A 56,900-nucleotide genomic window follows, 5' to 3' on the forward strand; every position below is an offset into this window, starting at 1 on the left:
CACGCGTCGCTGTCAGTCCCCTCTGCGACCATCAGGGTCGTTCCGGCACCGCGCGATGGGGCCGGCAGGCCGCTACCGGTGGCGCCCAGTGTGCCCTCCTCAGCGCGGAGCGTCCGGCGTCGTCGCCGGTCGCTCCGCTGCTGTGCACGGCAGTGCCCGGTCATCTCCCGGTGGTGAGAGTGCGGCTGAGCGCGTGTGCCTCGCGCAACAGGAGTGCGCCGAGTTCGGGTCTCCGCTCGGGGCGGAATCTGGTCTCCACCCCGGTCAGCGTCAGCGCCCAGGCGGGCAGCCCGGCGCGGTCGAACACGGCCGCCGCCATGCCCCAGCTGCCCTCCACGACGAGTCCGGGGTTCACGGCGTAACCGTTGGTGCGGGTGCGCGCGATCCGATCGCGCACCGCGTCCGGTGCGTGTGCCCGGCCCCAACGGCTGACCAGGTCCGTCCGTTCCAGATACGCGTCGATCTCGGCATCGTCGAGGAACGAGAGCACCACCAGGCCCGCTGACACGACACCGAGCGGGAACCGGGCGCCCTCGTACAGCACGAAGGAGCGGATGGGGAAGTCCCCGTCCTCGCGCAGCAGACACACCGTCTCATCACCCCGCCGCGCGGAGAAGAACGCGCTCTCCCCCGTCGCGGCCGCGAGCCGGTGCACGCTCGCACGCGCGTGATGGGTGACGTCGTAGCGCCTGCCGGCCGCCCCGCCGAGCAGGTAGAGCTCGGGGCCGAGGAACCAGCGGCCGCTGCGCCGATCGCGGTCGACGAACCCTTCCTCGGCCAGCGAGACGAGCAGTCGGTGCACGGTCGGTCGCGGCAGGCTCGTCGCCTTCGCCAGCTCGGTGGTGCCCGCACCGGCCTCGTTGACCGTCGACAGCGCACGCAGGACCGCGCCGACTCTGCCGACGATGTGGGCTGCCGGGGTCGTGTCCATGGCCTCAGCATACGTCCACTGAGTGAACGCCATGGCCGACCTACGATCACCGGCCGATCGGTTTCTCTGCCAGCTACCCGGTTCTCTTGCGTAGTGCCGTGCCGCGCGTCGAGTCTGTGCGCTCAGTGAATGAACGGCTGCGGCGAGAGGTGGATGAGTTGCCCAAGCTCTGCGCGAACGCGGAAGCGGCTTTGGCCGGTGTGCTGACCGACGGGATGACGATCGCCGTCGGCGGGTTCGGTCTCTGCGGCATCCCGAACGATCTCATCGAGGTGGTGCGGGACAGCGGTGTCACCGGGCTGACGATCGTGTCCAACAACATGGGCGTCGATGGCAGGGGCCTCGGCCTGCTGTTGGAGAACCGCCAGGTGACCAAGGTGATCGCGTCCTACGTGGGCGAGAACAAGCTGTTCGCCCAGCAGTACCTGGACAAGGTTCTCGATGTGGAGTTCTCCCCGCAAGGCACCCTCGCCGAGCGCATGCGGGCCGGCGGGGCCGGGATCGCGGCCTTCTACACCAGGTCCGGCGTGGGCACACCCGTCGCCGAGGGCAAGCCGCACGCCGAGTTCGACGGACATCTCCACGTCCAGGAGCGGGCGATCGTCGCCGACCTCGCGCTCGTACACGCGCATACCGCCGACCGGGCGGGCAACCTCACCTACCGTGCCACCGCACGCAACTTCAACCCCCTCGTCGCCACGTGCGGCCGGGTGACCGTCGTCGAGACCGAACACCTCGCCGAGGAGTTCATCGACCCGGAAGCGATGGTCACGCCCGGCATCTACGTCGACCGGCTGGCGGTCGCCCGTGAGCGGGTCAAGGACATCGAGAAGCGCACGGTCCGCCCCCGCGTGACCGTCGGAGCCTAGGAGCAACCCGTGCCCCGGACACGTGACGAGATGGCGGCGGTCGCGGCCGCCGAACTCAACGACGGCGACTACGTCAACCTGGGGATCGGCATCCCGACCCTCGTGGCCAACCACATCCCCGACGGCCTGCGGGTGACCCTGCAGAGTGAGAACGGCATCCTCGGCCTCGGCCCGTTCCCCTGGGAGGGCGAGGAGGACGCCGACGTCATCAACGCGGGCAAGCAGACGGTCACGGTCAACCCCGGTGCGAGCTACTTCGACTCGGCGACGTCCTTCGGCATGATCCGGGGCGGCCACATCGACATCGCCGTCCTGGGCGCCCTCCAGGTGTCCGCAGGCGGCGACCTGGCGAACTGGACCATCCCCGGAGCACTCGTGAAGGGCATGGGCGGCGCGATGGACCTGGTGGTCGGCGCCCGCCGGATCGTGGTGCTCACCGACCACGTCGCCAAGGACGGCAGCCCGAAGATCGTCGACGGCTGCACCCTGCCGCTGACCGGCGCCGGCGTGGTCGACCGCATCATCACCGATCTCGCCACCATCGATGTGACTCCGGACGGCCTGCGGCTGGTGGCGCTCGCCCCGGGCGTCACCGAGGAGGAGGTGCGGGCCAGGACCGGCGCCCGGCTGGAGGTGCCCGCCGCGGCGCTGGGCTGAGCAGCCGGTCAGCGACGGGCGCGGCGATAGACCGAGGTGAGGAGCTGGTTCTTGGCGGGGCCATGGACGGCCCAGCGCAGGTGCCACTCGTCCGGCGAGAGCACGGTGAACGTGCCTTCGTAGCGGTCAGCGGCACACTGGTGCACGGCCGTCCAGTGGCCGCGGCGCAGATCCAGCAGGTGGAACGGGCGGCCGTCGGAGAAGGACACCTCCGCGGTGCCGTCCGGGAGCGGCAGCATCAGCAGGGTCCGGCCGGCGTCCCGCACCGCACCGCCCCACTCCATGACGCCTTCCTCCGCGTGCACCCACCCGTCGTCCCCGTCCTCGACGCGGAACTCCGCCCGTCCCGTGAAGCTGCCGGTGTGCCGGCCGTCGTGCAACTCACGCCGCACGCTCCAGCCACCCGCGAGGTAGGCGAGTGCGTCGGGTACGGCGTGGACGGTGGGGTTGGACGATGACATGGCCACAGTCTCTCACCACACGGCGATGGCTCCGGGGGGTGGCGCCCGTCAGCCCTGGGTGGTGGCGACGGTGTACGCGCCCGGATATACGCAAGAAGAGAATCGAATGAAGCAAATTCTGAGCATGACGTCGGCGGAACGGGCATCGCCAGGCCGCATCGCCACGCGCGGCGAACCGCCGCCACGTCATGCCTTCGCGCGAACGCTCCGTCCGCCCGCCACCGGGTAGTGCAGAGCCTGGAGTTCGCAGAACGCGTCGATCCCCTCCGCTCCGCACTCCCGCCCGATGCCGGATTCCTTGAACCCGCCGAAGGGCGCCGCGGGGTTGAACGGGGCACCGTTGATCTCGAGTTGGCCGGCCCGCACCCGCCGGGCGACCGCGGTCGCCCGCTCGTCGCTGCTCGACCACACCGAGCCGTGCAGTCCGTAGCGCGTGGAGTTCGCCAGGCGGACCGCGTCGTCGTCGCCGTCATGGGTCATGATCGAGACGACCGGCCCGAAGATCTCCTCCTGGGCCAGGTCCATGTCCATGGTCACGTCGCTGAACACCGTCGGTGCGAAGTACAGGCCGTCCATATCCCGCGGCGGAAGCACCGCGCGAGCGCCTTGAGCCACTCCGCGCGCACAGGCGCGCGCGACCCGCGCCTTGGCGTCCGCGCTGATCAGCGGCCCCAGGTCGGTGTCGGGCGCGGCGGGGTCGCCGACGACGTACGTGGCGGTGATCGTCCGGGCGAGTTCCTCCGCCTCGCGGACCAGCCGCCGCGGCACGATCAGCCGGCTCCACTGGAGACAGGCCTGGCCGCTGTTGAACAAGGCCTGACCGACGGATGCCGCGACCGCCTGGGCCAGGTCCGCGTCGTCGAGAACCAGGGAAGCGCTTTTGCCGCCGAGTTCCAGATGCACACGGGTGAGGTTCGCCGCGGCCGCGGCCGACACCGAACGGCCCGCGCGCACCGAGCCGGTGAACGAGACCAGGTCGGTGAGGGGCGACGAGGCCAGTGCCGATCCCACGTTCGGCCCGTCGCCGAACACGATGTTGAGCACGCCGGGCGGCAGTTCGCAGCGCTCGGCCAGGCGCGCGAGGTGCGCCGCGTGCAGGGGGGTCAGCTCGCTGGGCTTGAGGACGACCGTGCACCCGGCGAGCAGGGCCGGCACGACCTTTTGCAGGGTGAGGATCAGCGGCACGTTCCACGGGATGATCGCGGCGACCACTCCGGCCGGCACCCGCCGGATGACGGAATTGCCGCGCCGCTCCTCGTCCAGCCGGGATACCGCGTCGACGGACGCCCGCGCGATGTCGATCGCGAGTCCCACCTGGACGTTGCGGCTCAGCGCGATGGGTGTGCCGACCTCACGGGAGATCAGCGCGCTGAGGATCTCGGCGTCGGCCTCGATCAGCCGGAGCCAGTTCCGCACCGCTTCGAGGCGGTCCTCGCGTGGTGTCCCGCTCCAGCCGGGCAGCGCGGCGGCGGCGCTCGCGAGAGCGGCCTCCGCGTCGGCCGCCGTGCCGCGCGGAACGCCGCCGAGGACACTCCCGTCGGCCGGATTGCTCACAGGGTCGATGTCCGGGCTCTTCGGCGCGGTCCAGGCACCACCGATCCAGTGTGCGCGGTGGTCCGACGAGGAACCGGTGATGGACGATATGAGCGGCATGGGCCGTCCCCTCCTTGACGTTTCGCGGACGTTCGGCATCGCCCCGCACCACCGGAACGGTCTCAGGCGGTCGGATAGTCGATGTTGACGACCTGTGGCGCTCGGAACTCCGTGCGCCGCGGATCGGAGCCGACCGGCGCGAGCATCAAACGGGCCGACAGCGGTTTGCGCCATCGTGCCGACAGCGCCGCCATGTCCGTGATCATGGCAACGACCTCGTGCTCCGGGGTCGAGCCCGGCAGCGGGATCGTGTCCAGTCCGGCACCGCAGACGGAGGAGTACGCGAGCACCGAGTCCGCGTCGATACGGCCCTCCTGCCACGCGCGTGCCAGCACCCTGTCCTCCAGCACCGGAAGCATCAGCCCCGCGTATCCGACCGTGGGACGGCCCACCGACCGGATGCCCGCGGTCACCGCGGCGCAGGTGGCGACCGTGCCGGGAGAACCGAACCCGATACCGCCGACGGTCTCCAGGAACTCGGCGATGCCGGCGTCCGGCGCGCACGCCGGCGACGGGTCGGCTCCATGGAACAGCAGCCCCTGCCGCTCGCACGAGGGCACCAGCACCCCCTGGAGCGCGTCGAGTTGGGCGCGCAGGCAGCTCTCGGTCAGCCGAGTCGCCTCCCCGAGGTCACCGGGCGTGGCCGCGCGGGCGTGTGCGAGGAGCGCGCCGGCCGACTGAAGCGCCACGCTCACCCCCGCGTCACCGCCGTCGCTGTAGGAGCCGGGGAACAGCGGGGCGTTGGGGCCCAGGTTGGCGATCGCCGCGAACCGGAAGTTGGCGTCCCGGTCGCGGCCGGCCAGCTCGCGGATCACGGCCCCGCTGAAGGCGGCGGCGCAGTGGTCCACACCGGCGCCGTCCGCGACCACGACCGACAGGAACAACGAGGGGTGGTCGGCCAGTACGTCCGCGACGTCGCACGGTTGGAGCCGCGCGAGCGCGGCGGGCCGCAACGCGGTCAGCGAGGCGCTGCCCACCCCGGCACGCCGGCATGCCGCGGTGAGATCCGCGGCCCGCGTGTGCAGTTGTTCGCGGTGCACCGGCTCGTCGAGCGCGGGGCTGGACAGGCGGACCGTCTGCACGTCGAACCCGGCGCGGGTGAGCTCGTCACCGATCCGCAGGGCCCGCTCGCCGTATGCGCTGATACCGGCGACGCCGGCGCGTCCCCCCTGGAACACGCTGTCCGGGAGGCAGACCGTCACGGCGCGCACCGGAGCAGCAGAGCTTGTCCGTGTCATGGGTGCAGCACCACCGGAAGGGCGTTCAGTCCCCAGGTGAAGTTCGACCCGTTGTAGCGCGGCTCGTCCTCGATGGTCATCGATCCCACCATGCGGCGCAGCGTCCGGAGGTACGCCGTGACTTCCAGCCGCGCGAGCCGGCTCCCCAGACACATGTGGCGGCCGGTGCCGAAGCTCAGATGCCGGTTGCCGGTCCGTCCGACGTCGAAGGTGTCCGGGGCGTCGAACACCTCCTCGTCCCGGTTGGCCGAGCCGATCCAGGTCACGACGCGCCGGCCGGGTTCGATGGTGACGTCGCCGACCCGGACGGCCTCGGTCGCGGTCCGCATCACATGCATCCCGGGCACCGACCAGCGCAGTCCTTCCTCGGTGGCGACGGCCGGGTCGACCTCGCCCCGGTCGATCCGGCGCCACTGGTCCGGGTGCTCCGCCAACTGGAGCGTGAGCGCGGCCAGCGTGTACCGGGTGGTCTCGTTTCCCCCGGCCAGAATCCCGCTGAGGTTGAAGACCAGTTCCTCATCGGAGATGTGCGGGCCGCCGTGCGCCTGAGCGGTGAGTCCGCTGATGAAGTCGTTGGCGGCGGTTCGGCGGTTCTCGCGCACCATGTCGTAGAAGTACTTGAAGATCTCGCTGTTCGCGGTGATCCGGTGGACTTCCGACGGCGATTCGAACGCCTCGGTGGTCTTCTTCCCCATCCACGCCCAGTCGGACCGGGGCAGTCCCATGATCGCGCAGATGACATCGGTCGGGATGCGTTCGAGGTGGGTGATCAGATCCGGTTCCGGGTTCCGTACGGCCGCGGCGACGACGTCGGCGACGACCTCCTCCACGTACGCCTCGGCCCTGGCCAGCATCTGGTGCGAGAACGGTTGGATGAGCACACGCTTCATCCGGGTGTGCTCGGGCGGATCGGAGACGATCAGCATCTTGTTCGCGACGGCGCCGACCGCGGGGTCCGTCGAGCCGAGCCGCATGCCTTTCGTCGAACTCATCCGCGTGCTGTCCCGGTGGACGGACACCACGTCACGGTACTTGGTGACGCTCCAGAACCCCTCCGGCTCCCCAGCGGGATGGAGCCAGGACACCGGATCGTGTGCCCGGTACCACGCGAAGACCTCGTAGAAACCGGTCCCGTCGAACAGCCCTGGCTCGAACAGGTCGGGCGCCGTGCGCTGCTTCACCCACGCACCGCCCGACAGGCGGCGGTCTCGACCGCGATGTCGGAGAGAAGTCCCATGAGGACGTCCCGCTCCCTGAGCTGATGGTGGTCGGCGTCGATCACGCCGTGCCCCCGGAAGTCGGTGGACCGGTCGCGCCACCCCGCCATGTGCGCCGCGGTGACGACCCGGTCGCGGCGTCCCGACACCGAGCGGAGCCAGGTGCGCGTCAGCGGTGCGGACGGGACCTCGTAACCGGCCATGAGACGCAGGTCCGCGCGCAGCGTCGTGCGGACGTGGCGGGCGAACTCGGGATCGCTGATGGGCGGCAGCAGGGATGTCAGCTCCGCCGGCGGTGGGTCGGCCGAGGGAAACAGCTCCCAGTGCTCCGGCGACCGGGCCGCGACCACCACGAGGGCGACAGGTGCCGCGCCGTCCGCTTCGAGCCTCCTGGCGACCTCATAGGCGATCGTCGCGCCGAGGCTGATACCGAGGAGGGCCAGCGGCCGACGGCGTGCCGTCTCGCGCAGTTCGCCGCTGACGCTGTCGACGACCTCCGCCAGGGAGTTCGCCGGCCGGTCGCGCAACCGGTCCTCTCGGCCGGGCAGTTGGACGCCCCACAGGTCCAGGCCGGCGGGTGAGGTGGCGGCGATCGCGTGCAGGCCCAGGCAGCCCGCGCCTGCCTGCGGGAAGACCACCACTGTCGCCGAGGCGCTGTCGCCGGCCGCGGTGAAGGATCGCAGAGAGGTCACTCCGGCCCCGTTTCGTCGATCCGGTCGGCCACCGCCCGAGGCGTCCTGGCCGTGAGGATGTCGGTGATCGACACGGCGACCCCGAGCTGTGCCTCCATCCGGGAGGCCAGTTGAGCGGCGAGGAGTGAATGGCCGCCGAGGGCGAAGAAGTCGCAGTCCTCGGCGACGCTGTGCCCGAACACACCGCTGAAGGCGGCGAGGACACCCTCCAGGACACCGCCGTCGGACACGGACGGGGCTCCCGCCGCGGCCACCTGGTCCCGGTCGCCGGGCAGGACGGCCTCGCCGAGCGCGGCCACCTCGCGCCGCGCGACCTTGCCGGTCGGCTCCAGCGGGATCTCGGCGATGCGATGCGTGAACGCCGGGCACAGCTGGCGTGGCAGCCGTGCGGCGAACGCCGAGGCGAGCCGGCTGCGCAGAGGGTCGTCCAACGGGGCACCGGCAGCCGTTTGGACACCGATGGCGAGCGTGCCCGGATCACCGCGCACATAAGCCACCGCCCCCTTGACCTCCGGCACCTGGCAGGCGATGCGCTCGACCTCCTCCAGCTCTACGCGGAAGCCGCCTATCTTGACCTGGTTGTCGCCCCTGCCGAGGAAGCTCAACTGCCCGTCGGCACGGAGCGTTCCGAGGTCGCCCGTGCGGAAGTACCGAGCCCCGTTGCGTTCGATGAACCGGTCCGCGGTCGGCCCGCTCGCGCTGACGTACCCGAGCGCGACCCCGAGGCCACCGATCAGCACCTCTCCGGTGACACCAGGGGGGACCTCGTTCAGGTCGGCGTCCACGACGGTCACGGTGCAGCCGGACATCGGGCGGCCGATCGTGCGCGGATCTTCCCCGCGCGCGGTGTCGGCCATGGTGGCGGCGATGGTCGTCTCGGTCGGCCCGTAGACGTTGATCACCCGCTCGGCGATCGTGCCGAGCCGGACGACGAGAGAGTCCGGGCAGGACTCACCGGCCACTACGGCGACCTCGACCTGGGGCAGTTTCTCGATCGCGGCGTACAGCGACGGCGTCATGCAGAGGTTGTCGATCTGCTGTCCGGCCAGGCCCTGTTCGAGGTTCTCCAGCGCGGTGTCGAGCGCGACGCAGGTGACGCCGTTGACGAACGGTGTGAGGACCGACCACAGCCAGCCGTCGAACCCCGGCGAGACGACGGAGACGGCCCGGCTGCCCGGCCGGTATCCCAGCGATGCGGCATTGGCCAGAAAGTTCTCCAGGGCGGCGACCCCGACCCGCACCCCCTTCGGGTGGCCGGTGGTGCCCGAGGTGTAGACGACGTACGCCTCCGCCCCCGGCTCTTGGGAGGCCCAGGCGGCCGGGCCACGCCCGGCGGGCGGAAGTCCGGCGGGTGCGGTCTCGGTGCCGTCCGTGTCCACCACTGTGAGGCCCAGGTCGGCGGCGACGGGTTCCGAGGACACGACCACCGAGCAACCGGCGTCCCGCACCACCCAGCGCAGACGTTCGACCGGGTGCCATTCGTCGAGCAGGACCGCCGACGACCCGTTCGCCCAGATCGCCAGCAGGCTGCTGAGCGCGTACCGCGACCGGCCGGCCATGACGGCGACACGATGGCCGGCTCCGGCTCCGGCCCGCTCCAGCCGGCCGGCCAGTGTCCGCGTCGAGGCGGAGACCTCCGCCCAGGTCAGCCCGCGGCCGTCGATGCCGATCACTCCGGCCCGGTCGGGGTGCTCGCTCGCCCACCGTTCCAGGGCCTGCTGCGCGCGTGATAATTGAGGAACGGCCGGAGTGCCGGTCAAAACAGGTTTGCTCACAAGATCTCCCCCTCAGCTCGCCGAAAAGCGGCGGACCCTCTTTCCACCCGTCATCGCGGTTTGGTGGCCCACAGAATGACGTTCGTACCGAAGAACTTCTTGCGCCACCTGACATGCCGAAAACCGATTCCCCGCAGTACGCCGGCGACGTGCTCCGGTGACGCGAAGGCGAGGGTGCTGGATTCGAGGTAGGTGTAGGACTTCCGGTCGCGCGCCACGATCTGCCCCAGCAGCGGAACGACGAAGCGAATTCCCCACCGCATGACCGGCTTCATCAGACCGCTCGGGGGACACGTCTCGAGGATCGCGATCCGGCCGCCGGGCTTGAGTACGCGGAACTGCTCACGAAGCACTCCGTCCAGGTCGGCGACGTTCCTGAGGAGATAGCCCTGGGTGATCCCGTCGAAGGACTCGTCCTCGAACGGCAGGCTCATCGCGTCCGCCTGTCGCCAACACACCGCGTCCGCACCGGGTTTGGACTTCGCCCGACGGAGCATCTCCGCCGAGAAGTCGACGCCCGTCACGGTGGCGTCGGGGTACCTGCGCGCCATCTCCAAGGCGATCACACCGGTCCCGGTGGCCAGGTCCACCAGCCGGCCGCCCTCGGCCGGTGCGACGCGCGCGGCCACCTCACGGCACCATTGCGCATGGCGGCCGAGGGTCATGACGAAATTCATCCGATCGTAGTACCCGGCGATCTTCTCGAAGATTCCGCGTACTTCGGAGCCCTTGTCATAAGGCGTATCAGCACTGGTCATCTCTCGGATCTCCCTCACTCGCTCATTGCCGACTCGACCCGGGCGAGATGATGACGTGCCCTTGAGTCCGTTCCGGAGACATCCGACCAGACCAGGACGGCAACGGCGAGGAGCCCGATCACCGCCGAGCCCACCGACGGCCGCAGCCCGAAGAGCAGAAGACCGAGGAACGCCACGGACACATACATGTCCCGCTGGCCGACGCGGTTGTATTCAACCGGCGTTCGGGCCCGGACCATCGACATCATGTTACCCGCGGCCGGCAGCACCATGAGGCCCACATAAGCCAGGCGATCGGGTATTGCGGTGGTGAGGACGAGCACCGGGAACGCGGCGTAGACCAGTGTGGTGGCTCCCGCGGCGACCCAGGCGGCCGAGTGCTGGGACGGCATGAGCACAGGGATCGTCCTGAGCCCGGCTGCCTTGTCCCCCGCGTAGTCGGGAACATTCTTCATGATTCCCTTCGCGAAGTACCAGCAGAACAGGAACACTCCGAGCACCAGCGGCACGGAGGAATCGTACCGGGGAATCTTCCACCACGAATTCCCGAGGAGCGCCCCCCCGATGTACGGCTCGGTGACCGCCATCGAGAATACCGCCATGCCGATGACCGGACGGCCCTTCAGACGAAACCTCGGCGAGGAGTAGCCGAGAACCAGCAGGACGCTCAACACCCAAAGGAGAGTCAAGGCCAGGGATATCATCAGCGAAAGCAGGAGCATGATGCCCAGGCTCACGAACACGATCCTCTGGAGCAGTGCCTCCCCCGCCGTCTCGACCAGTTTCAAGCGGCCCGGTACGTTCTTCCCGTCCTCCACGAGATCGGTCACCGCATTGCGGGCGTTGGCGGCCAGCGGGGCGAGGACGTTGATGACGATGCCGAGCACCACCGCGAGGTCGAAGCGGTGGTCGACCACGTACACGCCCACGCAGAACGAAAGGGGGCCGACGAGCAGCGTCCGTGGCCGCACGAGTTCGACCACCGCGGTGACACGTGCCATGCGGGGCATACGTTAACCTCTCTCGTGGTCTCGCGTTTCCAGAAGATGGGCGCCCGGATCCGGGTCAGATGCGCGTGAGGGTCAGCCCGAATCCCTCACGGGGCCTCAGGGTGATGAGGGCTTTGGGCTCCGGCCCGACGGGATCCCGCAGGGAAATCTCGAACCTGGCGAGAACGGCGGCCAGGAACATGCTCATCTCCATCATGGCGAACCCCTTGCCGATGCACATATGGGCACCGGCCCCGAAGGGCAGGTACTTCCCCTTGCCGGGAGTGCCGTCGAGGAAGCGCTCGGGAATGAATTCGTCGGGCCGTTCGTAAACGGCCGGATCCCGGTGGATGGCCGCGACGTTGAGCATCACGAACGTCCCCTTGGGCACCTCGGCCGAGCCGATGAGCGCGTCCTTCCTGGCCTGCCGCGGGATGGTCGGGGACGGCGGGAACAAGCGCATGCTCTCGTTGATGACGCAGTCCAGGAGCGCGCCGCCCTGGGCCTTCCGCCGCTCCTCCGCCGCCGGTGCGCACACCTCCTCCCGAACGCGCCCCTGCACGTCCGGGTAGCAGGCGAGCAGGTAGAGAATCCAGGTCAGCGCACTGGCCGTGGTCTCGTACGCGGCCACGAAGGTGGTGAGAACCTCGTCCCGGACCTCGCGGTCGGTCAGGCGGTGCCCGGCGTCGCCCACGGTGGCCGCCAGGAGGATGTCCAGCAGGTCATCGTGCTGTTCATCGGTCCCGCGTCGTTCGTCGATGATCCGGTAGACGAGATCGTCCAGGTCCTTGAGGATCGACGTGAATTTCCGATTCCGCCGGCTCGGCACGCCCACCGGCAGGGAAAACGCCCCACGGATGCGGCGTTCGACGAAGTCGAGCAGGAAGGAGATGATGCCCGGTGTGAGGGTTTCGGACACGGTGTCGCCGGACCGGCTGAACATGCACATCGACACGGTGTCGAGAGCGAAGGCCAGCATCTCCTCATGGACGTCCAGGTCCGTCCGTTCCCTACCTTCCCATCGCCTCGTGCGCTCGGCGATCACCTCGGCCATCTTGTGCCGCATACCCGAAAGGCTGCCGCGGCTGTACATGGGCTGGAGGGCCCTTCGCCGCTTCAGCCAGTTCTCGTGCACCGGATTGCTGATAAGACCGTCCCCGAGGACCAGCCGCAGCGGATTCTCGCCGTCCGGTTTGCCGAAGGTGTGAATGTCGGAGAGCACGACGTCCGCCGCGGCGCTCCGATTCACGAAAATCATGCGCTTGGGGCCGACGTGGAAAGAGGAGACCTCGCCGCCGGCCGCGGCGGCGTGCTGGATGGCATTCAGCAGGTCCGACCGCAGGCGCAGCGCATCTCCGAATACCGGAACACGCACCCGCGGCGCGGTCGGCGCCGAGAGCACACCGCTGTCGTGCTGTACCCGCCTCGTAGGCAGCGTGCTCCCGAGTGTTCCTGCCATCCCCGATCCCTTGTTTGGCCGACGCGTCAAGCAGAACGCCGGGATCCAGATCTCGCTCGTATATCGAGTACACCGGCGGACAATTCAGCCGCCTGGGAGCAGGCGCGCAAAAGCTCCCCCCATCGCGATAAAGGTTTAACCTTCGCCGGCGCGACGGCGCAACATCATGGCAGGAAGGTGCCGTGAGCGGCTGCGCGGTGGGCGGCACGAGGGGCGGGCCGGGCCGGTGCGTCGCGGACCGGTTCGACCGGAGATACGGGGGCACTCGAGGTCGAAGAAATGTGATGCGGACGAGTTGAGATGCAGACGTTCCTGCCCCATCCCGACTTCCGGCGGTCGGCCCGTGAGCTCGACCGGCGGCGGCTGGGCAAGCAGCGCGTCGAGGCCCTTCAGGTCCTCCGCGGCCTGACGGTGCCCGGTTACGGCTGGCGGCGGCACCCCGCCGTGCGGATGTGGACCGGATACGAAGAGGCCCTCGTCCGGTACGGGCTGGAGATGTGCCGGGTGTGGCGGGAGCTGGGGCACCAGGACAGCTGCGCCGCCTCCCTGGTCGCCGACCTCGCCGCTCACCGCCCCGGCCTCCCGGTCCGCGGCCAGAGCGAACTGGCGGGGGCCGGGGAACTGCCGCCGTGGCTCGGTGACGCAGCCTTCCACCGCAGCCACCAGTCGGCTCTCGTACGCAAGGACCCCGGGGTGTACGCCCCCCGCTTCCCCGGCGTGCCGGACGACCTGCCCTACGTCTGGCCGGCCTCGGACCGGGAGGCCCCGGACGCGCCCCGCGGCGGACAAGATCTCAACAGCGGCCCGTGAACAGGGCGATCGCGTCGGTGCTGAGGGGGTCCGGCTGATCGAGGGACGCCCTGCCGGAGGTCGCGAGTGCGGCGATGCCCTGACGGCCGGCGCCTCGCCGTTCCCCCACCCCGGCCTCGTACGAGCCGTCACCCTCGCACGACGCGGCGGCGCGGGCGTCAGCTCGGCAGGGCCCAGCCGGCGTCCGCGCCGGCGCTGCCCGAGCCGGTGGTCAGCGGCGCGTCCACCCGCTTCGGCGCGTCCGCCGCCCCCGGATGGCCGGCCGGCTGCGCGGCCGTGGTGGCGACCGCGCCTCGGCGTTGCGTCCGGTGCCGTTCAGGGACGCCCGCGGACGTCAGCGGGCCCCGTACACCGGCTGCGGTGGCCCGGACGCGGCGAGCAGTTGCGCCACCGTCTCCCCGGCCTCGGCCGGGTTCCAGCGGGCTCCCTTGTCGGCGGTCGGGCCCGGCCGCCAGCCCTCCATCACCGTGATCCGTCCGCCCTCGGCCTCGAAGACCCGGCCGGTCACGCCGGCGCAGGCCGCGGAGCCCAGCCACACGACGAGCGGCGAGACGTTCTCCGGGGCCATCGCGTCGAAGACGCCCTCGCCGGGCGCCGCCATGGTCTCGGGGAAGGTCTCCTCGGTCATCCGGGTGCGGGCGGCCGGGGCGATCGCGTTGACCTGGACGCCGTAGCGGCCCATCTCGGCGGCGGCCACCAGGGTCAGGCCGACGATGCCCGCCTTGGCGGCGGAGTAGTTGCCCTGGCCGACGCTGCCGAGCAGGCCCGCCCCGGAGCTGGTGTTGATCACACGCGCCTCGGGGACCCGGCCCGCCTTGGCCTCGGCGCGCCAGTGCGCGGCCGCGTATGTGAGGGGCAGGAAGTGGCCCTTGAGGTGGACACGTATCACCGCGTCCCAGTCGTCCTCGTCCAGGTTGACAAGCGTCCGGTCGCGCAGGAACCCGGCGTTGTTGACGAGCGTGTCGAGCCGGCCGAAGGAGTCGAGCGCGGTGGCGACGAGGGATGCCGCGCCGTCGGCGGTGGCGATGTCACCGCCGTGCGCGACGGCCTCGCCGCCCGCCGCGCGGATCTCCTGGACGACCCGCTGGGCGGGGCCGCTGCCCGCTTTGGACCCGTCGAGGCGGACGCCGAGGTCGTTGACGACCACGTTCGCCCCCTCGGCGGCGAACGCCAGAGCGTGCGCGCGGCCGAGTCCACGGCCCGCGCCGGTGACGGCGACGACGCGTCCGGCGCACAGGGCGGTCGGTGAGGTCATGGTGGGCGTCCTTTCGGGCGGGGAGGCGGGGAGGTGAGTACCGCTCAGCGGCACGGCATTCCCCCGGCCTCCGGATCGCTGCTAGCTTCGGCCTAACAAACGTTTGGTGGAAAGGTAGCTGATGCGCTCATGGGTGTCTCCACCTCCGCCCCGCAAGAGGGCGTCGCCGTCGTCACCGTGGACTTCCCCCCGGTCAACGCCCTCCCGGTGCGGGGCTGGTACGAGCTGGCCGCGGCGGTGCGCGCGGCCGGCGCCGATCCGCAGGTGCGCTGTGTGGTGCTCACCGCCGAGGGCCGCGGGTTCAACGCGGGCGTGGACATCAAGGAGATGCGGCGCGCGGACGGACACGGTGCGCTGATCGGCGCCAACCGCGGCTGCTTCGAGGCGTTCGCCGCGGTCTACGAGTGCGAGGTCCCGGTGGTCGCCGCCGTCCACGGCTTCTGCCTGGGCGGCGGCATCGGCCTGGTGGGCAACGCGGACGCGATCGTGGCCGGCGACGACGCCACCTTCGGGCTGCCGGAGCTCGACCGGGGCGCGCTCGGCGCGGCCACGCACCTCGCCCGGCTCGTGCCCCAGCACCTGATGCGGGCCCTGTACTACACCTCGCGCACCGCGACGGCCCAGGAACTGCACCGGCACGGCTCGGTGTGGCGCGTGGTGCCGCGCGCGGAGCTGCGGGCGGCCGCCCTCGAACTGGCCGGCGAGATCGCCGCCAAGGACGGCTACCTGATCCGGCTGGCCAAGGCCGCCATCAACGGCATCGACCTGGTCGACGTACGCCGCAGCTACCGCTTCGAGCAGGGCTTCACCTTCGAGGCCAACCTCAGCGGCGTCGCGGACCGGGTGCGGGACGCCTTCGGCGCGGACGAGGAGCGGTGAGCGTGCCCCGGGACAAGACGATGACGGCCGACGACATCGTCGGCCGGCTGCGCAGCGGCATGACGGTCGGCATCGGCGGCTGGGGCTCGCGCCGCAAGCCGATGGCCCTGGTACGGGCGCTGCTGCGGTCGGACCTCACCGACCTGACCGTGGTCTCCTACGCCGGTCCGGACGTCGGTCTGCTCGCGGCGGCGGGGAAGATCCGCAAGCTCGTCACGGCGTTCGGCACGCTCGACTCGATACCGCTGGAGCCGCACTTCACCGCCGCCCGGCAGCGCGGGGCGTTCGAGATGGTCGAGCTCGACGAGGCGATGCTCATGTGGGGCCTGACCGCCGGGGCGCAGCGGCTGCCGTTCATGCCGGTCCGGGCCGGTCTCGGGTCGGACGTGATGACGGTCAACCCGTCGCTGCGCACGGTCAGGTCGCCCTACGACGACGGGGAGGAACTGGTCGCGGCCCCGGCCCTGCGCCTGGACGCCGCCCTGGTCCACCTCAACCGCGCCGACCGGCACGGCACCGGGCAGTACCTGGGGCCCGACCCGTACTTCGACGACCTGTTCTGCGAGGCCGCCGACCACGCGTACGTCTCCTGCGAGCGGATCGTCGACACCGCGGATCTGCTCACGGCGCACGGGCCGCAGACCCTGCTGGTCAAGCGCCTGTTCGTGGACGGGGTCAGCGAGACACCGAACGGCGCGCACTTCACCTCCTGCGCGCCCGACCACGAGCGGGACGAGTCCTTCCAGCGCGCCTATGTCCGGGCGGCCCGCGATCCCGAGGCGTGGCCGGCCTTCGTGAGACGGTTCCTGTCCGGGGACGAGGCCGCCTACCAGGCCGCCGTCACCGCGTTCCACCAGGAGGACGCATGAGTGCCGCCGGGACCGGCGTCCCGGCCGCGACCCGCGCCGACCACTGTGTGGTGGCCTGCGCGGAGGCGTGGCGCGGCGCCGGTGAGGTCCTCGCCAGTCCGATGGGCACCGTCCCGGCCATCGGGGCACGTCTGGCGAAGCTCACCTTCTCGCCCGACCTGCTGCTGACCGACGGGGAGGCGCTGCTCATGGCGGACGTGCCCGCGCTCGGGTCCGGGCCGGGGGCGGTCGAGGGCTGGCTGCCGTTCCGTCAGCACCTCGCGCTGACCGCCACCGGCCGCCGGCACGTGATGATGGGCGCCAGTCAGATCGACCGCCACGGCAACCAGAACATCTCCTGCATCGGCGACTGGGCCCAGCCCACCCGGCAGTTGCTCGGGGTGCGCGGCGCTCCGGTCAACACGCTCAACAACACCACGAGTTACTGGGTGCCGAAGCACTCCGCCCGGGTGTTCGTCGAGCGCGTCGACATGGTCAGCGGTGTCGGATACGACCGGGCCGCGGCGGCCGGTCCCTCCGCGACCCGCTATCACCGCGTTGCCGAGGTGATCAGCGACCTGGGCGTGTTCGACTTCGAGACCCCCGACCGCACCATGCGGCTGCGCTCGCGGCACCCCGGGGTCACCCTCGAGGAGGTCACCGGGGCCACCGGCTTCGACCTGGTGATCCCCGACGAGGTGCCGTGCACGCGGGAGCCCACCGAGACGGAGCTGCGGCTGATCCGGGAGGTCATCGACCCCGAGGGGCTGCGGGAGCGGGAGGTGCCGTCATGAGCGGGACGGGTCCCGCGACGATCCCGACCGCGCTGACCGAGCTGACGGGGGTGCGGTATCCGATCGTGCAGACCGGGATGGGCTGGGTGGCCGGCCCCCGCCTGGTGTCGGCCACGGCGAACGCGGGGGCGCTGGGCATCCTCGCCTCCGCCACGATGACCGTGGAGCAGCTGCGCACGGCGGTCCGGGAGGTCAGGTCCCGTACGGACGCGCCCTTCGGCGTCAACCTGCGGGCGGACGCCGGGGACGCCGCGGACCGGGTGCGGATCATCATCGACGAAGGGGTCCGGGTGGCGTCCTTCGCGCTCGCCCCGAGGAAGGAGCTGATCGCGCGCCTCCAGGACGCCGGCGTCGTCGTCATCCCCTCCGTCGGGGCCCGGCGGCACGCCGAGAAGGTCGCGGCGTGGGGCGCCGACGCGGTGCTGGTGCAGGGCGGCGAGGGCGGCGGGCACACCGGCAACGTGGCTACCTCGGTGCTGGTCCCCCAGGTCGTGGACGCCGTCGGCATCCCGGTGATCGCGGCGGGCGGCTTCCACGACGGCCGCGGTCTGGTCGCCGCGCTGGCCTACGGGGCGGCCGGTATCGGCATGGGCACACGCTTCCTGCTCACCTCCGACAGCACCGTCCCGGCGGCGGTGAAGGCGAGGTACCTGGGTGCCGCGGTCCACGACGTCACGGTCACCACCAGGGTGGACGGACTCCCGCACCGCATGCTGCGCACCGAACTGGTCGACCGCCTGGAGCGTTCGGGCCGTGCGGCCTCGCTGCTGCGGGCACTGCGGCACGCCTCGGCCTTCCGCAAGGAGTCGGGGGCGAGCTGGCCGCGGCTGGTCCGGGACGGGATGGCGATGAAGCACGGCACGGACCTGACGTGGAGTCAGGTGCTGTTGGCCGCCAACACCCCGATGCTGCTGAAGGCATCGATGGTCGACGGGCGCACCGACCTGGGGGTGATGGCCTCGGGACAGGTGGCGGGGGTGATCGAGGATCTGCCGTCCTGTGCGGAACTGGTCGAGCGGATCATGGGCGAGGCGCGGAACACGCTGGAGTCGCTGTCCCGCGCCGCCGGTTGACGCGCACCACGGCGACGGAGCGGGCCGGGGTCCGCGGCCCGCCTCGTGGCCGTGCCGCTCAGAGGCGCTCGATGATGGTGACGTTGGCCAGGCCGCCGCCCTCGCACATGGTCTGCAGGCCGTACCGCCCGCCGGTGCGCTCCAGTTCGTGGAGCAGGGTCGTCATCAGCTTGGTACCGGTGGCGCCGAGCGGATGGCCGAGCGCGATGGCGCCGCCGTTGACGTTGACCCGGTCGGGGTCGGCGCCGGTCTCCTTCAGCCAGGCGAGGACCACCGGCGCGAACGCCTCGTTGATCTCGACCAGGTCCATGTCGTCGATGGACATCCGGGCCTTCTTCAGCGCGTACGCCGTCGCCGGGATCGGCGCCGACAGCATGCGGATGGGGTCCTCGCCGCGCACCGACAGGTGGTGGACGCGGGCCCGCGGGGTCAGGCCGTGTTCGGCGACGGCCCGTTCGGAGGCGATGAGCAGCGCCGAGGCACCGTCGGAGACCTGCGAGGAGACGCCGGCGGTCAGCCGGCCGCCCTCGACGACCGGCTCGAGGGCGGCCATCTTCGCCAGGGAGGTGTCGCGGCGCGGGCCCTCGTCGGTGGTCACATCGCCGACGGGGACGGTCTCGCGGTCGAAGCGGCCCTCGTCGATGGCGCGCACGGCCCGCTGGTGCGAGCGCAGCGCGAACCGCTCCATGTCCTCGCGGCTGATGTGCCACGTGGCGGCGATGAGTTCGGCGCCGTGGAACTGGCTGACGGGCGCGTCGCCGTAGCGGGCGCGCCAGCCCTCGGAGCCCGCGAAGGGGCCGTCGGTGAGGCCGAGGGGTTCGGCGGCCTGGCGGCTGGCGAAGGCGATGGGGACCATCGACATGTTCTGCGTACCGCCCGCGACGACCAGGTCCTGGGTGCCGGAGAGCACGCCCTGGGCGGCGAAGTGGACGGCCTGCTGGGAGGAGCCGCACTGCCGGTCGACGGTGGTGCCGGGCACCTCCTCGGGCAGGCCCGCGGCGAGCCACGCGGTGCGGGCGATGTTCCCGGCCTGCGGGCCGACGGTGTCCAGGCAGCCGAAGACGACGTCGTCGACGGCGGCCGGGTCGACGCCGGTGCGCTCGATCAGTGCCGTGAGGACGTGGGCCCCCAGGTCGGCGGGGTGTACGGCGGACAGTCCGCCCCGGCGCCGGCCGACCGGGGTGCGGACCGCTTCGACCAGGTAAGCCTCTGCCATGACTGCTCCTTCGTGATGGGTCGTCGGGGCGCCGCGTCAGCTCCGCGGGGTGATGCCCTCGAGGACCATGGACAGGTACTGCCGGGCGATCTCCTCCGGGCTGTGCGGGCCGCCGGGGCGGTACCAGGAGGCGGCCACCCACACGGTGTCGCGTACGAACCGGTAGACCAGCCGCACGTCCAGGTCGGCGCGGAAGGCCCGCTCGGTGACGCCTCGTTCCAGGGTGCGCAGCCAGGCGTGCTCGAACTTCACCTGGGAGGTGGCGAGAGCGCCGAAGCGCGGCTGGGCGGACAGGTGCCGGGACTCCTTCTGGTAGATGGCGACCGCGGGACCGTGCTGGTCGATCTGCCGGAAGGACTCGGTGACGAGGGCCTCGATGGTCTCCGGGGGCCCGAGCCCGGCGGCGAGCACCGTCTCGTAGCCGGCCCACAGCTCGTCCAGGAAGGCGGAGAGGATCTCGTCCAGCATCGACTCCTTGGAGTCGAAGTGGTGGTAGAGGCTGCCCGCGAGCATCCCGGCGGCGTCGGCGATGCGGCGGACGGTGGTGGCGTTGTAGCCCTGGTCGGCGAAGACCTGGGCGGCGGTGGCCAGGATCTCGGCGCGGCGCCCGGCGGAGGCGCTGGTGCTCATCGCCCTCATGCCCGCTGGCTGCTGACGGAGACCGTCTCGCCGGTCAGGTAGGAGGAGTATCCGCTGGCCAGGAAGACGATGACGTTGGCGATCTCCCATGGTTCGGCGGAGCGGCCGAAGGCCTCGCGTTCGGTGAGTTCGGCGAGCAGCTCGGGGGTGGTCACCTTCACCAGGTGCGGATGCATGGCGAGGCTCGGGGCGACGGCGTTGACGCGTACGCCGAAGTCCGCCGCCTCCAGGGCGGCGCACCGGGTGAGGGCCATGACCCCGGCCTTCGCGGCGGCGTAGTGGGCCTGCCCGCGCTGGGCACGCCAGCCGGCGACGGAGGCGTTGTTGACGACGACGCCTCCGCCGTTCTGCGCCTTGAGGCGGCGCAGGGCGGCGCGGGTGCAGCGGAAGGTGCCGCCGAGCGTGACGTCGAGGACCTTGGACCACTGTTCGTCGCTCATGTCGACGAGGTCGGCCGTGCCGCCGAGGCCCGCGTTGTTGACGACGACGTCGAGGCCGCCGTGGCGCTCGGCGGCGAGCGCGAACAGGGCGTCGACCTGCTGTTCGTCGGTGACGTCGCAGGGCAGTCCGGCGACGTTGGCCGCGCCGAACTCCTCGGCCAGGGCGGCGGCGCTCTCCGTCAGGCGCCGCGCGTGGGCGTCACCGATGACGATCCGGGCGCCCTCCTCGAGGAACCTGCGGGCGGTGGCCCCGCCGATTCCGGCGCCCGCGGCGGCGGTGATCACCGCGGTGCGGCCGGCCAGGAGGGAGTGCCCCGGTACATAGGGGGGCGGCTGCGGGGTCACGGGCGGATCTCCTGGGGCAGGCCGGCGCACATCCGGCCGGCGGCGGCCATGTGCCGTTCCCGGGCGGGCCGTTCGGTGGGGGCCTCGGCGCGGAACTCCTCGACGCTGCTCATGCCGTTACGTTAATCTACCAAACACTTGTTAGGGAAGGAGGGCATGATGTCCGCTGCCCACGACGCATCCGCCCCACCCGTGCGCTACGACAAGCGGGGTCCGGTCGCGACGGTCACCATGAACCGGCCCGAGTACCGCAACGCGCAGAACTCCGCGATGACCTACGCCCTGGACCGGGCGTTCTACCGCGCGGCCGAGGACGACGAGGTGAAGGCCGTCGTCCTGGCCGGGGCGGGCGAGCACTTCTCCGCCGGCCACGACATCGGCAGCCCCGGGCGGGACGCGCATCTGCCCTTCGAGCGCCGGGCGGGACTGTGGTGGGACCACTCGGACAAGGAGGGCGCGGAGAGCCGCTTCGCCCGCGAGTCCGAGGTGTATCTCGGCATGTGCCGCCGCTGGCGCGAGCTGCCCAAGCCGGTCATCGCCTCCGTACAGGGCGCCTGTGTGGCGGGCGGTCTGATGCTCGTCTGGGTGTGCGACCTGATCGTGGCCTCGGAGGACGCGTTCTTCGCCGATCCGGTGGTGCGGATGGGCATACCGGGGGTCGAGTACTTCGCCCACCCGTGGGTGATGCCGCCGCGCATCGCCAAGGAGTTCCTCTTCACCGGCGACCGCATGAGCGCCCGCCGCGCCCACGAGGTCGGCATGGTCAACCGCGTCGTCCCCCGCGCGGAACTGGCGCGGCACACCCGGGAGCTGGCGCTGCGGATCGCTCGGATGCCGCGCCTCGGACTCGCCCTGACCAAGCGCGCCGTGAACCAGGCCGAGGACCTCCAGGGTCTGCACGCGGGCATGGACTCGGCGTTCGGCCTGCACCACCTGGCGCACGCGCACAACGCCGAGACCGCGCCCGACGCGCTCGGCGGCATGGACATCCGCGCGATGAAGAGGGCGGGCGGCTGATGGACCTCGACCTCAGTGAGGCGGACGAGGCGTTCCGCACCGAGGTCCGCGACTGGCTGGCCGCGCATGTGCCGGCCACTCCGCTGCCGTCCCTGGAGAGCGCCGAGGGTTTCGCCGCCCACCGGGACTGGGAGGGCGAACTGGCCGCCGACCGCTGGTCGGTGGTGTCCTGGCCCGAGGAGTACGGCGGGCGGGGCGCCTCGATCCTGCGCTGGCTGATCTTCGAGGAGGAGTACTTCGCCGCCGGCGCGCCCGGACGGGTCAGCCAGAACGGCATCCACCTGCTCGCCCCCACCCTCTTCGCACACGGCACCGCCGAGCAGCGGGCCCGGGTCCTGCCCGCGATGGCGCGCGGCGAGGTCATCTGGGCGCAGGCCTGGTCCGAGCCGGAGTCCGGTTCCGACCTGGCCTCGCTCACGTCGACGGCCCGGCGCGCCGGCGGCGGCTGGCTGCTGAGCGGCCAGAAGACGTGGTCCTCCCGGGCCGCGTTCGCCGACCGGGCCTTCGGCCTGTTCCGCAGCGATCCGGACGCCGGAAAGCCGCACCACGGGCTGACGTACCTGATGTTCCCGCTGGACGCGGAGGGCGTCACCGTACGGCCCATCGGGCGCCTCGACGGCCGGCCGGCCTTCGCGGAACTCTTCCTGGACGAGGTGTTCGTACCGGACGAGGACGTCATCGGCGAGCCCGGCCAGGGCTGGCGGATCGCGATGAGCACCACCGGCGACGAGCGCGGGCTCACCCTGCGCAGCCCGGGACGCTTCACGGCGGCCGCCGGCCGGCTGACCGCGCTGTGGCACGAGCACGGCGACCCGGCCGACACGGCGCTGCGCGACCGGGTCGCCGACGCGGTGATCGGCGCCCGCGCCTACCGGCTGTTCTCCTACGCGGCTGCCTCCCGCGTCCTGCACGACGAGGGCGGCCCGGCCGGCGCCGCCGCCAGCCTCAACAAGATCTACTGGTCCGAGCTGGACATCGCCCTGCACGAGACGGCCCTGGATCTGCTCGGCCCGTACGGCGAACTCGCCGACCACGCGCCCGACTCCCCCGCCCACGGCGGCTGGGCCGAGGGCTACACCTTCTCCCTGGCCGGGCCCATCTACGCGGGCACCAACGAGATCCAGCGCGACATCGTCGCCGAGCGGCTGCTCGGCCTGCCGAAGGGACGCCGGTGATGCGGTTCCTCCTCGACGCCGAGCAACGGGAGTTCGCCCGCTCCCTCGACGGACTGCTCACCTCCTGCGACACCCCGGCCGCGATACGGTCCTGGGCGGCCGGTGACCACGCCCCGGGGCGGGCTCTGTGGGCGCGGCTGGCCGAGGCCGGGGTGTTCGCCCTGGCCGTACCGGAACGGTACGGCGGCTTCGGTCCGCTGCCGCTCGACCTGTCCGTCGCCTTCGCGCAGGTGGGGCGGCACGCCGTTCCCGGCCCGCTGGTGGAGACGGTCGCGGCGGCGGCCCTGCTGGACCGGCTCGGCGACGCGGACGCGGCCGGCGCCCACCTGCCCGGTATCGCCTCCGGCACGACCGTCGCCTCCCTGTGCCTGACCGCCCTCGGCCCGTACGCCCTGGACGCCGACGCGGCCGACACGGTGCTGGTCGTGGACGGTGACACGCTGCGCGTGGGCGCCCGGCCCGGGCCCGTCCAGCCCTCGGCCGATCCGGGGCGGCGCCTGTCGCGGCCGTCCGGCGGCACGGTCCTCGCCGAGGGCCCGGCCGTGGCCGCGGCCGCCGCGCACGCGGCCGGGCTGGCCGCGCTGGCCACCTCGGCCCAGTCCCTGGGAGTCGGCCGCGCGCTGCTCGCCCGTACCGTCGAGTACGTCAAGCGGCGCACCCAGTTCGGTGTGCCCGTCGGCTCCTTCCAGGCCGTCAAGCACCGGCTCGCGGACACCCTCCTCGCCCTGGAGTTCGCCGAGCCGCTGGTGCACGGCGCCGCCCTCGCGCTCGCCGCCAGCTCCCCGGACGCCGACCGCGATGTCGCCGCCGCCAAGGTCACGGCGGGCGAGGCCGCCTACCGGGCCGCGCGCACGGCCCTGCACCTGCACGGGGCGGTCGGCTACACGGACGAACTGGACCTGTCCCTGTGGATCCGCAAGGCCCGCCCGCTGCGGGACGCCTGGGGCACCCCGGCCGCCTGCCGGGCCCGCGTACTGGCCGCCTGAGCGCGGCACCGCGCGCGGCTCGCCGCCGGGCTGGACTGGCCTCGTGCTGAACGCCCCGACGAACGAGAGAGACCGGAAGACATGGACAACGGCACCCCACTGGACTTCACCGGGCGCGTGGTGCTCGTCACCGGCGGCACCAAGGGCATCGGCGCCGCCATCGCGGAGGCGTTCCTCGGCGCCGGAGCCGATGTCGTCGTCTGCGGCCGCAACGCCCCGAAGACGCTGCCGGCGGCCCGGGGCAGGGAGGCGGTCCTCGTCCCCGCCGACGTACGCGATCCCGTGGCGGCGGCGGGGCTCGTCGACAGCGCGGTGGAGCGTTTCGGCCGCCTGGACGTGCTCGTCAACAACGCGGGCGGCTCCCCGGACGCCGACGCGGCGACCGCCTCCCCCCGCTTGGTGGAGAAGGTCGTCGCGCTCAACCTGCTCGCGCCGTTCTACGTGGCGCAGGCGGCCCACCGCGCCATGCGGACCCGGCCGGGCGGCGGCTCGGTCGTCAACATCGGCAGTGTCTCCGCCCACGACCCGCAGCCGGGCACCGCCGCCTACACGGCCGCCAAGGCCGGGCTGCTGGCCCTCACCAAGGCGCTCGCCCTGGAGTGGGCGCCCCAGGTACGCGTCAACCACATCACCACCGGGCTGATCCGCACCGAGAGCGCGGCCGCCGGCTACGGCACGGACGGCGGCGCCTCGGTGGCCGGCGTCATCCCGATGGAGCGGATGGCCCACCCCTGGGATGTCGCCCGCGCCTGTCTGTTCCTCGCGAGCGACCTGGCCGGATACATCACCGGCGCCGACCTCGCGGTGCACGGGGGCGGGGAGGTTCCGGCCCGCTACCTCGCCGCGAGGGCGGCCGGCGGGCAGGGGTGAACGCGGACCGGAGCGTGCAGGGCGCCGCGCGCCTCAGGTGGCGGGGAACGACACCTTCGTCAGTTCTTCGGAGATCCGCCAGATGCGCTGGGCCTCCTCGGTGCCGCGCAGGCGGGAGTAGAGCTTCTGGTCGGCGGGCGGGCCTCCGAGGTGCCCGAGGCCGCTCGGCCCGTAGAGGTGGCCGGACTGGGCTTCGGCGGCCGTCGCGGCGTAGAGGGCGGGGAGCTTCGCGGTCTCGACGGTCCCGAGGAGGATGCCACGGGCGGACAGGGCGCTGATGAGCTTCCTGCCTCCGGTTTCCGTGTCGCGGCCGACTTCGGGGCGCGCGGCGAGCAGGCTGGTCGGAGCGACCCCGGGGTGGGCGAGGTTGCTCGTGATGCCCCAGCCGTGCGCCTGGCTGAGCCGGTCGAGTTCGAGGCCGAAGAGCCCCAAGGCGATCTTCGACTGGCTGTACGCCTTCATACCGTCATAGGAGCGTTCCCAGTTCAGGTCCTCCCAGTTGATGTCGTTGCGGTTCGCGGCGATGCTGATCTGCGAGGTCACGCGGGCCTGGCCGGCGCGCAGCAGCGGAAGCAGATGGGCCACCAGGGCGAAGTGGCCGAGGTGGTTGGTGCCGAACTGAAGCTCGAACCCGTCGGTGGTCGTCTGGCGGTCGGGCGGGGTCATCACCCCGGCGTTGTTGATGAGGATGTGGATGGGGCGGCCTTCCTCGCGCAGCGTGTCGCCGAGGGCCGCGACCGAGGCGAGTGAGGACAGGTCGAGGGCGTGGAGCGACACGTCGGCGCCGGGAACTGCCTGCACGATGCTCGCGACCGCCGCTTCGCCCTTGCGCCGATTCCGTACGGGCAGGAGTACCTCGGCCCCGGCCGCGGCGAGCCGCGTGGCGAGTCCGAGGCCGATGCCGTCGCTGGCCCCGGTGACGAGCGCGCGCCGCCCGGTGAGGTCGGGCACGGTGATGTCGATGGTTTTGCGCGGCATGCGCTCCTCCTGGGGTCATGTTCGTGAGGTGCCGCTCAATGTATGCGACGATCACAATGTATGCAACGTTCACAATGTGGGCGGCGCTCAGATTAGGCTGTCTCCATGAAGAAGCGGCCTTACCACCACGGAGACCTTCGCGCCGCCCTGCTCGAACGGGCCGAGCAAGCACTGCGTGAGCGGGGATCGGGCGCACTCTCACTCCGAGAACTGGCCCGCGACCTCGGCGTGAGCCCCGCAGCACCCAGCCGCCACTTCAAGAGCAAGCAGGCGCTGCTGGACGCCCTGGCCCTGGACGGCTTCGAACGGCTCAACGAGGCCCTCGAGGCGTCCCAGGAGGGCGCGGGCCGGACCTTCGGCGAGCGCCTGACCGCCATGGCCCGGACATATGTGGGCTTTTCCCTGGCGAACGCCGCGCTGCTCGACTTGATGTTCTCGGCCAAGCACAGCCCGGAGGCGTCAGAGGCGCTGGAAGCGGCCGCACACCGATGGGCCGAGCAGGGCCTGGAACTGGTCAGCACCGGGCAGCGTCAAGGCGAGGTGCGCGAGGGGCCGGTGGACCGTGTCGCCCTGACGGTGTTCGCGCCGATATACGGGTACGTCGGCCTGGCGGTGAGCGGCGCACCGCTGCCCGAGACGGACGAGCGCGGACTCGACGACGTCATCGCGTCCATCATTCGCGCGTGCAGACCGGAATAGCGCCGTACCCAGGCGCCCGTACCGCGGGTCCCGACTCACCCGGCGGGCCGGCCGGCGGCTGGACTCGGCGGATGCGGGCTACGCCGCCGGCCTTCGCATGATGCCGGTGAGGACCAGTCCGGCCAGTACCTGGCCGCAGTGGAGGTCATCCTCGTCCGACGACGGTTCCGGGCGGCCGAACCTGCGGGCGAGCGGCTGCTGGATCAGCCCACTGGTGGGTCCCATCACCGCGAAGTAGAGCAGATGCATGGGCACCGGCGGCATGACCCCCTTGGCGACGAGTCGCTCGATGCTCGGCTCGACGTTCTCCATGAAGGGCTGGATATACCGCTCGAAGAGGTAGTCGAGCCGCTCGGATTCGCGGGCCGCCTCATCGGCCACGATGCGGTGAAGCTGGGGCGCGCGCGTGACATCCGGCACCTACCACGGCCGGTTCATGCTCGTCTTCTTCGGCTTCACCCACTGCGGACAGATCTGCCCCGCGGTGCTGAGCCGCAACAGCCGCGCACTGGACCTGCTGGGGCCTGCTGCCGACGAGATCCGGGCGCTCTACATCACGGTCGATCCCGACCGCGACTCACCTGAGGTGCTGGCCGCGTACCTGCGCGACCGATACCCCCGCTACACCGGGCTGACCGGCACCGCGGAGGAGATCGAAGCGGCGAAGCGTGCCTATCACGTCTTCGCCAGGCGGGCGAACGAACTCGACGACTACACCGTGCCGCATACGTCGTTCACCTTCCTCATGAACCCCGGCGGTGATTACGTGACCCACTACCCGGAGACCCTCACCGCGGAAGAACTCGCCGACGGCCTCGCGCATGACATCGAGCGCCATCGTCCTGGCGGCTGACGACCGGCACCCCGAGCGTGATGCCGCCGCCCGCACGGCGGGCGTCAGGTTGCCAGGCCGTGGCGGTAGGCGTAGACGACGGCCTGGACGCGGTCGCGGAGCTGGAGTTTGGTGAGGATGCGGGAGACGAAGGTCTTGACGGTCTCCTGGCTGATGACAAGCGCCGCGGCGATCTCGCTGTTGGAGAGGCCGTCCGCGATGAGGCGGAGGACTTCCAGTTCGCGGGGGGTGAGCGGGATGTCGCGGGGGGTCTTCTCGGTGGGGCGGATGCGGGCGGCGTAGCGGCCGACGAGCTGGCGTGTCACGTCGGGGTCGAGGAGGGCCGCGCCGGTGGCCACGGTCCGGATGCCGTGGAGCAGCCGGTCCGGGGGTGCGTCCTTGAGGAGGAAGCCGCTGGCGCCGGCGCGCAGTGCCTCGTAGACGTATTCGTCCAGGTTGAACGTGGTCACCACGAGGACTTTGACGGGGTGGGGCACTCCGGCGCCGGCCAGCAGACGGGTGGCTTCGAGGCCGTCGAGGACCGGCATGCGGATGTCCATCACGACGACGTCGGGCCGTACCTCGCGGGCGAGTTCGACTCCGGTCCGACCGTCTCCGCATTCGCCCGCCACCTCCATGTCGGGCTGGGCGTCGATGATGGTGACCAGGCCGGTGCGGACCAACATCTGGTCGTCGCAGACCAGGACCCGGATCGGTGCGCTCACGAGGTGCTGCCGGCGGGGATGCGGGCCCGTACGGTGAAGCCGCCGTCCGTGCTGCTGCCGGCTTGGAAGTCGCCGCCCAGGACGTCGATGCGTTCGCGCAGGCCGGTCAGGCCCCGTCCGCTGCCGACGGCGGCGGCGCTGGGTGAGCCGGTTCCGTCCGTGCTGACCTCCACGGTGATCTCCCTTTCGCCGTGCCGTACCTGGACGGAAGTCCGGCTGCCGTGAGCGTACTTGAGCGCGTTGGTCAGTGCCTCCTGCACCACCCGGTAGGCGACGAGGTCGGCGCTGCCGGTCGATGCCGGTGGCGTGCCCTCTTCGGTGAAGTCCACCGGCTGTCCGGCCCGGCGGGTCTGCTCCACGAGGGTGAGCACCCTGCCGACGGCCGGTGTCCTGGGCTCCTTGGCGTCCGCCGCCCCGGCGCCGGTGCCGGGGTCGCCGGTACCGTGGTCGGGGTTGAGCAGGTCGAGCAGGTGGCGCAGGTCGGTGATGGCGCGGCGGCCGGTGTCGCTGACGGCGGTCAGCGACTGCTCGAGCCGCTCGGGCGCGGCGGTCAGGTAGCGGGCGGCCTCGGCCTGTACGACCATGGCGGTCACGTGGTGGGTCACCACGTCGTGCAGTTCGCGGGCGATCTGGGTGCGTTCGGCGGTACGGGTCTCCGCGGCGACGCGCTCGCGGCGTTCGGCCTCCGCGATCCGGGTGGAACGCAGCCACGCCCCGGCTCCCCAGGCCAGGGCCAGCACCAGATAGAACGTCACGAACCCCTCCGGCGGCTCGCCGCCCGAACCCAGCCGGGAGAGCGCGACCGCCAGCGGCACGTACGCCACGGTGAGCAGGACCACGGTGGTGCGCCGGCGGTGTGCCAGATGGGACCCGGCGCTGATCAGCGCGAGGGGCAGTGCGGTGCCGGCGACCGAGTGGTAGCCGCGCAGCTGGTCGAGGGCGAAGCCGCACGTCACCAGGGCGAGACAGACGACCGGCCACCGCCGGCGCACCGCGAGCGGAAGGCATTCGAGGGCGAGGGCCACGACGGCGAGTGCGTCGAAGGGGCGGGTCGGCAGGTCCCCGACCTCCGTCCCGTGGCCGCGCAGTCCCGGCAGGAACGACGCGACCAGGAACAGTATTCCGAGCGGAAGGTCGCGGACGGTGACGTCGAGCCGGCGCCACATCTGGCCGGCCCTCTGAGCGCTGATCACCGCGCGAGTGTAGCGGGGGCGTTGACGCGCTCGGCCCGCCGCCGGGGGACGATGGTGCCGCGCCGGCGGCCCAGCCACAGGAAGGCGATGGTCAGCAGCGCACCGAACAGCATCGAATACACACTGGCCTCCGGGCCGAACTCGCCGCCCGTGATCAGCTCGGCACCCGACGTCGAGGCGTCCATCAGCCCGTGCGTGGCACCGTTGCCCGAGACCTCGGTGCCGAAGATGCCGGATTCCGCGAAGTTCCAGCCGAAGTGCACGCCGATCGGCAGCCACAGGGAGCGCGTGGCGACGTACGCGGCGGCGAGCATGCCACCGGCCTCGATCGCGACGGCGATACCGCCCAGCAGGGTGGCGTCCTTGTTGAGCAGATGGGCCGCGCCGAACACCACACCGGACAGCACCAGCGCGATGTACGTGCCCAGACCTCGCTCCACGAGCCGGAAGAGCAGCCCGCGGAACATCAGTTCCTCCGTGACGGCGGCGCCGGCCATGAAGCCGACCAGCCCGATCGCCCCGGTCAGCGAGCCGAAACCGTGGACGTGGTAGTCCCCGAGGAAGGCGATGTTCGCGATGACGCACCCGAACATCGCGACGCCGATGACCAGGCCCCGAAACAGCGCCCCCCGCGCCCCCTCCCGGGCCAGCTCCGTGACCGGTCGCCGCTCGGTGCGCCCCACGACCCACCGGTAGACGAACACTGAGAGCACGACCGTCAGTCCCCCCAGAAGGAGCGACAACCACGGGTTGTCGCGCACCGCGGTCACGCTCTGCCCACCGACCGCACCGACCGCGACCACGGCCAGGATCTGCCACACCAGTTTCATGACGACTCTCTCTTCGGTCCGTTTCCGGTTCCTCGTCCGTTCCGCGGCCGGAGCGCCGCGGCTGAACTGAACGCTAGGGAAACGGTGATCAGGAATCGTCACCTCACAGTGGACACCCGCACGTAGCTCTCACGGGGGACAGCCCTTTCCTCAACACGTCGAAAGTCGCGGCGTCAGGCGTTCAACCAGGTTCGGCGGTTCCGCGCCGCGCCGTAGATCGGCTCCATCTCCCTCGGCGTCAACGCCCCCTCCAGGCGTGTGAACGACGAGAACTCCCTGTCCCGGACGACACGCACATCCCGCAAGGAGGGCGTCACCGTGATCGTGTCGGTGTCGACGAAAGCGAGCACAGGGCGCACATCGACGGCGAAGCCGCACGCTCGGCTGAGGGCCATGGACGCACGCCTGGCTTCGGCGCGGCTCTTGCGTACGTACGGGTATGACTGGCCGCCGATCTTCACGGAGTCGTCGCCCACCCAGACGCGGGCGCCGCGGTGGTACTTCGTGTTCACGCTGAAGACGCCACCCGGGCCTATCAGCAGATGATCGATATCCACACCCCGCGGCAGCGGTATCGAATGAAGCACCCGCCAGCCCTTGCGGGTGAGCCGTTCCAGCTCAGCGCCCACCCTTCGCTCCCCCGTCAGGCCCTTCCGCCAGCCGTACGCCTCGGACCGCCGTCCCAACATCAGCGCCACCAGACGAGCCACGATGCCCGGGGCAAGCTCATCGAGCTTCGCACGCACGGCGGTGCCCGGCCGGTGAGCCGCCAGATCGTCCTCCGGGCGCAGAGAACCCCGGCCGTCGTCGTCAGCCGCCGCAGCAGAGGCGGCGGCCGCCGCCGACGACGTGCCGGCCAGGTACGGCGCCAGAACCTCCAGAACGGCATCCCGGTAGTCCTCGACCAGGACGTTCAACTTCCCGGTGCCGCAGTCGTACCAGGCGACCTTCTCGCCGTCCGGGAGATTGACATACAGACGGTCATGTCCGTACCGCTTCCACGGCGAGACCCGTAACCCGTTCACACCCGTACCTCCACACCACATCGACGGTGAAGCCGCGACCATACGACCCGACGTCGGTACTCGCGACACTAGGATGGCGCGCTCCAGTCGATCAGCAGGTGGGCGCGGGCGGTAGCGAACATCTGCCGCTGTCTGGCGAGCTTCTCGGAGCTGGCGGCGGTGTCGAAAAGCAGCTGGTAGACGTGGCCCGCCTGGCCCGCGACGAAGAGTTCGACGCGCTTGCGGGGTTCCCGCTGGCGCACCCAGTGGTAGTCGATCTCCAGCCAGAGCGCGCTTTGTCCGTTCTGCTGGGTGGGGTGGGTGACGACCTCAAGGTCGGCCATTGACGACTTGCTGGTGTCGCGGTACCAGGCGAGCTGTCCGGCGGAGGCTTCCACGGCGGTCGAACCGTACGATGTATCCCGTTTGACGCTCATGTCATGAGCATCATCCGGAGACTTCCAGTTGCTCTGGATGTCGTTTTTCATCCTCTGGATCCAGCCGTCCGGCAGGGCGAAGGCGACCGTGAGGTCGGGCTCACTGACACGATGCCAGCCCTTCGGTACGGCCGACGGGGAGGGCTGGGACGACGCCGAAGGCTGGGACGACGCCGAGGGTGCGGTGCTGGGCTCGATGGTCGCGGCCGGGGAGCCGGGGGTGTGCGTCTCGGTCGGAGCCGGCGTGGACGAGGCGGGAGCGGTCTCGGCACCGCCCGCGATGGTCCGGTGGGCTGAGGAGCCGCCGACGAACGGAACCCCGAACACCGCCAGCAGCAGACCGATGACAGCGGTGACCGCCGAGACCATCGCCGCGATTTCCCCGATCCGCCGGTTCGGCGGCGTACCGTCACCTGAACTGCTCAACTGCCTCTCCCCCCTGCCCCCGGGCACCGAGTGCTGCCCTCCAGAGCCATTGAACTGGATGAGCAGCGGCGCCGACAGGCCCCAGACGTGGCGGGGGACGTCCCCAATTGTGCCGGTGTGCGAAACCACCGACCGGACCCTGATCACCGGACAAAACCGACCGGCCACACACCGCGCCTGGCTGCGCCGGGGCATGATCCCAGGGGCCCGCCGGTGCCGCCAGACCGCCTGCGGGCCGAAGCGGCACGATTCCGGACAGCGCGGTGCGGCACCGACGCCGTCCCCCGGCCCGGCCCGGCCGGGCGGTGCCGCGCGGGCAGTCCGATCCGACCTGCGGTTTCTCCGCTCCCCAGGGCGCAGTCCGTCAGCGCGGTCCTGATCGCCCGGACCGCTTCCTACACGACAACGGACCGACAGGGAAGACACGAAGACTAGGGGTTCTCACACTCACTGAGGCCACCCTTTACACATGGTGTCCCGGCGCAAATACTGGTCGGAAGCTCAGTCCTTGAATTCGCTCGGAACCGGCAGGCGTCCACCCTTGGTTCGGTCGTCCTGGGCGCGATACAAAGGGGTGACCTTCTCTGTACGTACTGCCTTGCTCCTGTGCACATCGCAGCGCCCATCACTCGCGTACCGCTCCCTGCGGCGGCTCCGCCCTCCGGCACGGCCATGGGCCTGTGTCCGGGACGCCGGAGCGCGGCGCAAGACCGCTCGCCCCGCCGCCCGGCCCGGTGAGCTTCTCCAGGACACCCAGCATCTGACACCCGGTCCGCGGCCGATCTGATCGCTGCATCAACGGGGGATGGCGTTCGCCCGGAATTCCGCACGGGCACTTTTTCGGAGCCACGCGCATGGCCGAGTGACATTTCCGTGCGCCATACACATCGCTCCTTTCCGTACGCCTGCGGCGGTCTGTGCATTGTGCGGTTCATCACATGGCTCCGGGGGGTTTCCATGACCACATCCCATACCCGCTGGATAAGTGAGCGCGAAGAACGCAATGCGCAGGAGGGACACACCATGCGAAGTTCGCGGCAGACCCGGATAGCGAGCGAGTGTGCCCAGGAGGGACCAGGCGCCGACACGCGCCAGGCACTTGAGTTGCAGGTATTGGGCCCCATGACCCGGCGCCGCGGGGGCCGGGAAACCCCGCTCGGACCGCCGAGGCACCGGGCGCTGCTGGGCCTGCTGCTCATCCGGCTCGGACATGTGGTCCCCACCGACCAGCTGGCGGAGGAGCTGTGGAGCGGGGCCCCGCCGCGGCGGCCCGCCGCCACCCTCCAGACCTATGTCTCCCACTTACGCCGCTCACTCGCCCCGGACTCCGCTGCGGAGGGTGCCCGGCTGCTGCGCTTTCAGGCGCCCGGCTACGTCCTGGCGCTGGACCCCGAGCAGGTCGACGCCCGTCGCTTCGAGGACCTGGTCGCGCAGGCCCGGCGGTGCGCGGACGCGGAACTCCTCCGGTCGGCCTACGATCTGCTCACGGCCGCGCTGGGGCTGTGGCGAGGCAGCCCCTTCCTGGGCCTGACCTCCTACGCACCGCTCGCCGAGGAAAGCTCCCGGCTGGAGCAACGGCGGCTGACGGCGGTCGAGTCGTACGCGGAGGTGTGTCTGGCCCTGGGGCAGCCGGACGCGGTGGTGGCCAGACTCGGCCCGGAGGCCCGCCACCACCCGATGCGTGAACGCCTGATCGGCCATCTGATGACCGCGCTGTACGAACTGGGCAGGCAGGCCGAGGCGCTTCAGCTCTACGAGCGCACCCGCGCGTGCCTGGCCGAGGAGCTCGGAGTGGACGTCGGCGCCGAACTCCAGCGCGTGCACACGCGTATCCTCCGCCATGAGCTGACCGTGCCACCGCACGCCCGCGGCACGGAGGCCGGCGCCCCCGTCGCCCACCTCGGCCACCCTGTGGGCCACCTCAGCGGCGACGACGGCTCCCGGGACAGCGCGGTGGGCCGGCCCCCGGCGCCCCCGGGCGATGCGCCCACGGTGACGCCCCCGAGGGAAGCGCGGTCGTTCGTCGGCCGGGAGCGTGAACTGGCCGCTCTGCTGAGGCTCACCGGCGACGCTCTGCACGGGGCGGGGCATCTGACGGCGGTGGTCGGGGACATGGGCGTCGGCAAGACCCAGCTCATCGCGGAACTCGTGGCCCGATTGCAGGAGACGGGGCAGGAGGTGGTCTGCGCCCAGTCCTATGCCGGAGAGGGCGTTCCGGCCCACTGGATGTGGTCCCAGATCCTCCGCCAGCTGGCACTCTCCCGCCCCGAGAGCTTCCGCGAAGCCACCGCGTGCCATGCCGGGGCACCCCATTCGCCGCTCCTCGAGCCACCGTCCGGACCCCAGTCCTCCCAGACGCGCTTCCTCCTCCAGGACGCGGTGTGCGTCACCCTCACCGCCCTGAGCTCCGAACGGCCGCTGGTGCTCGTACTGGAGAATCTGCATCTCGCCGACGGTCCGTCGCTGGATCTGCTCAGGCTGCTCAGAGCCCGGCTGCACGGCAGCCGGCTGAGCGTCCTGGTGACGGTCAGCGACTCCTCCAGCCACGAGGAACCGGTCCGCGGCGAGGACCTGAGCGGGAAGCTGAGCGACATCCTCGGCGATCCGGGGACCCGGACGATGCGCCTGGAGGGACTGTCCGAGCAGGCCACCGAGGACCTCATCGCCGCGCAGGTAGGGGCCGGCGTCGACATCCGGGTGGTGCGCGCGCTGCACCGGCGCACCCTGGGCAATCCGTATCTGCTCCTCCAACTGCTCTCGATGCTCGGAACGACGAAATCCCTGCACGACCACGGCGTGGTCAGGGCGCTGCTCACCGAAGTGCCGCCGGATCTCCGCAAGCGGCTGAGCCGTCGGCTGGCGGCTCTGCCCGCGCGGACGCGACGGGTGCTGGAGGTGTGCGCCGTCCTCGGCGCCGAGGCCGATCTCGGCACCGTCAAAGCGGTCATGGAGGAGGGTGAGCACACCGCGGCCGCCGTGGACAGCGCCGTGCGCGGCCATCTGCTCACGGCCAGCGCCCAGCGGCCCGGAGTGTTCTCCTTCGCCTCCGTTTTCATCCAGGAGACCCTGCTCGGCGAGCTGGACCCGGACGACCGCAACCGGTTGCACGCGCGCGCGGCGCAGCTTCGATAGCGGCCTGACCAGGTGCTTCCCGACCGGAGGGACGCCTGCCCCGGCAGGCTTGCGACCGGCGGCAAGCGGATCGCAAGGCATCCTCCAGCGGGCGGGCGAGGTTCCGGAAAGGGACCTGGCGCAGACTGTGGATCAGCAGCCGGCGGTTCCCCGGGAGCCGGTTCCCCGGACCCCGCCACGTCCGAACGGCGCCGCCCGCACAGATGTCCCGCTGCATTCCGGGTTCGCTCCTTCTTCGTCAGGAAAGAGCCGCATGTACACGTCGGAGTCGCATCTGCCCGCTACCCGAGAAGATTTCGTCCTGGCCTGCCTGGAGGGGTCCGGCGAGAACGCAAGACGATGGCTGGAGGCCCTGGACGGGGTGTGCTCGGAGACGGTGGCCCGGCACGCGGCCTCCGTGGACCAGGAGCGCAGGTCCCCGGCGGAATCGCTCAAGGCGCTGCGGGACATCGGTGCCTTCGGGGTGCAGATCCCCGTATCGCACGGAGGGCTCGGCCTCGGGAACGCCATGGCCGCCCTGGCCGTGGAACGGACGGCACGGGCGTGTGCGTCCACGGCCGCCATCCTCATGTTCCACTACCAAGTCGTGCACCGCACCGTGCGCTACGGCGACGAGCTCCAGCAGAAGAGGGACCTCCCCGCGATGGCCGCCGGTGAGCGGATCGCGGCCAGCGCGTGGACCGAACCCGGCCCGTCGAAGAGCAAGTCGGATGTGAAAACGGCTCTCACCGGCCGCGCGGACGCCCTGTTCGTCGAGGGCACCAAAACGTACTGCACCGGCCTGGACTCCGCGTCCGTGATAGACGTGCTCGTGAACGCCTCCACCGACGACGGCCACGGCCCCACCTTCGTCCGGGTGGACGCGGACCACGCGGGGGTGGGCCGGGAGATCTACCCGATGCTGGGCCTGCGCGGCACCAGTACCGGGACGGTCACCCTGTCCCGCGTCCCGGTGTCGCCGTCCGCCGTGATCGGCGGCGTGGGAGAGGCCCGGCAGCTGATGCGCGCCAACCACGAAACCCCGCTGAACCCCGCCCTGCTGGCGCTCGGCATCGCGTCGTCCGCGCTCGGCCGGGCCCTTCAGGTGGTACGGGAGCAGGCCGCCGAGCCGGCCCCGGTCCTTCTCTCCGAAAGCCGTGCGCACCGCCTGGCCGCGACGACGGTGGCCCTGGAGAGCGTCTACGCCTACGCCGCCCGTCTGGTACGCGGTATCGCGGCGGCACCGCACGACGCGTACGCGGCCTCCAGCAAGCTCAAGGTGGCGGCGACCACGGTGGCCGAGGACCTCACCAGAAGCCTCACGCATGTGGTGGGCTCCCGCGGTTTCCTCGTGGAGTACGAGCTGGAGCGCCACCTCCGCGACGCCCAGGCGACCGCGTTGATGGGGCCGGGAAACGAGTTGTGTCTGCGGCGCATCGCGGACGACCTGGTGTGAACGACTGAGCAGATCTGGAGGCAAGCGCGTGACGGATCTCATCGAAGCCCCGGCCCGGCGGCATACCAAGCCGGACCCGATCGGGGCAGGCTTCCTCTATCACTGCGCCCCGAAATTCGCCGACCTGTACCGCGCCCTGGTGGAGTGCGGCGGCCGGATCGACATGATCGAGTATCTGGCGACCCATTTCGGCTCGGACGTCGAATACGTGGCGGAGGTGAACCGCTCTCTGGGCGACCCGCCCTCCACGCTCCACTGCTACGAATACATGATCGGGTGTGTGGACCGTCCCGACGAGCGGACGATCCGCAAGCTGCGGCGCATGGCCGAGCTGGCCAACTGCCAGTACATCGGCGAACACGTCGGCATGATGGGCACCGGTGAGCGGTACTCCGGCACCTTTCTCCAGCCGTTCGGCACCGACGAGCAGACCGAGCGGTTCATCGACAATCTGCGGGACCTCGAGGGTGTCCCCGGCTGTCCGCTCACCATCGAGAACCAGTCGCAGGTCTACAACCAGATCGGCCCGCGCTCCATCTGCGAGCAGGTCCGGGACATCGCCCTCGGCGCCGATGTGGGAATCCTGCTGAGCCTGTCGAATTTCATCATCGCCGAGCGGTTCGTCTCCATGGACCGCGAACGGGAACTGGCCGCGATCCCCCTGGACCACGTGTGGCAGGTGCATCTCCCGCTGGGGCGGGCGGAGGAGCTGAACGACCCCGGGCTCGGCCTCGACTGGCGGCGGGAGGAACAGCGCTGGGCCAACAGCACCCTGGAACAGCTCTTCCGGGAGCCCTCGTTCAGGCCGGTCTCGGTGATCTTCGAGATCGAGGACGCGGGCACCCCGTCCCACGCCCGGCCGGAGGAACTGCGTGACGCCCTGGACTGGGCGCGCGAGCTGCTCGGGGCCGACACCGAAGTGGCGGTGGCGTCATGAGCCTGCGCGAAGTGCAGAGCTTCCTCGCGGAGTACGTACGGGACAGTGACGTCCGCCGCCGCTGCGACGGCGGCGAGCTGACTGCCGTACTCGACGGGCGGGGGCTCACGACGGAGGAGCGCGGGCTCATCGAGCAGATCGAGCTGGCCGATCTCACCAAGGTGGCGGAAACGGTCCGGCGCGAGCGGTTCGACCGGCTCAGCTCGGTCTTCGCGCTGCTCTTCGACCATCTGGCGCCCCACTGCGACGTCCCCGCGCTCTATCGCCGCTTCGACGACGAGCACCGGCACGGCTGGTGGCAACGGCGCGCGGAGATCCGCCGGTTCGAGGCGTTCGTGGTCGACTTCATCGTCGATCACCGGCTGCCGCCCTATCTGGTGGACCTGTGCCGGCTGTGCTCCGCCATCACCACGATCGCCGAGTCGCCCAAGGGACAGGCGCCCCCGCACGCCGATCCGCCCGGGGCGGTGACCGTGCGCGGGAACTACCGGGTCGTTCTGCGACAGCCCTACGAGGTGCTGTCCTTCCGGTACGACGTGCTGCCCCTCCTCGACGCCCCGGACACCATCACCCAGGTCACCACCCCGGGTGCCCGGAGGGTCCTCGTACAGCGCATCTGGGACATGCACAAGCGTTGCCAGGTCTTCGACCTGGCGGAGGAACCGCTGATCGGCTCGATCGGCGAGGAACCGGCGAGTGTGCTGGAACTCGCGGGACGGCTGCCGGCCTACACCTACGAGACGTTGTTCTCGGAGGTGGCCGAGCTGCACCGGGAAGGCATCGTGCACCTCGTCGTGCCCCCTGAACTCGCTGGTGAGCTCACCCGCCCGGGTGGGCGTTAGCCAGTGGGGGTGTCCGCCGCCGCCCTCGCGGGTGACGGACACCGATGTTATGACCCGTCGTCAAGCGCCGGGTTGGATCTCACCAAGTGGAGGCTGTCATGCAGAAGCGTCGTAGCGCCGGCCCCGGCACCATCGTCGTGAAGTTCACCGGTTCCACCGAGACCCGTGCCGTCGCCGCGGCTCCCGCCGAGGCCACCGGGCGCGGCCGCAAGAGCGGGCCGGGCACCATCGTGGTCAAGTTCACCGGCAACGCCTGACCGGTGGTGCGCGCTCGTCGGCGGACCGCCGGGCACGTCCCTGACGGGGTGCCGGACGAGTGATGAGTCGAGTGGTCCGTGCCGTATACCGGCACGGGCCACTCTTCAGCCCCGGCCGATCACCGAGAAGGGAGATCCGCCGTTGACCGCCTCCGTGCGGCGAAAGGCCGCCCCCACATCCGATGTGCTGGAGTTGCTCCGGCGTCGGTCGAGCGTCCGGAACTTCACCGGAGAGCCTCTGGAGCCGCACATACTGGACGCCCTGCTCGACGCGGCCCTCCGGGCGCCGACCTCCTTCAACTTCCAGTCCTACTCCCTGGTGACCCTGGTCGACGAGGACCGCAGGAAGGAACTCGCCGAGATCCTGGGCAAGGACTTCGTACGGCAGTGCGCCGCGTTCGTCCTCGTCTGCTGCGACCTCGCGGCCCTGCCGGAACAGGGCGACAACTACGGGGTGCCGCTCGGGCAGTGGTCGGCGGACGCCGCCCTGTCCGCCACCATCGACGCCTCGATGGTGGGCATGTGCCTGTCGCTCGCCGCCGATTCGCTGGGGCTGGGGACCGTCATGATCGGGGCGGTGCGCCGAGCACCGGACCGGGTGGCGGAGGTGTTCGCGCTGCCTCCCGCCGTCACCCCCCTGTTCGGCGTGTGCATCGGGTGGGCCGCGACGACACCGGCCGCCCGGCCACGGCTCCGTTCCGACCTGATGATCCATCGCGAGCGCTACCGGCAGACCGGGGCCGAACGGGCCGCGCTGCCGAGCGACGCCACCCTCCGCAACCCCGCCGGGCCGGTCACGGAGCAGGACCTGCACGAGTGGCGGGCACAGGTGGTCAAGGGGCTGAGGACCTTCCGCGGACCCGGCTGACAGGCCCCCCGCGCCGCACCGGACCGCCCGCCGGCCGCGTCATGCCACCCCCACCCGAGACATGCGAAGGTGAACATGTGCCGCGTCTATGGATACATCAACCGTGACGTACCACCGACGCGCCTGGCGCACACGGGTGCCCTTCTGCACCACGGCGGGCCGGACGGGCGCTTCCTCGACCACGGCCCCGGCTGGGCCCTGGGGGCCACCCGGCTGGCGGTGATGGCTCCCCGGCACGGGGCGCAGCCCTACACCCTCGGTCCGATCCGGGTGGTGTTCAACGGCGAGATCTACAACCACCGGGAGGTGCGCGAGCGGCTCGCCAGGGACGGCTACCCCATCGCCGACCCCTGCGACGGCGCGGTGCTCCCCGCCCTCTACCACCGGTACGGCGCCTCCTTCGCCGACCATCTGGACGGCATGTACGCCATCGCCGTGATGGATCTGCGGGACGGGCCGCGGCTGGTGCTCGCCACCGACGACACCGGCGTCAAACCCCTCTACTACCACCGCGACCGGCACGGTGGCCTCTCCTTCGCCTCCGAGATCGCGGCCCTGCGGTATCTCTCGGGCGCGGGCGCCCGACAGGCCCCCGACGCGCTGGACACCTTCCTGACGACCAAGACCCCGCTCGGTACCCGCTCCGTCTACCAGGACATCACGCCCCTGGAACCCGCGCGGACGATGACGGTCACCCCGCACGGCCACATCCGGTGGCACCGCCGCGCACCGGCCGCTCCCCCGCCCGAGCCGGGGATGAGCGGACCGGCGGCGGCCGGGCTGGAGCGGGCCGCCGGCGCGGTGCGCGACCTGCTCCGCACGGAGGTCCACCGGCTCGCCGTGGCGGACGTCCCGGTGGCCGCCGTCCTCAGCGGCGGGCTCGACTCCTCCCTCGTCACCGGGCTGCTCACGGAGGTGGTGGACGACCTGCACGCCTTCCACATCCGCTACCGGGGCTCCTGGCCCGCGGACGAGTCCGCCCACGCGCGCGCCGTGGCCACGGAACGGGGCGTCCGGCTGCACGAGGTCGAACTCGATCCCGCCCGCATTCCGGATCTGCTGCCGAAGGTCCTGCGCCACCTGGGGCAGCCGAACGCCGACCCCATCACCGTCAGCACCTACGCGCTCTTCGAGGCCGTGCGGGACGCGGGCTTCACCGTGGCGCTCACCGGTGACGCGGCGGACGAGCTGTTCGGCGGCTACGACCGGGTCACCGAGGGGGTCGCGGCCCGGGGCGACTGGGGCACGGGCTACGTCCGCGCCCTGGCCGCCGTACCGTCCCCGCTGCGTACCCGGCTGTACCGGCCGGACTACCGGGATCTGCTGCGGGAGACCCGCACGGCCGAGGAGGAGCTGCTGGAGCGGGTACGCGGCCGGGAAGGCGACCGTCTTACCACCATGACCGAGGTGGAGATCGGCCTGCGGATGCCCGCGTACCACCTGCGCCGCGTCGATCACCTGAGCATGGCCAGCGCGATCGAGGTACGGCCGCCGTTCTGCCAGCGCTCCCTCGTGGCGGCGGCGCGCCGGCTGCCGGCCCACCTGAAGGTGCACCGGGGCCGGGGAAAACGCGTGCTGCACGCCGCCGCCCGGGGCGTGGTGCCCGAGACCGTACGGAACCGGCCCAAACAGCCCTTCACCCTGCCCATCACGGCGATGCTCGCCCCGGGCAGCGCGCTGTTCGCCCACGCACAGGAGGTGCTGGCACCGGCGGAGCTGCGGACCGGCGGAGCGCTGGACCCCGGCAGGGTCACCGCCTTGCTGCGCCGGCAGGCCGTCGCACCCGACGCCGGCTCGGCGCTCGCCGTCTGGTCACTCATGGTCTTCGAACTCTGGCGGAGGCAGGAGAGCGAGCCCGTCGCGGTTCCGCGCCCCAGGGAGCAGGTGGCGTGATGCGTGCCTACATCGCCCACGCCCAGGGCAGTCCCTGCCCCACCCTGGTGCTGCCGTCGCCGATCGGCTGGCCGAGGGACGAGGAGACGCTCTCCTGGATCCTCACCGGTGTCCACCGCGCGCTGTGCGAACGCGGGGCCGCTCATGTCCTGAAGATCGCGCTGGTGGCGCCGCCGGCCGACCCCGGATGCGATCTCGCCTACCGCTTCGTCCAGGTGGTGCCGGGCGCCGTCCCCCGGTTCGAGTTCGGGGGCAGTTGCGGGCACTCGATCCTGAGTTCGGTGCTCGCGGTGAGCCAGATGGGCATGGTGCCGCGGCTCCGGCCGGGCGTACGGGTGCGGGTACGGGTCCTCACCAACGACGACATCGTGGTGTGCGAGCCCCTGGACACCACCCCGGCCGGGGATCGCGTCACCTTCACCGTCGGTTTCCGGCGCACCGCGCCGACCCCGCTGGCGGGCACCCTGCTGCTGGGCGAGACGGTGAGCGCGCTGCGCACCGGGGGGCACGAGATCCCCTATTCGCTCGTCTCGCTCGGCAACCCCTATGTCTTCGTCGACGCGACGGAGCTGGACATCCCCGACGAGGCAGCGCTGTTCGCGGCCGGGGCCCCGCTGTTCCGGGCGCTGACCCGCATCCGCGAGCTGGTGGCGCTCCGGCTGGGCTGGGACTCCCTGTGCTTCCCCAAGGTGGCGGCCCTGCTGCCGGGCGGGCCGTCAGTCCTGGCCGCCCGCGCCGTGTCGGTGCCCTCCTGGCATCCGACGCTCGCCCTCACCGGGGCCACCTGTCTGGCGACCGCCGCCGTCCAGGTGGGTACCGTCCCGCACCGGCTGGCCGGAGTGGACGCGAGCGGGCGGCTCACCGTCCGCACTGCCGCCGGACGTACCGAGGTCCGGGCCACCACGGCCGCCGGCCGGCTGGTGGAGGTGAGCGTGTCGCCGAAGTCGGCCCGTCTCGTCACCGCACTCGACCTGCCGGAAGCGGGTGCGCGCAGCCGCGCGGTGCCCGAACCGTCCAAGCCGTGAACGGAGTCCCCGTGCGATCACCACAGCTCTACGACCTCCTCCTGCGGGGCGGCACGATCGTGACCCCGGACGGAGCCCGCCCCGCGGACGTCGCCGTACTGGACGGCCGGATCGCGGCACTCCTCCCACCGGCGGCCCCCGCGGCGGGTCCCGCGGCGAAGGCGACGCTGGACGCCACCGGACGCCATGTCCTGCCGGGGCTCATCGACTCGCATGTCCACTTCCGCACCCCCGGTCTCACCCACAAGGAAGAGTGGCGGACGGGGTCCATGGCCGCGGTCGCCGGTGGGGTCACCACCGTCATCGACATGCCCAATACGGTTCCGCCGCTGATCACACCGGAGGACCTGGCCACCCGCCGGCGGCTGATCGAGGGGCAGAGCCTGGTGGACTACCGATGCCACGCCGGGGTCGATCCCTCGCGCGTGGCGGCGATGCGCGACTGGGACCGGGCCGAGGCCGACTCCTTCAAGGTCTTCCTCAGCAGCCACCACACCACACCGACCGTGGTCCGCGACGTCCGCACGCTGCGGCGGATCTTCGCCATCGCCGCGGACACCGGTGTCACCCTGCTCTTCCACGCGGAGGACGACACCGTCTTCAGCCTGCTCGACCGGCGGCAGGCGCCGCCCGTGCGGTACAGCGAGTACGAACGCCATCGGCCACGGACCGGCGGCATCGTGGCGACCGCCCAACTCATCAATCTGACGGCCGAGTTCGGCGTACGCACCCATGTGGTCCACGTGTCCACCCGGGAGGAGACCGATCTGCTGGCGGCGGCGGCGAGCGCCGGCATCCCGATCACCTTCGAGGTCACCGGACACCATCTGACGTTCGTGGACGCCGACATCCGGCGGCTCGGACCGCGGATCAGGCTCCGTCCGGCGATCCGGGACGAGGCGGACCGGGACCGGCTGTGGGAGGCGGTCCGCACGGGCGAGGCGGCGACCGTGGGCAGCGACCACTCACCGCATACGGCGCTGGAGAAGGCCCGCCCCGTCCCGGATGTGCCGCCGGGTCTGCCCGGGGTGCAGGAGCTGTTCGGCACCCTCTGGCGGGGACTGCGCAGCCGCTGGCCGGAGGAGGCCACAAAGACCCTGATGGCCGTCGTCGCGGAACGCCTCGCGCTGGCTCCGGCCCGGCTGTTCGGACTCGCCGACCGGAAGGGCAGCATCGAGGTGGGCAAGGACGCCGACCTGGTCGTCGTGGACGCCGAGGCTCCGTGGACGATGACACCCGGCCGCATGCACACCAAGAACGGCTGGTCGGCGTACGAGGGCAGCGAACTCCTCGGCGTCGTCGAGGCGACCGTCCGGCGGGGCGAGGTGGTGTACCGGCAGGACGGCTCCGGCGAGGTGTTCGGTGAACGGAACGGGAGGTGGCTGCCTGCCCGGGGCTCCGGGGCGGAGGGCACCGCCCCGGGCCACCCTGCCGGGCGCCCCCGCCTCCATACCGCCGCGGCGCCCTCGGTGGGATGATGGGCCCTTCCGCCCGTACGCCGATCATGGTGCCGGGGACGGGCCGCGCTCCCGCCGCCACCGGCCGATCACTGGAGGTCTTCGCATCGGTAACGTGACAGGGAGGCTCCGCCGGCCGGCGGGAAAGTCCCTCGCTTCTCGCGATGTCGCCCTGCTGTGGAGTGCGACGGTCTTCGATTCCGGTGCGACCTGGGTCATCCGCATCGTGATCTTCGTACGCATCCTGGAGCAGTACTCGACCTCCGCCCTGGCGATGGTGGAACTCGTCGGTATCCTGCCGTCGTTGCTGCTCATGCCGCTGGCCGGAAGCCTCGCCGACCGGTACAACGCCCGCAGGCTCTCGCTGCTCTCCATGGCCACCCAGATGACGTGCCTGGCGGCTCTGCTCCTGGTGTTCCACCACGGTCCGGCCACCGTCGCGGCCCTCTACGCGCTGCTGACGGTCAGCAACGCGTTATGGCAGCCGGCCCGGCAAGTGTGGCTCTACCGGCTGGTGGAGCCCAGCCAGTACACCGCCGTCAACGCGACCATCGGCTCGGTGCAGGGCCTGATGACGGTCATCGGCGCCGCCGCCGGCGGCGTGCTGACGGCCTGGAACCCGGACCTGACCATCCTGCTGGCCCTCGCCGCCCAGACCTGTGCCGGCATCGGCACCCTCATCGCGCGGTACCCGGCCGCCACCGGCACCACGCCCGCCGAGCCCGGTGCCCGCTCGCTGCTGCGGGACGCACGGGACGGCGTGCGGCTGGTGAACCGCTACCCGCTGGCCCGGTCCATCATCTGGGTCGGCATGGCATGGGGCCTGATCAGCGGCGGGTTCAACGTGCTCATCGCGGGACTGGCCCTCAAGGAACTGCACAGCGGAAGCGGGGGGCTCGGGCTCTTCTACGTCGTGGACGGGACCGCGGTGGTGATCGGCAGTTGGTGCACCGCCCGCCTCCGGCGAGCCGGCCATCTGCCGGGCTACGCCCTGGCGTACGTCGCCCAGGGCGCGTTCTGGGCGCTTACCTTCGCCGCCGGAAACGTCACCCTGGGCCTGCTGCTCTTCGGCGTCATGCGGCTGGCGAGCGGGGTGATCATCGCGCTGGACACCACCATCCTCCTGGAGACCGTGCCCGATTCCCTCCGCGGCCGGGTCACCAGCCTCCACATGACGACCTACAACGCGGTGTCCCAGCTCTCCCTCGCGCTGATCAGTGGCCTCCTGGCCGTCGTCGACATCCAGTCGGTGGGCATCGCCACCGGTGTCCTGTCCACGGCCGTCGGCGCGCTGTGGTGGATCACCACCGCCCGCCGGGCCCATCACACCTACCTGACCGCGGCCCAGGACATCCCACCCCGCCCCGTGGCGACGCCACCGCACGCCGAATGAGGCTGAGCCGACCTCGTCATCGGGTGTGGTGGTCCGGCGACAGGATGTCGTGGGCCCGCGGGCCGAGTACGAGGTCGTCGTCGCGGTCGATCCATTGGCGGCGCAGGACGGACAGGGCGATCAAGGTGTTGAGGCCGTTGAGGCCGGGGAGTGCGCCGAGGTCCTCGGTGACGAACCGGGACAGGTGGTCCTCGTCGGAGAATACGCCGTGGTGGAGGATCGAGGCCGGTCCGGCGGTCATGACGGTGAACCGCGCGCAGGAGTGCTCACCGAGTGCGGTCAGCACGGCGGGGATGTGCCGCGGCTGGACGTCGAGGGTGAACAGCGCGGTGATCGGGAACCCGAGGACGGCCGGTTCGATCTCCACCCGAGGGCGGACGGCGCCTGATTCCAGCAGCGACTGGATCGTCCGGTAGGCGGTGGACCGGCTGACGTCGAGTTCGCGGGCGACCTGCGCCGCGGAGATCCGGCTGTCCTCGACCAGCAGCCGGAGCGTCCGGAACTCGATCTCGTTGAGGAGCCCGACGCCGGCGGGGGCCGCACCGGGGAGGACGTCGGCCTGCCGGCGCAGCTCCTCCGTCTGCCGGGCGGTGAGCCGGTCGAGCCGCCAGGTGAACGCTTCGCGGGCGGAGCGCAGTACCAGGTGCGACTGGATGGACGTGATGCCGGGGATCTCGGGCAGCGTCCGGGTCAGCAGGCGGCGCGGGTCCGTGCCGGGCAGGGGATAGAGCGTGCAGTAGATGTCCGAGTCGCCGGTGGTGGTCATGAGCGACTGGGCCTGCGGCACCTGCTGAATGGCGGTCGCGACGTCGACCGTGGCGCCCGGCCGGCACTTGATCCACACCACGTAGGGATTGCCGGTGGTGAGGAGCGACCAGTGCACGGTGCCGATGAAGCGCAGGAGCCGGAGCTGCTGGAGCCGCTGGATGCGCCGCCCCGCCGTGCTGGCCGAGGTGCCCAGGATCTCGGCGACCGTATTCAGCGGCGCTCGGGGCGCGATCTGCAGCGCGGCCACCAGATCGAGGTCCGCGTCGTCGACCCCGTGCTCCATCTCTCGCATGCGGACAGCCTACACAGAGCGATTCTGTCGTCATACATCTGATGCTTGACACAAAGAAGCATCGCACTGTCTGATGACGAGCCATATCGCCACCGATCAGCAGCGGGAGGGCCTCTCATGACCGAGGTGACGACGAAACGACGGCGTTCACCGACAACGGTGATCCTGCGCGTGCTGGACTTCGTGGACCGGGCGGGGAACAAACTGCCGCACCCGTTCTGGCTGTTCGTGATCCTGAGCGGGCTGATCGTGGCGGTGAGCTGGCTGCTGGCCACGCTCGATGTCTCGGTGGTCTCACCTGCCGACGGCAAGGCCATCGAGGTCAAGAGCATCGTGTCCGACGCCGGCGTGCAGATGGTCCTCGGCGACCTGATCACGAACTTCGTGAACTTCCCGCCGCTGGGACTGATCGTCGTGGTCATGCTCGGCGTCGCGATCGCGGACGGCACGGGTCTGCTCCCCGCGCTGATGCGCGCCGCGCTCACCCGGGTCCCGGCCAAGATGGTGACCTTCGCCGTGGCGCTGACCAGCATGTTCTCCCATGTGGCCGGAGACGCCGCGTTCGTGGTGATGATCCCGCTCGGCATGATCGCGTTCCGTGCGGTGGGCCGCAGCCCGATCATCGGTGCGGTCGTGTCGTACGTGGCCGTGGGCGGCGCGAGCAGCGTCAGCCCGGTGATCGAAGGATCCGACGCGATCTTCGCCGGCCTGACCACCTCGGCGGCGCACACCATCGACCCGTCCTACTCGGTCACCCCGGTGTCCAACTGGTACTTCTCCGCGGCGTCCTGCCTGTTGCTCGCGGTCGTGATCACGCTCGTCACCGAAGCCGTCGTCGCGCGCCGGGTCGCCGCGATGAACGCCGTCGAGCCGGAGCTGACCGACGTCGACGAGCTGCCCGACATGTCCCTGTCCGCCGACGAGCGCACGGGGGTACGCCGGGCGATCGCCGCCGGGGCGCTCTACCTGGCCGCGGTCGTCCTCGCGATGCTGCCCGCCGGCTCGCCCCTGCGCGGCGACGGCGGTTCCATCGTGGCATCGCCGCTGCTCGACAATGTCGCCGTGGTGCTGATGGTGTTCTTCATGGTCATCGGCATCGTGTACGGACTGACCGTGCGCACCATCACCGCCGCGCAGGACATCCCGGACCTGATGGCACGGGGGCTGCGCGAACTGGTCCCGGTCCTGGTGCTGTTCTTCGCGGTCTCGCAGTTCCTCGGCTACTTCAAGTGGACCAACCTCGGACAGGTCATCGCGATCAGCGGCGCCCGGGTGCTCGATTCGCTCGGCGCGCAACCCGTGGTGATCTTCGTCGGCGCGGTGCTGCTGGTCAGTCTGCTCAACCTGTTCCTCACCAGCGGTTCGGCGATGTGGTCCCTGGTCGCGCCGGTCCTGGTGCCGATGCTGATGCTGCTGAGCATCCGGCCGGAGACCACCCAGGCGCTGTTCCGCATCGCCGACGCGCCCACCAACAGTCTCAGCCCGATGAGCCCGTACTTCGTCATCGCGCTGGGGTTCATCCGCCGCTACCGGCCGTCCGCGGGGATCGGCACGTTGATGTCCCTGGTCCTGCCGCTGGCCGTGGTCAACCTCGTCGTATGGCTGGCGATGTTCCTCGCCTGGTACGCGCTGGGCATACCGCTCGGCCCCGGCGTCTCCGTCCGGTAAGCCCCTCACCCCACCCACAGATTGGTACAGCCCCTTGTCTGCGAAGCCGTTGTCCGCCTGGACCCGAACCCACCTCGACGACCTGCTCGCCGATCTGTCGGCGCTCGTCGGCCTCGAGTCGCCCAGCACCGACAAGGCGTTGCTGGACACCGCCGCCGCCTCGATCAGCGCCTGGGTGGAGGACCGGCTCGGCCCGCCGGCCGAATGGATCCGCCACGAGCAGGCGGAGCACGGTGATGTGCTGACGGCGACCTATCCCGGCACCCCGGGCAAGCCGGTGCTTCTGCTCTGCCATTACGACACGGTGTGGCCGGCGGGCACGCTGGCCGGGTGGCCCTTCACCGTGGACCACGGGACGGCCAGGGGGCCGGGTGTCTACGACATGAAGGCCGGGCTCGTCACGGGCGTCTGGGCACTGCGGGCCCTGCGCGCCCTGGGGCTGCCCCATCCGACGGTGACGTTCGTGTTCACCGGGGACGAGGAGCTCGGCAGCCCGATGTCACGGCCCCTCATCGAAGACGCGGCACGCGACTGCGCGGCGGCGCTGGTACTCGAACCCGGAGTCGGCTGGGACGTCAAGACCGAACGCAAGGGCGTCGGCACCTTCTCCATCACCACCACCGGCATCGAGTCCCACGCCGGCAACGACCCCGCGGCCGGCGCCAGCGCCGTCCACGCGCTCGCCGAGCTGGTCACCCGGCTCGCCGCGGCGGCGGACCCCGACGCCGGGACCACGATCAACATCGGCACCTTCGACGGCGGCACCGCCCGTAACGTCGTCGCGGGCCGCGCGCACTGCCTCGTCGACGTCCGCATCAGCCGGCCGGACGAAGCCGACCGCGTCGACGAGGTCCTGGCCGCGCTCCGGCCCAGCGATCCGCGTGTCGAGGTGCGCATCGGCGGGGAGTGGAACCGCCCGGCGATGCGCCTGACCCCGGCGAGCGAGGCCCTGTTCGGCCTGGCCGACGAGGTCGCCACCGAGCTGCGCGGCCCCCTCGAGCCGATCAGCGTCGGCGGCGGCAGCGACGCGAACTTCCTCGCCGCGCTCGGCGTGCCGGTCCTCGACGGACTCGGCTGCAGCGGCGCGGGTCCCCACGCCCGCCACGAGCATGTGCTCGTCGACGACATCCCCGACCGGGTCGCGCTGGTGGCGGGACTCCTGCACCGGATGACCTCCTGACCGCCGGGCCGCTGCCACAGGGGGCGTCGAGTTTCCCGGTGTCCCCGGAAGCGCGGCCGCCTTACGGCGTGTAGACGGCGTCGCTCCCGTACAGTTCCCTGGTGAACGCGGAGACATCGGCGCTGCGATCGGCGCCGTCGAGGTTGTACGTCAGATAGACGCCGTATCCCTCACTGACGGTGCGGCGGGCGAGGCCGGCGGCCGTGCTCTGCGAGGTCCGGCCGATCTCCACAGCCGCCGGCGACAGCTTCGACTTGGGCAGTGCCACGCGGGGAACCTGCCAGGTGCCGTAGTACGGGTTCCAGGCGTAGTCGAACGCGGACGAGACGTCGACGCCGCCGTAGGAGAGGCGCGACGCGGCCGGGCCGATGTTGTAGAGGCTGATGATCTTGTCCGGCATGTTCGCGCGCAGCGCCGTCACCAGGTGCACGAACGAGCTGTCATTGGGCTGGCCCGTGCCGTTGTTGCCGTACTCCGCGTACTCGTCGTCGAAGTCGATGCCGTCGAGACCGTACTCGGCCACCGTGTCCGACAGTTCTTTCGCGAACGCCGAAGCTGCCTGCTGGGAGGGGAAGTTGGCGAAGCCCGCGCCCTGATGGTTGCCGAGCACCGAGAGGACGACCTTGATGCCCTTCTGCTGCAACGGCCGTATCTCCGTGGCGGCGTTGTCGAGGACGCGCTGCACGTTCTCGTTGAAGTGCAGATACGCCGCCTTCGTCCCCGTGTCGTAGTTGATGTTCGCCGCGAAGATCACGGCGACGTCGAAGACGTTGCCGCCGTCGTTGGCGAGGGTGTACTTGCCGACGTTCAGCATGCTGTTGTTGTTCACCTCGACGTACGCCACCGAGGTCGGCCCCTGTTTCGCGGGAGCGGGGGCCGCTGCCGCGCCGGTCGTGGCTGTCGCAGCGGTCGCGGCCGTCCCGGCCGTCCCGGCGAACGCGAGGGCCGCGACCGCCGAGAGCGCGAACGCGGCCCTCCGTACTCTGCTCCGTACCAGACTGAACATCGTTGACCGGTCTCCCCTCACATGGGTCGGCGCCCGACCTGTTCGAAAGCACCGAGTGAGCCCTCCAAGTGTTCCGCTCCCCCCACCGAATCCCGGGAATCGCGCGCGAACTCTTCACGACTCCCACGCACGTCACGCCGCACGCCGCAGCCATGTCAGGTAACCGCGCCTGCGCCGGGCGCGGACGAGCCGTTCCAGGAGGAGGGCGACGGCCGGAGAGTAGGGCGCCTTCGACGGCTTGCCCTTACCGAGGCGGCTGAGTCGGCGCGACGTGCCGGCCTGGAGGGCTGCGGCTGCCAGCATCGTGTTCCGGAGCCGGGTGCGCGGCGGGCCGGCCTGCGCATCGATACCGGCAAGCCATTGCCTCGGCAGAGTGGGGTCGATGGCCAGCGTCGCGGCCATGCCCGCCACGGCGACTCCGGAGTCGAGCACCTGTTGGGCGACCGCGCGTCGCCGGATTCCTCCGGTCAGCAGCAGTGGCAGCGGCGAGGTGGCGAGGAGCCGCTCGGCGAGTGCGAGGAAGTACGCCTCGCGGGCCAGGGTGCTGCCGTCGGCGGGGGCGCCGGCCGTGGCCAGGCTCTCGATGCTGCCGCCGGACAACTCGACCAGGTCTGCCCCCACATCGGCGAGCATCTTGATGACGTCACGTGCGTCGTCGGTGTCGAAGCCGCCGCGCTGGAAATCGGCCGAGTTCAGTTTCACCCCCACAGCGAAGCCCGTACCGACGCGCTCGCGGACCGCACCCACGACATCGAGCAGCAGGCGGGCGCGGTTGTGCAGGCTGCCGCCCCAGCGGATACACTTCGAGGCTCGAAGTAAAAAAGGGAGTGCCGGATCCGTGTTGCGGGGGGCCATCGCCTTCGCGCTCAACCATCCCGCGGTCGTCTCGGTCCTCATCGGCCCGCGCACCCTGGAACAGTTTCGTCAACCCCGCCCTGGAGCCGGCGGTGGGACCGCCTGACCAACAATGCAAGACTTTTGCATAGAACTGACTCATTTTTGCGTCCGCCCAACCGGGAGCCATGAACAAGAAGCTGGCCGGTCGCCCGCATGACCGACGCGGCGGCGGAGGCGCTGGCGGAGCAGGTACAGGGGCGGCAGCTCAGCTTGTAAGGATCTTGCGAGGTGTCATTGACTTTTTACAGGACTGACTTCTACGTTCTGCGTGTCCGCTTGGGACTGTGAGCGACGGGGTTTACAGGCGCGGATGCATCGCAGGAAGGCTGATGTGTCATGGCCGCAATCCAGAGCCGTCGTCGGGCCAGCGGCACATCATCGCCGGTCTGACGGCGGGCAGCCGCAAGGGCTGACGCCGGCACAGTCCCGCTCGCACCGGCTTCACGCCCCCACGGGCCTGAGCACCTCCCGGCCGCGCACACGCCCCACGACGCCGGCCGGGCGATCCCCCCACCGAGTGAAAGGCACAGCATGAGCCGCAACAACCACCGCCGCCATGGCCGACGCGTGACGGCCGGTCTGGCCGGCGCGCTGACCGTCGTCGCCGGCCTCACCGCCTGGCAGCAGGCACACCCGGCCGTGGCCCACGCCGCCACGAATGCCGCCCAGGCGAGCGGAGCGAGCCTGCCCTACACCACCCTGGAAGCCGAGAGCGGCGACACCAACGCCTCCCTCATAGGCCCCGACCGCACCTACCTCACCCCGGCCTCGGAAGCGTCGGGCCGCAAGGCCGTCGTCCTGAAGGAGACCGGCGACTACGTCGAGTTCGCGCTCACCGCGGACACCAACGCCATCAACCTGCGCTACTCCATCCCCGACAGCGGCGACGGCAAGGGCCAGGACACGACCCTGAGCGTGTACGCCGACGGCAAGGAACTCAAGAACCTCGACCTGACCTCCAGGTACAGCTGGATCTACGGCACCTACCCCTACACCAACAACCCCTCCGACGGCTCCGCCCACCGCTTCTTCGACGACAGCCGCACGCAACTCGGCCAGACCCTCGAGGCCGGCACCGTGCTGCGCCTCCAGAAGGACGCCGACGACCAGGCGGCTTCCTACACCATCGACCTGCTGGAGACCGAACAGGCGCCTGCCGCCGCATCCATGCCCAGCGGCTACGTCTCGGCCAAGGACCTCGGGGTCACCCCCGACGACGGCCAGGACGACACCGCGGCACTGCAAAGTGCCCTCACCGCGGCCAAGGAGCAGGGCAAGGGGCTGTTCCTGCCGGCCGGCACCTACACCATCTCCGACCACATCAACCTCACCGGCGTGAAGCTACGCGGCGCGGGCGTGTGGCACACCGTGCTGCGCGGCACCGGCCTCAAGGGCGGCCTGTTCGGCCAGGGCGGCACCAGCAGCATCGAAGACCTCATGATCGACGGCCAGAACACGGTCCGCGACGACGCCGGCGGGCACGCCGCCATCGAAGGCGACTTCGGCACCGACTCCGTCATCAGGAACATCTGGATCCAGCACACCAAGGTCGGCCTGTGGATCTCCGGCCCGACCACCGGCCTCAAAGCCGGCAACCTGCGCATCCGCAACACCTACGCCGACGGCGTCAACCTGCATGGCGCGGTGAAGGACACCGTCATCTCCGACAGCAGCATCCGCGGCACCGGCGACGACGCGCTGGCCATGTGGTCGGACGGAGCAGCCGTGACCAACAGCGCCTTCCGCAACAACACCGTACAACTGCCCATGCTCGCCAACGGCGCCGCGATCTACGGCGGCAGCGGCAACAGCATCGAGAACAACGACATCTCCGACACGGTCGTCGCCGGCGCGGGCATCGCCGTCTCCACCCGCTTCGGCGAGCCGTTCAACGGCACCACCACCGTCTCGGGCAACCTGCTGCGCCGTACCGGCAGCATGGAAGTGAACTGGAATACCAAGCTCGGCGCCCTGTGGGTCTACGCCGACCGGTATGACATCACCCAGCCCGTCATCCTGAAGAACAACACCGTTGAGGACTCCACCTACAGCGGACTCCTCGTCTCCTGGCAGAAGTCGGTCTCCGACCTGGACGTGGACGGCCTGACCATCGACAAGACCGGCGACCACGGCATCGAGGTCGACGCCGGCGGCAAGGGCACCTTCTCCAACACCACGGTGTCCGGTACGGCGAGCGGCGCCCTGGACGTCGCCGGCGGGTTCAGCATCCAGCGCGGCAGCGGCAACTCCGGCTGGTGACCGGCCGGTTCCTCACCGGCTGAGATACCGACCGCGGGTCCGGGGGCGACTCCCCTGATCACGTACGCCTCCCCATCGGATCACGTCGGCTCCGCGCCGGCGGGGGAGTTCAGCGACGGCCGAACCGGTCCGGCCGGCCCAAGGCGACCGGATACAGTGCGCGAGATGGCAGCCTGGTCAGGGAGGGGAAGCGTGACCGACACCAGCAACACCCGGCCCGCCGAGGGTGAAGCGCAAGCGCCGCGGCAGAGCCGACCGCACCGCCTGATGCGCTATATCCCCCTGATCGCCCCCGTCCTGCTGTGGGCCGTGCCCTGCTGGGTGCTCCTGCACACCGGCCAGCACTGGCCGCTGCCCGTCACGCCGGCCGGCACCGCCCTGTTCGCCCTCGGTCTCATCGGTATGCCGCTCGCGTTGATGCGCGGCCACGGCCGGCGCCAGCAGGACCGGGCGGCGGTCATCGGCGACACCCTGCTGGGCACCAGCTGGATTCTGTTCACCTGGTCCGTTCTGCTCGGCGTCCTCTTGCGGCTCGCCCTGACCGTGGCCGGCGTCGGCGAGAGCGAGGACCGGGCCCGCATCGTCACCTGGGCCATCCTCGGCACAACCGCCGTACTGCTCGGCTGGGGGTACGCCGAGGCCCGCCGCGTGCCCCGCGTGCGCCGACTCGACGTGCAACTCCCACGGCTGGGCGCCGGGTTGGACGGCATCCGCGTCGCCCTCATCACCGACACCCACTACGGTCCGATCGATCGCACTCGCTGGTCGGCGCGGGTATGCGAGACGGTGAACACTCTGGAAGCCGACCTGGTCTGCCACACCGGCGACATCGCGGACGGCACCGCCGAACGCCGCCGCGCCCAGGCCGCCCCACTCGGTACCGTGCGGGCCACCCGGGCCCGTGTCTACGTCACCGGCAACCACGAGTACCACAGCGAGGCCCAGGGCTGGGTCGACCTGATGGACGAGCTGGGCTGGGAGCCGCTGCGCAACCGCCATCTGCTGCTCGAACGCGGAGGTGACACCCTCGTGGTCGCCGGCGTGGATGACGTCACCGCCGAGTCCTCCGGCCTGGCAGGACACCGTGCCCACCTCGCCGGAGCCCTGAACGGCGCCGACCCCGACCTACCCGTCCTGCTCCTGGCACACCAGCCCAAGTTCATCCACCAGGCAGCAGCCGCCGGCATCGACCTCCAGCTCTCCGGCCACACCCACGGCGGCCAGATCTGGCCCTTCCACCACCTCGTCCGCATCGACCAGCCCGCCCTCGCCGGCCTCACCCACCACGGCCCCCGCACCCTCCTCTACACCAGCCGCGGCACCGGCTTCTGGGGGCCGCCGTTCCGCGTCTTCGCCCCCAGCGAGATCACCCTGCTCGTACTCCGCTCCCCCCACCTGCCCACCTCGACCTAGCACCCGACGGGCCGACGGCTCCGACCAGCCATCCGCCGGATGTGACCGTGCCGGGAGCCGACAACCGCGAGGTGACGTCGGGGTGTCAGGTCTCCCGGTGCCCGCTCAGAACAGTGCCAGGCCCTCGCCGCTGGTGTCCGCGATGACTGGCCGGGACTGGGCAGGAAGTCCGTCCAAGCGGTCAGGACCGGCCGCGGCGGCCACAGCGGGAGCCTTCTCGGCCAACCAGACACCAAACCGCTCGACGGCTTCGCGGTAGGGGACTCGCGCCAGGACACGGTGCTCGCCGGAGGGACAGAAATCGACGGCGACGGTGAGCAGGCAGGACCGGGGCGCGTTCTGACTGCCCGTCCAGGACACGCGCAGGACACCGCAGGGCTTGCGCCCGCCGGAGGCGTGGTGGGTCGGGCGCAGCGATCGGCAGGCTATGTGGGCGGTCCATGCGGCGAGGTGCGGCAGCGGCAGGGTGGTGCGTGCGCGGCAGCCGGTGCAGCGGTGCCAGTGGCGAAGCCAGGCGCCGGCGCCGGTGTCGAAGAGGCGGGTGTAGCGGTTCGCCACGCGGATGTCGTTGCTGTACAGGTGGTCGGGGCGTTCCTGTGTGTTGCAGGACTGGCAGACGGGGGCGCGGACGTAGCCGTGTTCGTGGCAGTGGTCGAGGACGGTGGCGGGCGTGGTGCCGCAGACGGCGCACGCCCACCCGGCCACTCTGCGGGAGGTACTGGGCTTCCTGCTGAGCACCGAGTACAGCTGGCCTTCCAGCTCTCCGTTGTACGGGCGCGGTGAGGCGGTGGGGCCCTCGGGGCTCGTCGGCTGCCGACCGTCGGCGTCTCGGGCCTGCCGGGAAGGGGAGGGCGGCCCGGTGGCGGCTGTGCCTGCCTGGCGGGCCCGCGCGGCTTGTACCCACTGCGTTTCGGCGTGCTCGGCCGCGTCGAGCAGCCTGACCACGGCGCGCGGCAGCCACCACGTCCGCTGCGTCCCGCCGCGGGTCCGCTCCACGAGCAGCTGTCGCCAGTCGATCCCCGCCAGATGGTACGGCCGGCCGACATCACGTCGTGCTGCCCGGTCGGGGCCGCCCAACTCCCGCAGTTCCTCCGTGATGCGCCGGCGCCAACGCAGCGGCGTCTCCTCGTCGGACCCCTGCCTGGGCGCCGTACGAAACGGACCGATGCGGACCAGGTCCTGCCGATCCATCTCCACCGCGTTCAGCTCCGCGGCCGCCCGGCGCACCTCAGCCTCCGCAACACTCCACTGACCGCGGCTCGCCCTCACCGTCGCCACCACATGGCCGCCGAGCAGGACGTACCCCACCCGGGCATGGGCAGGAGAGCGGGTGAATGCCCCGGAAGCCGTCGGCACAGCACTGTCGGCCGTCACATCGACCCACAGAGCGTCCGCGGCACCCAGGGTGATCAGGCCGCCCGTGCGACCGGGCATGACACGCTCTGACATACCGACAGGCTAACCTCGCGCCTCCATGAAGCCGGCTGTCCCACGGGTGGTCAGGTAAGCGAAAAGCGCCTCTGCCCAGCAAGACGGGACCTTCCGGCACCCACAGGCATCACCTCCGGCTACGTACCGACGGACCGGTCCCCCTCCCCCAGCACCCCACCCGACCACGGACCCCATACCGTGGCAGCGCGGCGCACGCGCCCCCTCGCAGTCTCTTCGCTCCCCCTCCAAGGAACCGCCCGTGTCCTCCAACCTCTCGACGACCGGACCACGCGCCTTTCACCCCGTGGCCGACGTCCTGCAACGCAGCCTCAGGCGCTTCGACATCACGGCCATGGCCATCGCCGCGGTGATCTCCTTCGACACCGTCGGGCAGATCGCCACCGGCGGCGGTGAGGCCGCCACCTGGACGGCGGTCATCGCCCTCTTCTTCCTCATCCCCTACGCCCTGCTGTTCGCGGAGACCGGCGCCGCGTTCCCGCAGGAAGGCGGCCCCTACGTGTGGGTCAAACTCGCCCTCGGCCGTCCGGCGGCCGCGCTCACGACCCTCATGTACTGG

General features: G+C 71.1%; 53 protein-coding genes (1 of these 53 cut by a window edge). 28 read left to right on the forward strand and 25 right to left on the reverse strand.

What is annotated here, in order from left to right; translation table 11 throughout:
* Window positions 1–160: 160 nt before the first annotated feature.
* Window positions 161–931, reverse strand: a complete 771-nt coding sequence (locus N6H00_RS07795) for an IclR family transcriptional regulator (RefSeq protein WP_268970850.1) — start codon at window positions 929–931, stop codon at window positions 161–163.
* Between the two features lie 158 nt (window positions 932–1,089).
* Between N6H00_RS07795 and N6H00_RS07800 the strand changes: the two genes are divergently transcribed.
* Together N6H00_RS07800 and N6H00_RS07805 are read left to right on the forward strand one after the other, a co-directional pair.
* Window positions 1,090–1,800 (forward strand): CoA transferase subunit A, encoded by a 711-nt coding sequence (locus N6H00_RS07800; RefSeq protein WP_268970851.1) that lies wholly within the window; start codon window positions 1,090–1,092, stop codon window positions 1,798–1,800.
* Window positions 1,801–1,830: 30 nt separating this feature from the next.
* Entirely contained in the window at window positions 1,831–2,457 is a 627-nt protein-coding gene (locus N6H00_RS07805; RefSeq protein ID WP_268976871.1) for a 3-oxoacid CoA-transferase subunit B, read from the forward strand.
* An 8-nt stretch (window positions 2,458–2,465) separates the two neighbouring features.
* Here the strand turns inward: N6H00_RS07805 and N6H00_RS07810 are convergent, their stop codons facing one another.
* The 9 genes from N6H00_RS07810 to N6H00_RS07850 form a co-directional block, all read right to left on the reverse strand.
* On the reverse strand, window positions 2,466–2,918 hold the full coding sequence (locus N6H00_RS07810) for a DUF6314 family protein (protein WP_268970852.1): 453 nt from the start codon (window positions 2,916–2,918) through the stop codon (window positions 2,466–2,468).
* A gap of 186 nt (window positions 2,919–3,104) precedes the next feature.
* The gene (locus tag N6H00_RS07815) at window positions 3,105–4,571 is read right to left on the reverse strand and encodes an aldehyde dehydrogenase family protein (protein ID WP_268970853.1); all 1,467 of its coding nucleotides are present in this window, start codon (window positions 4,569–4,571) and stop codon (window positions 3,105–3,107) included.
* 62 nt (window positions 4,572–4,633) lie between these two features.
* Complete coding sequence (locus N6H00_RS07820; RefSeq protein ID WP_268970854.1) at window positions 4,634–5,809, reverse strand: DUF711 family protein; 1,176 nt, start codon at window positions 5,807–5,809, stop codon at window positions 4,634–4,636.
* Window positions 5,806–6,990, reverse strand: coding sequence for a cytochrome P450 (locus N6H00_RS07825; protein WP_268970855.1), 1,185 nt, complete (start codon window positions 6,988–6,990; stop codon window positions 5,806–5,808). The genes N6H00_RS07820 and N6H00_RS07825 overlap by 4 nt, the downstream gene beginning before the upstream one ends.
* Window positions 6,987–7,718, reverse strand: coding sequence for a thioesterase II family protein (locus tag N6H00_RS07830; RefSeq protein ID WP_268970856.1), 732 nt, complete (start codon window positions 7,716–7,718; stop codon window positions 6,987–6,989). The genes N6H00_RS07825 and N6H00_RS07830 overlap by 4 nt, the downstream gene beginning before the upstream one ends.
* Window positions 7,715–9,493 (reverse strand): non-ribosomal peptide synthetase, encoded by a 1,779-nt coding sequence (locus N6H00_RS07835; protein ID WP_268970857.1) that lies wholly within the window; start codon window positions 9,491–9,493, stop codon window positions 7,715–7,717. The genes N6H00_RS07830 and N6H00_RS07835 overlap by 4 nt, the downstream gene beginning before the upstream one ends.
* Before the next feature lie 50 nt (window positions 9,494–9,543).
* Window positions 9,544–10,251 (reverse strand): ubiquinone/menaquinone biosynthesis methyltransferase, encoded by a 708-nt coding sequence (locus N6H00_RS07840; protein ID WP_268970858.1) that lies wholly within the window; start codon window positions 10,249–10,251, stop codon window positions 9,544–9,546.
* 14 nt (window positions 10,252–10,265) lie between these two features.
* Window positions 10,266–11,252, reverse strand: a complete 987-nt coding sequence (locus N6H00_RS07845; RefSeq protein WP_268970859.1) for a UbiA family prenyltransferase — start codon at window positions 11,250–11,252, stop codon at window positions 10,266–10,268.
* Between the two features lie 64 nt (window positions 11,253–11,316).
* Window positions 11,317–12,699 (reverse strand): cytochrome P450, encoded by a 1,383-nt coding sequence (locus tag N6H00_RS07850; RefSeq protein WP_268970860.1) that lies wholly within the window; start codon window positions 12,697–12,699, stop codon window positions 11,317–11,319.
* Between the two features lie 300 nt (window positions 12,700–12,999).
* Here N6H00_RS07850 and N6H00_RS07855 point away from each other — a divergent pair, with 300 nt between their 5' ends.
* The gene (locus N6H00_RS07855) at window positions 13,000–13,509 is read left to right on the forward strand and encodes an MSMEG_6728 family protein (protein ID WP_268970861.1); all 510 of its coding nucleotides are present in this window, start codon (window positions 13,000–13,002) and stop codon (window positions 13,507–13,509) included.
* A 334-nt stretch (window positions 13,510–13,843) separates the two neighbouring features.
* Here the strand turns inward: N6H00_RS07855 and N6H00_RS07860 are convergent, their stop codons facing one another.
* Window positions 13,844–14,764 (reverse strand): SDR family oxidoreductase, encoded by a 921-nt coding sequence (locus N6H00_RS07860; RefSeq protein ID WP_268970862.1) that lies wholly within the window; start codon window positions 14,762–14,764, stop codon window positions 13,844–13,846.
* Between the two features lie 129 nt (window positions 14,765–14,893).
* On the opposite strand from N6H00_RS07860, the gene N6H00_RS07865 reads away from it, so the two are divergent.
* The 4 genes from N6H00_RS07865 to N6H00_RS07880 are packed head-to-tail and all read left to right on the forward strand — an operon-like array spanning window position 14,894 to window position 18,358.
* A complete protein-coding gene (locus N6H00_RS07865) occupies window positions 14,894–15,643 on the forward strand; it encodes an enoyl-CoA hydratase family protein (RefSeq protein ID WP_268970863.1) in 750 nt (249 codons plus the stop codon).
* A gap of 20 nt (window positions 15,644–15,663) precedes the next feature.
* Entirely contained in the window at window positions 15,664–16,512 is an 849-nt protein-coding gene (locus N6H00_RS07870) for a CoA transferase subunit A (protein WP_268976872.1), read from the forward strand.
* Window positions 16,509–17,285, forward strand: coding sequence for a CoA-transferase subunit beta (locus N6H00_RS07875; protein WP_268970864.1), 777 nt, complete (start codon window positions 16,509–16,511; stop codon window positions 17,283–17,285). Before N6H00_RS07870 ends, N6H00_RS07875 begins: the two co-directional genes overlap by 4 nt.
* Window positions 17,282–18,358, forward strand: a complete 1,077-nt coding sequence (locus N6H00_RS07880; protein ID WP_268970865.1) for an NAD(P)H-dependent flavin oxidoreductase — start codon at window positions 17,282–17,284, stop codon at window positions 18,356–18,358. The genes N6H00_RS07875 and N6H00_RS07880 overlap by 4 nt, the downstream gene beginning before the upstream one ends.
* Window positions 18,359–18,416: 58 nt before the next feature.
* Here the strand turns inward: N6H00_RS07880 and N6H00_RS07885 are convergent, their stop codons facing one another.
* From N6H00_RS07885 to N6H00_RS07895, 3 genes are read right to left on the reverse strand one after another with little or no spacing between them, the layout of a single operon-like run.
* Window positions 18,417–19,574: an acetyl-CoA C-acetyltransferase gene (locus tag N6H00_RS07885; RefSeq protein WP_268970867.1), complete on the reverse strand. Its 1,158-nt coding sequence runs from the start codon at window positions 19,572–19,574 to the stop codon at window positions 18,417–18,419.
* Window positions 19,575–19,610: 36 nt separating this feature from the next.
* Window positions 19,611–20,204: a TetR/AcrR family transcriptional regulator gene (locus N6H00_RS07890; protein WP_443072908.1), complete on the reverse strand. Its 594-nt coding sequence runs from the start codon at window positions 20,202–20,204 to the stop codon at window positions 19,611–19,613.
* A gap of 5 nt (window positions 20,205–20,209) precedes the next feature.
* Window positions 20,210–20,998 (reverse strand): SDR family oxidoreductase, encoded by a 789-nt coding sequence (locus tag N6H00_RS07895; RefSeq protein WP_268970869.1) that lies wholly within the window; start codon window positions 20,996–20,998, stop codon window positions 20,210–20,212.
* Window positions 20,999–21,157: 159 nt separating this feature from the next.
* Between N6H00_RS07895 and N6H00_RS07900 the strand changes: the two genes are divergently transcribed.
* From N6H00_RS07900 to N6H00_RS07915, 4 genes are all read left to right on the forward strand, one after another.
* Complete coding sequence (locus N6H00_RS07900) at window positions 21,158–22,015, forward strand: enoyl-CoA hydratase (RefSeq protein WP_268970871.1); 858 nt, start codon at window positions 21,158–21,160, stop codon at window positions 22,013–22,015.
* Window positions 22,015–23,190 carry an acyl-CoA dehydrogenase family protein gene (locus N6H00_RS07905; protein WP_268970872.1) on the forward strand — a complete coding sequence of 392 codons (1,176 nt, stop codon included), beginning with the start codon at window positions 22,015–22,017 and terminating at the stop codon, window positions 23,188–23,190. The genes N6H00_RS07900 and N6H00_RS07905 overlap by 1 nt, the downstream gene beginning before the upstream one ends.
* Window positions 23,190–24,176 (forward strand): acyl-CoA dehydrogenase family protein, encoded by a 987-nt coding sequence (locus tag N6H00_RS07910; RefSeq protein WP_268970873.1) that lies wholly within the window; start codon window positions 23,190–23,192, stop codon window positions 24,174–24,176. The genes N6H00_RS07905 and N6H00_RS07910 overlap by 1 nt, the downstream gene beginning before the upstream one ends.
* A gap of 81 nt (window positions 24,177–24,257) precedes the next feature.
* The gene (locus tag N6H00_RS07915; protein WP_268970874.1) at window positions 24,258–25,046 is read left to right on the forward strand and encodes an SDR family oxidoreductase; all 789 of its coding nucleotides are present in this window, start codon (window positions 24,258–24,260) and stop codon (window positions 25,044–25,046) included.
* 33 nt (window positions 25,047–25,079) lie between these two features.
* Here N6H00_RS07915 and N6H00_RS07920 read toward each other — a convergent pair whose 3' ends face one another.
* Window positions 25,080–26,024 carry an SDR family oxidoreductase gene (locus N6H00_RS07920; RefSeq protein ID WP_268970875.1) on the reverse strand — a complete coding sequence of 315 codons (945 nt, stop codon included), beginning with the start codon at window positions 26,022–26,024 and terminating at the stop codon, window positions 25,080–25,082.
* A gap of 105 nt (window positions 26,025–26,129) precedes the next feature.
* Here N6H00_RS07920 and N6H00_RS07925 point away from each other — a divergent pair, with 105 nt between their 5' ends.
* The gene (locus N6H00_RS07925; protein ID WP_268970876.1) at window positions 26,130–26,723 is read left to right on the forward strand and encodes a TetR/AcrR family transcriptional regulator; all 594 of its coding nucleotides are present in this window, start codon (window positions 26,130–26,132) and stop codon (window positions 26,721–26,723) included.
* A gap of 78 nt (window positions 26,724–26,801) precedes the next feature.
* Here N6H00_RS07925 and N6H00_RS07930 read toward each other — a convergent pair whose 3' ends face one another.
* Complete coding sequence (locus N6H00_RS07930) at window positions 26,802–27,104, reverse strand: hypothetical protein (protein ID WP_268970878.1); 303 nt, start codon at window positions 27,102–27,104, stop codon at window positions 26,802–26,804.
* 25 nt (window positions 27,105–27,129) lie between these two features.
* Between N6H00_RS07930 and N6H00_RS07935 the strand changes: the two genes are divergently transcribed.
* Complete coding sequence (locus N6H00_RS07935; RefSeq protein ID WP_268970879.1) at window positions 27,130–27,576, forward strand: SCO family protein; 447 nt, start codon at window positions 27,130–27,132, stop codon at window positions 27,574–27,576.
* Window positions 27,577–27,620: 44 nt separating this feature from the next.
* Here N6H00_RS07935 and N6H00_RS07940 read toward each other — a convergent pair whose 3' ends face one another.
* The 5 genes from N6H00_RS07940 to N6H00_RS07960 form a co-directional block, all read right to left on the reverse strand.
* Window positions 27,621–28,280 (reverse strand): response regulator, encoded by a 660-nt coding sequence (locus tag N6H00_RS07940; RefSeq protein WP_268970880.1) that lies wholly within the window; start codon window positions 28,278–28,280, stop codon window positions 27,621–27,623.
* A complete protein-coding gene (locus N6H00_RS07945; RefSeq protein WP_268970881.1) occupies window positions 28,277–29,473 on the reverse strand; it encodes a sensor histidine kinase in 1,197 nt (398 codons plus the stop codon). The genes N6H00_RS07940 and N6H00_RS07945 overlap by 4 nt, the downstream gene beginning before the upstream one ends.
* On the reverse strand, window positions 29,470–30,303 hold the full coding sequence (locus tag N6H00_RS07950; RefSeq protein ID WP_268970882.1) for a CPBP family intramembrane glutamic endopeptidase: 834 nt from the start codon (window positions 30,301–30,303) through the stop codon (window positions 29,470–29,472). The genes N6H00_RS07945 and N6H00_RS07950 overlap by 4 nt, the downstream gene beginning before the upstream one ends.
* 173 nt (window positions 30,304–30,476) lie before the next feature.
* Window positions 30,477–31,220 carry a nuclease-related domain-containing protein gene (locus N6H00_RS07955; RefSeq protein WP_268970883.1) on the reverse strand — a complete coding sequence of 248 codons (744 nt, stop codon included), beginning with the start codon at window positions 31,218–31,220 and terminating at the stop codon, window positions 30,477–30,479.
* A gap of 176 nt (window positions 31,221–31,396) precedes the next feature.
* On the reverse strand, window positions 31,397–32,170 hold the full coding sequence (locus N6H00_RS07960) for a hypothetical protein (protein ID WP_268970884.1): 774 nt from the start codon (window positions 32,168–32,170) through the stop codon (window positions 31,397–31,399).
* 1,122 nt (window positions 32,171–33,292) lie between these two features.
* Here N6H00_RS07960 and N6H00_RS07965 point away from each other — a divergent pair.
* From N6H00_RS07965 to N6H00_RS08010, 10 genes are all read left to right on the forward strand, one after another.
* Complete coding sequence (locus N6H00_RS07965; protein ID WP_268970885.1) at window positions 33,293–35,302, forward strand: BTAD domain-containing putative transcriptional regulator; 2,010 nt, start codon at window positions 33,293–33,295, stop codon at window positions 35,300–35,302.
* A gap of 253 nt (window positions 35,303–35,555) precedes the next feature.
* Window positions 35,556–36,737 carry an acyl-CoA dehydrogenase family protein gene (locus N6H00_RS07970; protein WP_268970886.1) on the forward strand — a complete coding sequence of 394 codons (1,182 nt, stop codon included), beginning with the start codon at window positions 35,556–35,558 and terminating at the stop codon, window positions 36,735–36,737.
* 28 nt (window positions 36,738–36,765) lie between these two features.
* A complete protein-coding gene (locus N6H00_RS07975; RefSeq protein WP_268970887.1) occupies window positions 36,766–37,674 on the forward strand; it encodes a multinuclear nonheme iron-dependent oxidase in 909 nt (302 codons plus the stop codon).
* Window positions 37,671–38,516: a hypothetical protein gene (locus N6H00_RS07980; RefSeq protein WP_268970888.1), complete on the forward strand. Its 846-nt coding sequence runs from the start codon at window positions 37,671–37,673 to the stop codon at window positions 38,514–38,516. Before N6H00_RS07975 ends, N6H00_RS07980 begins: the two co-directional genes overlap by 4 nt.
* Before the next feature lie 98 nt (window positions 38,517–38,614).
* Window positions 38,615–38,773 carry a hypothetical protein gene (locus N6H00_RS07985; protein ID WP_268970889.1) on the forward strand — a complete coding sequence of 53 codons (159 nt, stop codon included), beginning with the start codon at window positions 38,615–38,617 and terminating at the stop codon, window positions 38,771–38,773.
* Window positions 38,774–38,915: 142 nt separating this feature from the next.
* The gene (locus N6H00_RS07990) at window positions 38,916–39,641 is read left to right on the forward strand and encodes a nitroreductase family protein (protein WP_268970890.1); all 726 of its coding nucleotides are present in this window, start codon (window positions 38,916–38,918) and stop codon (window positions 39,639–39,641) included.
* A gap of 75 nt (window positions 39,642–39,716) precedes the next feature.
* Complete coding sequence (gene asnB, locus N6H00_RS07995; RefSeq protein ID WP_268970891.1) at window positions 39,717–41,534, forward strand: asparagine synthase (glutamine-hydrolyzing); 1,818 nt, start codon at window positions 39,717–39,719, stop codon at window positions 41,532–41,534.
* Complete coding sequence (locus N6H00_RS08000; RefSeq protein ID WP_268970892.1) at window positions 41,534–42,559, forward strand: hypothetical protein; 1,026 nt, start codon at window positions 41,534–41,536, stop codon at window positions 42,557–42,559. The genes asnB and N6H00_RS08000 overlap by 1 nt, the downstream gene beginning before the upstream one ends.
* 11 nt (window positions 42,560–42,570) lie before the next feature.
* On the forward strand, window positions 42,571–44,037 hold the full coding sequence (locus N6H00_RS08005; protein ID WP_268970893.1) for a dihydroorotase: 1,467 nt from the start codon (window positions 42,571–42,573) through the stop codon (window positions 44,035–44,037).
* A 94-nt stretch (window positions 44,038–44,131) separates the two neighbouring features.
* A complete protein-coding gene (locus tag N6H00_RS08010) occupies window positions 44,132–45,409 on the forward strand; it encodes an MFS transporter (protein WP_268970894.1) in 1,278 nt (425 codons plus the stop codon).
* Window positions 45,410–45,425: 16 nt separating this feature from the next.
* Here the strand turns inward: N6H00_RS08010 and N6H00_RS08015 are convergent, their stop codons facing one another.
* Window positions 45,426–46,469, reverse strand: coding sequence for an Lrp/AsnC ligand binding domain-containing protein (locus N6H00_RS08015; protein WP_268970895.1), 1,044 nt, complete (start codon window positions 46,467–46,469; stop codon window positions 45,426–45,428).
* Window positions 46,470–46,586: 117 nt separating this feature from the next.
* On the opposite strand from N6H00_RS08015, the gene N6H00_RS08020 reads away from it, so the two are divergent.
* Together N6H00_RS08020 and N6H00_RS08025 are read left to right on the forward strand one after the other, a co-directional pair.
* A complete protein-coding gene (locus N6H00_RS08020) occupies window positions 46,587–48,137 on the forward strand; it encodes an AbgT family transporter (protein ID WP_268970896.1) in 1,551 nt (516 codons plus the stop codon).
* A gap of 49 nt (window positions 48,138–48,186) precedes the next feature.
* Window positions 48,187–49,317, forward strand: a complete 1,131-nt coding sequence (locus tag N6H00_RS08025) for a M20 family metallopeptidase (protein WP_268970897.1) — start codon at window positions 48,187–48,189, stop codon at window positions 49,315–49,317.
* A 61-nt stretch (window positions 49,318–49,378) separates the two neighbouring features.
* On the opposite strand, the gene N6H00_RS08030 is transcribed toward N6H00_RS08025, so the two are convergent.
* The gene (locus N6H00_RS08030; protein ID WP_268970898.1) at window positions 49,379–50,323 is read right to left on the reverse strand and encodes an endo-beta-N-acetylglucosaminidase H; all 945 of its coding nucleotides are present in this window, start codon (window positions 50,321–50,323) and stop codon (window positions 49,379–49,381) included.
* 132 nt (window positions 50,324–50,455) lie between these two features.
* Window positions 50,456–51,220, reverse strand: coding sequence for an oxidoreductase (locus tag N6H00_RS08035; protein ID WP_268970899.1), 765 nt, complete (start codon window positions 51,218–51,220; stop codon window positions 50,456–50,458).
* 531 nt (window positions 51,221–51,751) lie between these two features.
* Here N6H00_RS08035 and N6H00_RS08040 point away from each other — a divergent pair.
* Window positions 51,752–53,479, forward strand: coding sequence for a glycosyl hydrolase family 28-related protein (locus N6H00_RS08040; RefSeq protein WP_268970900.1), 1,728 nt, complete (start codon window positions 51,752–51,754; stop codon window positions 53,477–53,479).
* A gap of 192 nt (window positions 53,480–53,671) precedes the next feature.
* Entirely contained in the window at window positions 53,672–54,892 is a 1,221-nt protein-coding gene (locus N6H00_RS08045) for a metallophosphoesterase (RefSeq protein WP_268970902.1), read from the forward strand.
* A 105-nt stretch (window positions 54,893–54,997) separates the two neighbouring features.
* Here the strand turns inward: N6H00_RS08045 and N6H00_RS08050 are convergent, their stop codons facing one another.
* Complete coding sequence (locus N6H00_RS08050; RefSeq protein WP_268970903.1) at window positions 54,998–56,341, reverse strand: endonuclease domain-containing protein; 1,344 nt, start codon at window positions 56,339–56,341, stop codon at window positions 54,998–55,000.
* Window positions 56,342–56,582: 241 nt separating this feature from the next.
* Between N6H00_RS08050 and N6H00_RS08055 the strand changes: the two genes are divergently transcribed.
* Window positions 56,583–56,900: the start of an APC family permease gene (locus tag N6H00_RS08055; RefSeq protein ID WP_268970904.1), read on the forward strand. It continues 1,200 nt past the right edge of the window; the window shows 318 of its 1,518 coding nt (coding positions 1–318); the start codon lies at window positions 56,583–56,585; its stop codon lies off the right edge, out of view.

The organism is Streptomyces sp. S465, assembly GCF_026898115.1.
Lineage (GTDB): Bacteria > Actinomycetota > Actinomycetes > Streptomycetales > Streptomycetaceae > Streptomyces > Streptomyces luomodiensis.

What these genes read in the sequence shown, in the direction of transcription:
- N6H00_RS07795 (WP_268970850.1), bottom strand. Translation starts at nt 931, where the DNA reads ATGGACACGACCCCGGCAGCCCACATCGTCGGCAGAGTCGGCGCGGTC.
- N6H00_RS07805 (WP_268976871.1), top strand. Translation starts at nt 1,831, where the DNA reads ATGGCGGCGGTCGCGGCCGCCGAACTCAACGACGGCGACTACGTCAAC.
- N6H00_RS07810 (WP_268970852.1), bottom strand. Translation starts at nt 2,918, where the DNA reads ATGTCATCGTCCAACCCCACCGTCCACGCCGTACCCGACGCACTCGCC.
- N6H00_RS07815 (WP_268970853.1), bottom strand. Translation starts at nt 4,571, where the DNA reads ATGCCGCTCATATCGTCCATCACCGGTTCCTCGTCGGACCACCGCGCA.
- N6H00_RS07820 (WP_268970854.1), bottom strand. Translation starts at nt 5,809, where the DNA reads ATGACACGGACAAGCTCTGCTGCTCCGGTGCGCGCCGTGACGGTCTGC.
- N6H00_RS07840 (WP_268970858.1), bottom strand. Translation starts at nt 10,251, where the DNA reads ATGACCAGTGCTGATACGCCTTATGACAAGGGCTCCGAAGTACGCGGA.
- N6H00_RS07845 (WP_268970859.1), bottom strand. Translation starts at nt 11,252, where the DNA reads ATGGCACGTGTCACCGCGGTGGTCGAACTCGTGCGGCCACGGACGCTG.
- N6H00_RS07850 (WP_268970860.1), bottom strand. Translation starts at nt 12,699, where the DNA reads ATGGCAGGAACACTCGGGAGCACGCTGCCTACGAGGCGGGTACAGCAC.
- N6H00_RS07855 (WP_268970861.1), top strand. Translation starts at nt 13,000, where the DNA reads ATGCAGACGTTCCTGCCCCATCCCGACTTCCGGCGGTCGGCCCGTGAG.
- N6H00_RS07860 (WP_268970862.1), bottom strand. Translation starts at nt 14,764, where the DNA reads ATGACCTCACCGACCGCCCTGTGCGCCGGACGCGTCGTCGCCGTCACC.
- N6H00_RS07865 (WP_268970863.1), top strand. Translation starts at nt 14,894, where the DNA reads ATGGGTGTCTCCACCTCCGCCCCGCAAGAGGGCGTCGCCGTCGTCACC.
- N6H00_RS07870 (WP_268976872.1), top strand. Translation starts at nt 15,664, where the DNA reads ATGACGGCCGACGACATCGTCGGCCGGCTGCGCAGCGGCATGACGGTC.
- N6H00_RS07875 (WP_268970864.1), top strand. Translation starts at nt 16,509, where the DNA reads ATGAGTGCCGCCGGGACCGGCGTCCCGGCCGCGACCCGCGCCGACCAC.
- N6H00_RS07880 (WP_268970865.1), top strand. Translation starts at nt 17,282, where the DNA reads ATGAGCGGGACGGGTCCCGCGACGATCCCGACCGCGCTGACCGAGCTG.
- N6H00_RS07885 (WP_268970867.1), bottom strand. Translation starts at nt 19,574, where the DNA reads ATGGCAGAGGCTTACCTGGTCGAAGCGGTCCGCACCCCGGTCGGCCGG.
- N6H00_RS07890 (WP_443072908.1), bottom strand. Translation starts at nt 20,204, where the DNA reads ATGAGCACCAGCGCCTCCGCCGGGCGCCGCGCCGAGATCCTGGCCACC.
- N6H00_RS07900 (WP_268970871.1), top strand. Translation starts at nt 21,158, where the DNA reads ATGTCCGCTGCCCACGACGCATCCGCCCCACCCGTGCGCTACGACAAG.
- N6H00_RS07905 (WP_268970872.1), top strand. Translation starts at nt 22,015, where the DNA reads ATGGACCTCGACCTCAGTGAGGCGGACGAGGCGTTCCGCACCGAGGTC.
- N6H00_RS07910 (WP_268970873.1), top strand. Translation starts at nt 23,190, where the DNA reads ATGCGGTTCCTCCTCGACGCCGAGCAACGGGAGTTCGCCCGCTCCCTC.
- N6H00_RS07915 (WP_268970874.1), top strand. Translation starts at nt 24,258, where the DNA reads ATGGACAACGGCACCCCACTGGACTTCACCGGGCGCGTGGTGCTCGTC.
- N6H00_RS07920 (WP_268970875.1), bottom strand. Translation starts at nt 26,024, where the DNA reads ATGCCGCGCAAAACCATCGACATCACCGTGCCCGACCTCACCGGGCGG.
- N6H00_RS07925 (WP_268970876.1), top strand. Translation starts at nt 26,130, where the DNA reads ATGAAGAAGCGGCCTTACCACCACGGAGACCTTCGCGCCGCCCTGCTC.
- N6H00_RS07950 (WP_268970882.1), bottom strand. Translation starts at nt 30,303, where the DNA reads ATGAAACTGGTGTGGCAGATCCTGGCCGTGGTCGCGGTCGGTGCGGTC.
- N6H00_RS07965 (WP_268970885.1), top strand. Translation starts at nt 33,293, where the DNA reads ATGACCCGGCGCCGCGGGGGCCGGGAAACCCCGCTCGGACCGCCGAGG.
- N6H00_RS07970 (WP_268970886.1), top strand. Translation starts at nt 35,556, where the DNA reads ATGTACACGTCGGAGTCGCATCTGCCCGCTACCCGAGAAGATTTCGTC.
- N6H00_RS07980 (WP_268970888.1), top strand. Translation starts at nt 37,671, where the DNA reads ATGAGCCTGCGCGAAGTGCAGAGCTTCCTCGCGGAGTACGTACGGGAC.
- N6H00_RS07985 (WP_268970889.1), top strand. Translation starts at nt 38,615, where the DNA reads ATGCAGAAGCGTCGTAGCGCCGGCCCCGGCACCATCGTCGTGAAGTTC.
- asnB (WP_268970891.1), top strand. Translation starts at nt 39,717, where the DNA reads ATGTGCCGCGTCTATGGATACATCAACCGTGACGTACCACCGACGCGC.
- N6H00_RS08000 (WP_268970892.1), top strand. Translation starts at nt 41,534, where the DNA reads ATGCGTGCCTACATCGCCCACGCCCAGGGCAGTCCCTGCCCCACCCTG.
- N6H00_RS08015 (WP_268970895.1), bottom strand. Translation starts at nt 46,469, where the DNA reads ATGCGAGAGATGGAGCACGGGGTCGACGACGCGGACCTCGATCTGGTG.
- N6H00_RS08020 (WP_268970896.1), top strand. Translation starts at nt 46,587, where the DNA reads ATGACCGAGGTGACGACGAAACGACGGCGTTCACCGACAACGGTGATC.
- N6H00_RS08030 (WP_268970898.1), bottom strand. Translation starts at nt 50,323, where the DNA reads ATGTTCAGTCTGGTACGGAGCAGAGTACGGAGGGCCGCGTTCGCGCTC.
- N6H00_RS08035 (WP_268970899.1), bottom strand. Translation starts at nt 51,220, where the DNA reads ATGAGGACCGAGACGACCGCGGGATGGTTGAGCGCGAAGGCGATGGCC.
- N6H00_RS08040 (WP_268970900.1), top strand. Translation starts at nt 51,752, where the DNA reads ATGAGCCGCAACAACCACCGCCGCCATGGCCGACGCGTGACGGCCGGT.
- N6H00_RS08050 (WP_268970903.1), bottom strand. Translation starts at nt 56,341, where the DNA reads ATGTCAGAGCGTGTCATGCCCGGTCGCACGGGCGGCCTGATCACCCTG.